Annotated in this window: 41 protein-coding genes (1 of these 41 running past the window's edge); 9 read left to right on the top strand and 32 right to left on the bottom strand. The window is 43.9% G+C overall.

All coding sequences use genetic code 11. The features are described 5' to 3' along the window. The 10 genes from DI53_RS16950 to DI53_RS16905 form a co-directional block, all read right to left on the bottom strand. Nucleotides 1-531 carry the beginning of a YeiH family protein gene (locus tag DI53_RS16950; protein ID WP_037502562.1) on the bottom strand. It extends 720 nt beyond the left edge of the window, so only the first 531 of its 1,251 coding nucleotides appear in the window; it begins with the start codon at nt 529-531; its stop codon lies beyond the left edge, outside the window. A gap of 73 nt (nt 532-604) precedes the next feature. Next, nucleotides 605-2,032 carry a phytoene desaturase family protein gene (locus DI53_RS16945; RefSeq protein WP_037502559.1) on the bottom strand — a complete coding sequence of 476 codons (1,428 nt, stop codon included), beginning with the start codon at nt 2,030-2,032 and terminating at the stop codon, nt 605-607. Nucleotides 2,033-2,041: 9 nt separating this feature from the next. Next, a complete protein-coding gene (gene soxC, locus DI53_RS16940) occupies nt 2,042-3,295 on the bottom strand; it encodes a sulfite dehydrogenase (protein ID WP_052072517.1) in 1,254 nt (417 codons plus the stop codon). 6 nt (nt 3,296-3,301) lie between these two features. Then, entirely contained in the window at nt 3,302-3,829 is a 528-nt protein-coding gene (locus tag DI53_RS16935) for a c-type cytochrome (RefSeq protein WP_052072516.1), read from the bottom strand. 79 nt (nt 3,830-3,908) lie between these two features. Next, nucleotides 3,909-5,558, bottom strand: coding sequence for a hypothetical protein (locus DI53_RS16930; protein WP_052072515.1), 1,650 nt, complete (start codon nt 5,556-5,558; stop codon nt 3,909-3,911). A gap of 28 nt (nt 5,559-5,586) precedes the next feature. Next, a complete protein-coding gene (locus DI53_RS16925; protein ID WP_037502556.1) occupies nt 5,587-6,930 on the bottom strand; it encodes a hypothetical protein in 1,344 nt (447 codons plus the stop codon). 12 nt (nt 6,931-6,942) lie between these two features. After that, entirely contained in the window at nt 6,943-8,280 is a 1,338-nt protein-coding gene (locus DI53_RS16920) for a RagB/SusD family nutrient uptake outer membrane protein (RefSeq protein WP_037502554.1), read from the bottom strand. Nucleotides 8,281-8,283: 3 nt separating this feature from the next. Then, a complete protein-coding gene (locus tag DI53_RS16915) occupies nt 8,284-11,319 on the bottom strand; it encodes a SusC/RagA family TonB-linked outer membrane protein (RefSeq protein WP_037502551.1) in 3,036 nt (1,011 codons plus the stop codon). 434 nt (nt 11,320-11,753) lie between these two features. Next, a complete protein-coding gene (locus DI53_RS16910) occupies nt 11,754-12,773 on the bottom strand; it encodes a TlpA disulfide reductase family protein (protein WP_037502780.1) in 1,020 nt (339 codons plus the stop codon). A 543-nt stretch (nt 12,774-13,316) separates the two neighbouring features. After that, nucleotides 13,317-15,527: a mechanosensitive ion channel family protein gene (locus DI53_RS16905; RefSeq protein WP_037502548.1), complete on the bottom strand. Its 2,211-nt coding sequence runs from the start codon at nt 15,525-15,527 to the stop codon at nt 13,317-13,319. A 251-nt stretch (nt 15,528-15,778) separates the two neighbouring features. Between DI53_RS16905 and DI53_RS16900 the strand changes: the two genes are divergently transcribed. Continuing rightward, a complete protein-coding gene (locus DI53_RS16900; protein WP_037502545.1) occupies nt 15,779-16,882 on the top strand; it encodes a catalase family protein in 1,104 nt (367 codons plus the stop codon). A 194-nt stretch (nt 16,883-17,076) separates the two neighbouring features. Here DI53_RS16900 and DI53_RS16895 read toward each other — a convergent pair whose 3' ends face one another. Then, nucleotides 17,077-17,451 (bottom strand): response regulator, encoded by a 375-nt coding sequence (locus DI53_RS16895; protein WP_037502542.1) that lies wholly within the window; start codon nt 17,449-17,451, stop codon nt 17,077-17,079. Nucleotides 17,452-18,016: 565 nt separating this feature from the next. On the opposite strand from DI53_RS16895, the gene DI53_RS20385 reads away from it, so the two are divergent. Beyond that, the gene (locus DI53_RS20385; RefSeq protein WP_157836792.1) at nt 18,017-18,184 is read left to right on the top strand and encodes a hypothetical protein; all 168 of its coding nucleotides are present in this window, start codon (nt 18,017-18,019) and stop codon (nt 18,182-18,184) included. On the opposite strand, the gene DI53_RS16890 is transcribed toward DI53_RS20385, so the two are convergent. The 8 genes from DI53_RS16890 to DI53_RS20200 all read right to left on the bottom strand — a co-directional run bounded on the left by DI53_RS16890 (nt 18,158) and on the right by DI53_RS20200 (nt 30,462). Continuing rightward, nucleotides 18,158-18,784: a lipid-A-disaccharide synthase N-terminal domain-containing protein gene (locus DI53_RS16890; protein WP_037502539.1), complete on the bottom strand. Its 627-nt coding sequence runs from the start codon at nt 18,782-18,784 to the stop codon at nt 18,158-18,160. The two genes, DI53_RS20385 and DI53_RS16890, sit on opposite strands and share 27 nt — an antisense overlap. Then, nucleotides 18,771-19,523 (bottom strand): glycosyltransferase, encoded by a 753-nt coding sequence (locus tag DI53_RS16885; protein WP_206538054.1) that lies wholly within the window; start codon nt 19,521-19,523, stop codon nt 18,771-18,773. The genes DI53_RS16890 and DI53_RS16885 overlap by 14 nt, the downstream gene beginning before the upstream one ends. After that, nucleotides 19,511-20,464, bottom strand: coding sequence for an NAD-dependent epimerase/dehydratase family protein (locus DI53_RS16880; protein ID WP_037502536.1), 954 nt, complete (start codon nt 20,462-20,464; stop codon nt 19,511-19,513). Before DI53_RS16880 ends, DI53_RS16885 begins: the two co-directional genes overlap by 13 nt. 12 nt (nt 20,465-20,476) lie before the next feature. Further along, on the bottom strand, nt 20,477-22,027 hold the full coding sequence (locus DI53_RS16875; RefSeq protein WP_052072513.1) for an ArnT family glycosyltransferase: 1,551 nt from the start codon (nt 22,025-22,027) through the stop codon (nt 20,477-20,479). A 193-nt stretch (nt 22,028-22,220) separates the two neighbouring features. Next, nucleotides 22,221-24,209, bottom strand: a complete 1,989-nt coding sequence (locus DI53_RS16870) for a heavy metal translocating P-type ATPase (RefSeq protein WP_081939487.1) — start codon at nt 24,207-24,209, stop codon at nt 22,221-22,223. A gap of 9 nt (nt 24,210-24,218) precedes the next feature. Continuing rightward, nucleotides 24,219-25,517 (bottom strand): efflux RND transporter periplasmic adaptor subunit, encoded by a 1,299-nt coding sequence (locus DI53_RS16865; RefSeq protein WP_037502533.1) that lies wholly within the window; start codon nt 25,515-25,517, stop codon nt 24,219-24,221. Nucleotides 25,518-25,525: 8 nt separating this feature from the next. After that, nucleotides 25,526-29,842 (bottom strand): CusA/CzcA family heavy metal efflux RND transporter, encoded by a 4,317-nt coding sequence (locus tag DI53_RS16860; protein ID WP_037502531.1) that lies wholly within the window; start codon nt 29,840-29,842, stop codon nt 25,526-25,528. 272 nt (nt 29,843-30,114) lie between these two features. Then, nucleotides 30,115-30,462 (bottom strand): DUF6660 family protein, encoded by a 348-nt coding sequence (locus DI53_RS20200; protein ID WP_131555339.1) that lies wholly within the window; start codon nt 30,460-30,462, stop codon nt 30,115-30,117. Nucleotides 30,463-30,754: 292 nt separating this feature from the next. On the opposite strand from DI53_RS20200, the gene DI53_RS16850 reads away from it, so the two are divergent. After that, entirely contained in the window at nt 30,755-31,840 is a 1,086-nt protein-coding gene (locus tag DI53_RS16850; protein WP_037502525.1) for a zinc-binding dehydrogenase, read from the top strand. 3 nt (nt 31,841-31,843) lie between these two features. Continuing rightward, nucleotides 31,844-33,100: an MFS transporter gene (locus DI53_RS16845; protein ID WP_071790520.1), complete on the top strand. Its 1,257-nt coding sequence runs from the start codon at nt 31,844-31,846 to the stop codon at nt 33,098-33,100. Between the two features lie 52 nt (nt 33,101-33,152). Here the strand turns inward: DI53_RS16845 and DI53_RS16840 are convergent, their stop codons facing one another. The 7 genes from DI53_RS16840 to DI53_RS16810 all read right to left on the bottom strand — a co-directional run bounded on the left by DI53_RS16840 (nt 33,153) and on the right by DI53_RS16810 (nt 47,597). Then, a complete protein-coding gene (locus DI53_RS16840) occupies nt 33,153-34,580 on the bottom strand; it encodes a c-type cytochrome domain-containing protein (RefSeq protein ID WP_037502523.1) in 1,428 nt (475 codons plus the stop codon). Then, entirely contained in the window at nt 34,577-35,461 is an 885-nt protein-coding gene (locus tag DI53_RS16835) for a sugar phosphate isomerase/epimerase family protein (protein ID WP_037502520.1), read from the bottom strand. Before DI53_RS16835 ends, DI53_RS16840 begins: the two co-directional genes overlap by 4 nt. A 9-nt stretch (nt 35,462-35,470) precedes the next feature. Then, complete coding sequence (locus tag DI53_RS16830; protein ID WP_037502518.1) at nt 35,471-36,967, bottom strand: DUF1501 domain-containing protein; 1,497 nt, start codon at nt 36,965-36,967, stop codon at nt 35,471-35,473. A 4-nt stretch (nt 36,968-36,971) separates the two neighbouring features. Beyond that, on the bottom strand, nt 36,972-39,731 hold the full coding sequence (locus DI53_RS16825) for a DUF1553 domain-containing protein (RefSeq protein ID WP_037502516.1): 2,760 nt from the start codon (nt 39,729-39,731) through the stop codon (nt 36,972-36,974). Between the two features lie 288 nt (nt 39,732-40,019). Beyond that, nucleotides 40,020-42,383, bottom strand: coding sequence for an outer membrane protein assembly factor BamB family protein (locus DI53_RS16820; RefSeq protein ID WP_071790519.1), 2,364 nt, complete (start codon nt 42,381-42,383; stop codon nt 40,020-40,022). A gap of 200 nt (nt 42,384-42,583) precedes the next feature. Next, the gene (locus DI53_RS16815) at nt 42,584-44,371 is read right to left on the bottom strand and encodes a RagB/SusD family nutrient uptake outer membrane protein (RefSeq protein WP_037502513.1); all 1,788 of its coding nucleotides are present in this window, start codon (nt 44,369-44,371) and stop codon (nt 42,584-42,586) included. Nucleotides 44,372-44,381: 10 nt separating this feature from the next. Beyond that, nucleotides 44,382-47,597 carry a SusC/RagA family TonB-linked outer membrane protein gene (locus tag DI53_RS16810; protein ID WP_052072511.1) on the bottom strand — a complete coding sequence of 1,072 codons (3,216 nt, stop codon included), beginning with the start codon at nt 47,595-47,597 and terminating at the stop codon, nt 44,382-44,384. 465 nt (nt 47,598-48,062) lie between these two features. On the opposite strand from DI53_RS16810, the gene DI53_RS16805 reads away from it, so the two are divergent. Beyond that, nucleotides 48,063-49,043 (top strand): metallophosphoesterase family protein, encoded by a 981-nt coding sequence (locus DI53_RS16805; protein WP_037502510.1) that lies wholly within the window; start codon nt 48,063-48,065, stop codon nt 49,041-49,043. 35 nt (nt 49,044-49,078) lie between these two features. Here the strand turns inward: DI53_RS16805 and DI53_RS16800 are convergent, their stop codons facing one another. Continuing rightward, nucleotides 49,079-49,996, bottom strand: a complete 918-nt coding sequence (locus DI53_RS16800; RefSeq protein WP_052072510.1) for a hypothetical protein — start codon at nt 49,994-49,996, stop codon at nt 49,079-49,081. Nucleotides 49,997-50,072: 76 nt separating this feature from the next. Next, entirely contained in the window at nt 50,073-50,891 is an 819-nt protein-coding gene (locus DI53_RS16795; protein ID WP_037502507.1) for a matrixin family metalloprotease, read from the bottom strand. 314 nt (nt 50,892-51,205) lie between these two features. On the opposite strand from DI53_RS16795, the gene DI53_RS20380 reads away from it, so the two are divergent. Beyond that, a complete protein-coding gene (locus tag DI53_RS20380) occupies nt 51,206-51,382 on the top strand; it encodes a hypothetical protein (RefSeq protein ID WP_157836791.1) in 177 nt (58 codons plus the stop codon). A 421-nt stretch (nt 51,383-51,803) separates the two neighbouring features. Then, the gene (locus tag DI53_RS16785; RefSeq protein ID WP_037502501.1) at nt 51,804-52,319 is read left to right on the top strand and encodes an RNA polymerase sigma factor; all 516 of its coding nucleotides are present in this window, start codon (nt 51,804-51,806) and stop codon (nt 52,317-52,319) included. A gap of 266 nt (nt 52,320-52,585) precedes the next feature. On the opposite strand, the gene DI53_RS16780 is transcribed toward DI53_RS16785, so the two are convergent. Next, on the bottom strand, nt 52,586-53,050 hold the full coding sequence (locus tag DI53_RS16780; RefSeq protein WP_037502498.1) for an acyl-CoA thioesterase: 465 nt from the start codon (nt 53,048-53,050) through the stop codon (nt 52,586-52,588). Nucleotides 53,051-53,242: 192 nt separating this feature from the next. On the opposite strand from DI53_RS16780, the gene DI53_RS16775 reads away from it, so the two are divergent. After that, a complete protein-coding gene (locus tag DI53_RS16775) occupies nt 53,243-53,650 on the top strand; it encodes a GNAT family N-acetyltransferase (RefSeq protein WP_037502495.1) in 408 nt (135 codons plus the stop codon). 136 nt (nt 53,651-53,786) lie between these two features. Here the strand turns inward: DI53_RS16775 and DI53_RS16770 are convergent, their stop codons facing one another. Then, a complete protein-coding gene (locus tag DI53_RS16770; RefSeq protein WP_037502493.1) occupies nt 53,787-54,632 on the bottom strand; it encodes a hypothetical protein in 846 nt (281 codons plus the stop codon). A gap of 267 nt (nt 54,633-54,899) precedes the next feature. Beyond that, complete coding sequence (locus tag DI53_RS16765; protein WP_037502490.1) at nt 54,900-55,661, bottom strand: metallophosphoesterase; 762 nt, start codon at nt 55,659-55,661, stop codon at nt 54,900-54,902. Nucleotides 55,662-55,820: 159 nt separating this feature from the next. On the opposite strand from DI53_RS16765, the gene DI53_RS16760 reads away from it, so the two are divergent. Next, nucleotides 55,821-56,144: a hypothetical protein gene (locus DI53_RS16760; protein ID WP_131555337.1), complete on the top strand. Its 324-nt coding sequence runs from the start codon at nt 55,821-55,823 to the stop codon at nt 56,142-56,144. 80 nt (nt 56,145-56,224) lie between these two features. Here DI53_RS16760 and DI53_RS16755 read toward each other — a convergent pair whose 3' ends face one another. Further along, nucleotides 56,225-56,572 carry a nuclear transport factor 2 family protein gene (locus tag DI53_RS16755; RefSeq protein WP_037502484.1) on the bottom strand — a complete coding sequence of 116 codons (348 nt, stop codon included), beginning with the start codon at nt 56,570-56,572 and terminating at the stop codon, nt 56,225-56,227. Nucleotides 56,573-57,671: the final 1,099 nt, after the last annotated feature.

Raw genomic sequence — 57,671 nt, 5'->3', positions numbered from 1 at the left:
TACGGAAAGCACAACGAGAAGGGCTTGAACCAAACCCCGCGCACCCGCTTCTAAAATGTCTCCGAAGATAACGGATGTTCCGAGCAATATAAGACCTATTTTCACATAGAACTCCGCATTTAAAACTGCCTTAAACCAGATGGGTAGTTTGAAAAGGTTACTAATTAGCAAACCAATAGCCAAGCTAAAGATAACAGCTTCCAGATTAAACTCTTTTACCACGCTGTTGCCCGCAAAAAACAGGGCAATTAACGAAAGTAGAAACACGACGGGTACCACAATGACCGTCGCACGGATACTCTTTCCGAGAAGCAATGCCCCAATGACCGCAGTGAGTAGCACCAGTAAAAACTGATAGCCTATAGCCTGTAAATTTGCGCTTTGTAAAACTGTGGTTTGAAATTCCGAAACATTTGTCCAGTTAAAATTGGGTTTTGGTACAATAAGGCCTAATAAACTTAAGAAGATGGTACCTAGCCCTAAGAGGACAACTACCCAATCTTCCGGAAGCGTTATTTTTCGTGTAGACATTTTTTTTAAAATTTTCTATAAAATATTCAGTTAGTGAGTTGTTATTTTTAGTAGCTGACCAAAGCTATGCTTTTCATCCATAGTGATCGTGCAGTGCTGTTTTTGCAGCATGGAATCCGCACATCCCGTGAACACCACCCCCAGGAGGTGTCGATGAGGAGCAGATATAGATATTTTTTTGTGAGGTGCGGTATGGCGTTAAACTTAGCGTAGGCCGCGTGTAAAGCTGCGTAAGGTCCATCAAACCGCCATTAATGTCACCACCCACATAATTGGGGTTATATTGTTGCAGCTCCATGCTATTAAAGCTGTGCGTAGCTACGATTGTGTCTTTAAAGCCCGGCGCAAAACGCTCCACTTGGCTTTCGATAGCAGCCGTCATATCCTGTGTTGATCCATTAGGCACATGGCAGTATGCCCAACCTACATGTTTTCCTTCCGGTGCCCGACTGCTGTCAAACAGACTGGGCTGACTAAAAAGAACAAAGGGCTTCTCGACGTGCTTTCCTCTACTGGTCTCCCATTCATTATCGGCAATCTCCGTAAAGGTATTTCCCAAATGTACGGTCCCGGCCTGCCGTGTGTGAGCATTTGTAAATGGTGTAGGTTCTGATAAAGCCCAGTCTACCTTGAATACCCCCATTCCATACCTGAAACGGGATAACTGCCTTTTATAGCTATTAGACCATTCTACGCCTTTTAGTTGCAACAATTGCCTTGGTGTGATGTCCAGTATTAAAAGTTCGTGTTTAGGCAAAGCGTTAACGTCGTCGAGCCAAAAACCCGTTTTTAGCTCGCCTCCCAAAGTCTTGTAATAACTAAGCAGGGCTTTTGCAATTGACTTTGACCCGCCTTTTGGCACCGGCCAACCATAGCGATGCCCTACGGCTGACAAAACTATGCCTATAGCTGCCGTACTAAAGTTAATAAGTGGCTGTATGCCATGGGCGGCCATGCCAGCCCACAATGCTTTCCCCTGCTCGGTAGCGAAACGTTTTGCAATCCAAGAGGCAGGTTGTAGGGCATCTAAGCCAAAAGACGCTAACCGCAATGGATCTTTAGGAAAACGTAAGGGCCCCATGGTATCTTGGGCTAGGGTTTCCCAATGATCAACAACGGATCGCATCAGTCGGCTATACACCGGGGCATCTTTGCCAAGATGCTGTAGCGTGGCCGACCAATCTTGATACAACAGACCCGCACTGCCATCATCTAAAGGATGCGCTGCCGCGATCGCTGGATAAAGAAGTTCCAGACCGTGGTCAATCAGTGGCAGGGAGCGAAAAAAAGGCGAAGCCATTGCCATCGGATGGATGGCGGAACAGACGTCGTGCATGTAGCCCGGCACCGTAAGTTCCTTTGTCCGTAAACCGCCCCCAATATCGTCAGCACCTTCAATAAGTAGCGTCGACTTCCCAGCACGTTGCAACGTTATGGCTGCCGCCAAGCCGTTAGGTCCCGAGCCAACTACCACAGCATCATAGTGTTTTTCAATTCCCATTCAATTACATCAATTTATCTCTTCTATCTTCGCCAAGTACGCTGCGCCATTTCTTTCGATGTCCCAGCCTACTACCGGATTAAAGTGGTACCCCCCTTTAGTCTCTCGCGCTTTTACAAGCTCGTTGTATGTAGGTTGCACGTATCCAGTTTCATCGATCACCTTACTTAATATCCGGGTAGGCTTACCATCCCAATTCCACATCAGCCGGAAGGCAGTATGTGCTTTCTCTAAAACGGGCCCCTGTATATGTGCTTCATGCCAATGTTCGCCGTTGTCGGTACTTACCAGCACCTGCTTCACTTTTCCACGCCCGCTCCAGGCAATACCCCGAATTTCTTGCCAACCCTTTTCGATTTTCTTCGGATAAGCCGGATACGTAATTATCGATCGCGCATCCATCACTAAACTAAACATTCTAATCTTACCATCTTTAATTTTTTCGGTATATTTTGATGTTTCTTCTCGCGTCATGACGGGTTTATCGGTTAACTCAATCCGTCGTAGCCATTTAATCTGTGTATTTCCTTCAAATCCGGGAATTACCAATCGCATCGGGTAGCCTTGTTGGGGGCGAATCGCCTCTCCGTTTTGCCCGTAAGCAATGATCGCTTCCGGAAGTGCTTCCTGCAGCGGAACACTGCGCGCCATAAGCGCGCCATCTGCGCCCTCCGCCAAAAACCATTTCGCAGACGATTTTACACCCAAATCCCGTAATATCGTTGAAAGCAACACCCCCGTCCATTCACTTTGACTTGTTAAGCCGCAGACTTCCTGAGGCGTCATCTCTCGTTTGCCATAACGGAAATTTCCAGAACATTCAATAAAGCAAATTCGGGATACAGAAGGGTAACGCTTTAGATCTGCCAAGGTCAACCGTATAGGTTTTTCGAGTAATCCATGTATAAGGAGCTCATGCTTTTCGGGATCGATTTCCGGTATCCCGGCATGATGTCGTTCGAAATGTAGATCTGCTGGCGTGATGGTTCCGTATAGATCTTGGAGCGGCGTTCTTGCAGATGTTGTTGAAATCAGCTTCTTGGGCTTTTCAAAAGCCGATCGATATCCCACTTCAGCCGTTGATCTTCCTTGTACTTTACTCGGATCCACAAAGATCTGCGAGGGCACATCGGGCTCGATTATTTGATTTTTAGTTTGAATATAAAAATAACTGGCAAAACCAATACTTGCTGCCAGTACTATCAAAACTACAATCCATAATGCTCGCTCACGCCACCAGCTTGTTCGTACGCTATTTTTCATTCGTAATTATTTAATTTCAGGGCCACCTTTCCGATCATCAATTACATAGCGTTTACGCGCAGGCATTTCAATTTTCGGAAGTGTTTTCGCGTTGATAACTTCGTTTGCTTCAATAATCTTGTTTAGGTATAACAGATAGGCCGTTATATCATACACCTCCTGATCGCTAAGCGAACCCGGTGCATTAAATGGCATTGCCCGCCGAACATAATCGAAGATCGTGGTGGCATATGGCCAATAATTACCGATCGTGTTTTTGCCTGTGCTGTCAGTAACCAGCTTATCATAAGGGCCTTCGTAGCCGTTTATTCCATGGCAGGAAGCACACTTTTGATGATAGAGCTTGCTTCCTGCTTTGACTGTGCCAGAACCTTCTTTAGGCAATCCTTTGCCATCCGGACGCACATCGATATCCCATTTGGCTATGAATTGCTGATCTGCCAACTTCCCTAATCTGAATCGAGACGGCCATGTCTTACGATAGTTTTCTAAACCATCGTCCCAACTGGAATGATAGACGTCTACGCTATCCATCGCCCTTTGTTCGTCTTTTTCAAATGCGCAGCGCGTGAAACAGCAACTCACTAGCAGCAGCTGACCAAACAAACATAGGCTACTTATTGTACTGACCTGCATCCAGCTTTCCCGGGGAAATTTTATAGTCTTTCCTGACTTTATGCAATACAACATATAGTGAATCCCGATTTTCATCGATACCCGTTAACACAACTCTATTTTCATCATCCTCTATCTTGTACGATAGGATAAAACGTTGCCTGATTTCCTTCTCCGCCATTTGATCAGCCTTGGCAAATTCGCGTAAGCGACGAGCAGTTCTTGCGCGTGGATGCACGTATCCCGCTTCATCGCCCAAACGCGCTTTGACATCTGTCGGTATCCATTCGGCTAGGGAAATTGATGGTTTCTCCCCGGCTGTATCTTTCTTAAGACGATCCAAATAATTTTTTACCCCGCCGTCGCCACCTTCGCCCGCGGTCACGTTACGCTGATCGGGAATCAATTTATATTTATCTTCCAAGTATAGCGTTTGGGTTTTAGGATCGACATAGTAATGAAATGCACGTTGCCCACCCGCAACTCCTGAAATCTCAAATGTTCGGTTGACATCACGTTTCGGATCTCCGCCGCCGTTTGACAAATCTAATTTCAATGGTCGATTGACTTTAAAAGTTAAGGTAGACCATTTTTCAAATGTTGCAGACTGCCACCTGATGCTATCATAAGGATCAAATGGATGTGCAATACCATTAATCTTAAACTCTGATACGTTGTAGTTTCCACGAAGATCGGCCACTCCGCTACTGGACGGCTGCTTATACGGATCGTAGAGAAAATCAACGTATTGTAAGTAAAAAAAGACGCCAAGGAAAAGAAAAATGGCTAATCCTTTTAACCCAAAACGTACAAGCTGCCCTGCGGTGTTAAATTTTGGAAAAGAAAGATTAACCTTCGCCGGAATCTCACGGATAAAAACGTCATAAAAGGGCTTAAAGTAGGGTACTAACAGAAACAAACTTAGTAGAACAAAATACGAGCTGTACACGTGGACGCCCCCGTCGTAAGCAAAGTTGACGACAACTATGGCCCCTAATGCGCCCACTAATAAAGTCGATCCGATAGCTACTGTCTTTCTAAAAAAGAGTAAGGTACCGGCTCCAACCTCGACAATCCCTGCAAAGACCTGATACCAGGGCACGATACCGAAGGATAGCCAGAATATCTTCTGCGTTGTTAAATCTCCATAATCCGTATCCAGAATACCGAGAGACGGATAAGGCATTTGCACGGGGAATAATTTGGTGAAACCAAACCCAATAATGCCGAGTGCAGTACGATAGCGTACAATGACGTTTAACCAATAATAAAGCTTGGTGTATTCTTTGCGCTCTTTTTTTAAAACCTTTGCAAAAAAGCTCCATAGCAAACCCGCCGCCGCCGAAAAGAATAAGGTATTTACCCAAATACTGTATCCTTCCAAGCGGGAACCAAAAGTGGTTCGGCCAAACCAATTGACGCCTGATCCAAAACGGCAAATATCATAAAGATCCCGATAGTCTAGGTTCAGCCAATCTATAGACAATACATGCTGATACCATAAAGGGTTATTCGGGATGGATAGTATAATAAAGAAAACTAAACTTATCCGGAAGGCCAACAATTGCCAAAATGGCCAGCTTTTGTTTAAAGGACGGTCTATCTCCTTTGGGACATCTTTATCTGTTATTTTTTCAATTACGAACATAGCAAGTGCAAATCAGTATGTGAATAAATTATAATTTGAAACCTAATTTCCGGCGCCCCTCTTTTTTGACCTCTTGGAGGAGGTAGCGCTTATCTATTTTATGAAGTGCCACAACAAGTGAATCTCCCTGCTGGCTTTTACCGCGTAACTCAAGGTGTGTGCTATCGGGGCGTATGATATCAAATGTGTATTGATCATCGGGATAGTGCGGGTTTGGATTTTTTAAGACAATACGTTTCTGATCATCAGAGGCGTCATAACGGTAGTACAAACGGTCGCCCACCTGCGCATACTCGTAATCGCGGCTGCTGTCTTCCCGTTTTAAAAAGCCTGTAGAAACTGTCGTTCTTATTGTATCATTTACGCGTACACTTAACGTATTCCATTCTTCAAAAACGACATCTTTCCATCTCGATTTATGTGTTGGTGAAAAATCTATACTATCCCCATTCAACACATAGCTGTCAACGAGATATTTACCTGCGACATCAGGTAGGCCATTTTCCGCTGGGTAGTACAGGCTTGCTGATCGACTAATGTCAAACGAGCGGAAACCAACGAGGACGCCAAACAAAATGACAAATAATACTTTTGGAATCCATTTGTATTGCCCCCAACGCACTTGGTTCCAATTAAATTTCCAACGTTCCGGAATGGTAGTTTGAAGATCAATAACGAGCTTAGATAGACGCCCAATATCATAGAAGAAAATGGGCAGCGTCAATAAAACAATGTAGGCCGAAGCGAGATAATACGCTCCGCCGTAAGCAATATCGGCCAAAAACACATTGCCATAGAAAGGTATGATAATGACAACTGCCAGAAATGACGTACGACGGAATACGAGGAATATGGCAGCGATCAACTCGACCGTTCCCAAAAAGACCAGATAGGCCGGCGCAGCAGACAGACTTAGATAAAGGTGTTTCCAATCTTCAAAATAACCATAGCCCGTGTTGAGGTGACTTAACGATAGCTCTGGTGCGAAAATGGCAAAAAACTTAGTAAAGCCTGCAACAAACAAAATCGAAGCAAGGCGAAAACGCACAAAAATTCGCAAAATGTAAAAATATAGCGCCTCGCGATCTGTATCAGGTGTCTCTTTCTTAAACCAGTAAAACGCGCCGATTAAAGCCAGCCCCAAGCCGATAAGCCAATCGTAGACCTGTGAGACCTCTCCAAAAAAATGGGGTAGGAAAACAAGTAAATTAAATAGGTCTGTCACCAGATACTTCCATTCCAGTCCGACAAGCGTACGATAAAAATCGGCCTGTAGTGGTAAGCTAAGAAGCAAAATAAATATAATGGCTACACGAAGAATATATCGTTGCCAAGGCGCGTTTATCGGGATTTGAGGTGTTCGATTCGTCATGATTTATCAAGATTAAAAGGAATAACCGGGATTTTGTTCGAGCACAGGATCTGCTAATATCTGGCTGTAAGGGATTGGCAAAAGCAGTCGAAATGATTCGGTAATACCTAACACCTCTTGTGCCCTGCCGGTGCGAACCAAGTCAAACCAGCGATGTGCTTCAAATGCAAACTCCAAACGGCGTTCGTCCTCTATAGCGCGTAGAATCTCGGTCTGATTCTGCGAAGCGGGCTTGGCTGTTAGAAGTGCTCTTGCCCTTACGCTGTTAAGATCGGCAATGGCCTGCTGGTAGTCGTTAGCATGCGCGCTGGCTTCCGCGCGGATCAAGTATAGCTCTGCGATGCGAATCACATAGGTTGGATCGCTAGCAGGGCTGCGGTAATAGAGATTTCCATACCATCGGTTCTGGTTATCTCGGGCTATTAGCTCGCTTCTGGCTCCGCCTGTCGCCGCCGTAGTTAACAATGAAACCAAAGCCGCATTAGGCGCCCATTGGCGTGTGCCACCATTGGTTTGCGGTTGCCACTGCCCGCGATGAGGATTTAATTCGTTAGCGTTATAATACAATTCGAAGACAGATTCTCTGGTGCCCGTTACATTACTTTTAAAAAAGCTGTAGTACGGGTTTAGGAGTTCATATTCCGTATCCGTCAGCAATCTATTAGCATAGGCAATGGCCTGTGTCCAATCTTCCTGATACAAATAAAAGCGGGCTTTTAGTGCCCACACGGTCTTCTTGGTAAAGATAAACCGATTGGTAGCTTGCGGCAGCAATTCTTCAGCGGCAGACAGGTCTGCCAAAATCTGTGCATAGGTTTGATCGCTATTGCTACGGACCACGCCTGCGTTCTCGCCCACATTTGTTGTTGGTTCAGTGATAAGGGGCACGCCGCCCCAAATGCGAACCAAGTCGAAATAGCTGAGTGCACGGATCGCATAGGCCTGTCCCAAAATAAGGGCTCTCTCATCAGCGGTAATATCAAGTGCTTCGTTATCACGTAGAGCTTTGATGATATTATTCGCCCTATTTACACTTTCATATAGGCCATTCCATGTTGCTGCGATAGTGGAATTCTCCGCATTGACGCGGTGATTTATAAATTCTTGAATTTGAGATTGCGATCCCGTCCACTCCACGTTATCGCCTGAGAGATACGCTATAGACTGGAAGTTCACGCTATAATAATCGCGTAGTGCGACATAGGCACCGTTCAGTGCTGCGTTGGCTGATGCCTGATCATGGATTACGTTTTCGCCAGATATAGAAGCTTTCGGATCCACCTCAAGAAAGGAGGAGCAGCTACTGCTTGCTACAAGAACGGCTATATATAACATATAATTTCTTATCATTTTTTAAAGCGTTAAGTTGATACCTAATTGAAAACTTCTGGGCTGCGGTGGCGTACCTAAATCTATCCCTTGTTGGTTAGGTGATCCGTTCGCTGCAGACTCTGGGTCCAGACCGGTGTATTTCGTCCAGGTAAACAAGTTTGTAGCCTGTGCGTATATCCGTAGTCTCGAGATGGATAGACGATCTAGCACTTTGCTCCCAACGTTATAACCGAGACTTAGCGTTCTAAACCGCAGGTAAGATCCATCCTCCAGCCACCTGCCGCCGCCATCTTTGTAGTTATTGTTGTTGACGCCATCAGAACGTGGCACATCAGTAATATCGCCAGGCTGCTGCCAACGATCTAAGTTTGATGCAAAGATGATGCGCGCGGCATCTCGTGCGCCCCCTGCTTCGCCAAAAAATCGGTTATGGTTGTACACCTCATTGCCTACGGAAAAAGTTAAAAATGTTTGTAAGTCAAAATTTTTATAGGTGAAATTGTTAGATATCCCCCCGAAATAGTCTGGCCATATACTTCCCAAAATTTGCCGATCATCCGTCGTGATTTTTCCGTCGCCATTGACGTCTTCATAAACCGCGTCCCCGGTGGCTGGATCTACATAAAGTTGGTTGTATACCCAGAAAGAATACATAGGGCTACCTTCTTGGAATAGAATAAGATCCCTACTGCCGAAATTCATTGGCTTCGCCAATTTTTCAATATTGTTTACATTGCGTGCCACATTCAGTGATGTGCTCCATGAGAAATCATCTTTTTGAATGTTCACGGAATTTAGTGTGAGTTCAAATCCTTTATTGCTTATTTCCGCTGAATTATTCAGGTACTCGTCGAAGCCCGTAGTACCTGGCAAAACTTCCGTCAACAGGCCGTCTTTGGTGTATTTATAGTAATAATTTAAAGCAAATGATAGTCTATTTTTTAAAAGAGCAGCGTCTAACCCGATATTGAATTGCGATGTCTTTTCCCAGCTCAATTGCTGATTGGCCAGCTGCTCAGGTATGATGCCTGGAGATCCTTGGTAGGATGTATTAACACCAGACCACAACAGTCGGGATGCGAATGAATTAATGCCGTTTTGGTTGCCTGTAATTCCATAGCTACTCCGTATTTTAAGATCGTTGATAAAGCTTACGTCTTGTAAGAAACCCTCTCTTTTTAATCGCCAGGCAAGGCCGACCGCGGGAAAATAGCCCCACTGGTAACCTTTGTTGAATTTTGAGGAACCATCAGCGCGTAGCGAGAAATCAATTAAGTAACGATCGTCGAAGGCATAGTCAGCGCGCCCAAAGAACGATGCAAGCTTATACTTGTCCCAGTCCTGTGTACTTGTGGTATTTGCAGCTGCACTTATCAGTGTGAAATCGTTGGTTGCAAACCCCCGGCCAGTAGCCGAGGTAAGTGAAAAGGTTGAACCTTGTAGCGTATTTCCAACAAGTAATCCGACGGTATGCACACTGGCTATTTTCTTGCGGTAGGTAAGCGTCTGCTCGTTGATCCAGGTCGTTGCCTGGCCGATTGCTGAAGTAGCTAATCCATCGGGACTTCCGGCAATTAGCAAGTTGTTCCAATATTCGTGTTCATCATATTGATTATAATCTAAACTAAATGTAGACCGAAATCGCCACGATGGTGATAGTTGATATTCACCATACAAATTGCCGATGTAGCGCAAGCTAATTGAACCGACATCGTAATTATCAAGCAATAAGGTTAGATTATCGAAGCCGGCCCGTCCTACTGGTACGCCTTGCTCATTAAAAGGTGAAAGGTAAGTTGGCGTATGTAATGCCGCTTGAAGGATACCTCCTTGCGGGCCATCCCCTGCCCGCCCTTGATTTCGTCCGGTACGACTCAGCGAATTACTGGATCCTACTTTTATTTTATCGTTAACTTTTTGATCAAGGTTAAAGCGAAAGCTCGACCGATCGAAAGAGATTGGCCTAAGAATCGATTCCTGCTTGTTGTATCCTCCACTGAGGTAGTATGCGGTATTATCACTCCCGCCATACAAAGAAATATCTGCATTGTGCACACCCGCCGTGCGAAAAGCCTCCGAAAGGCGGTCATATGTTTGCTGTTCAGAAGGCAGTCCCCTGCCGCCATCGGCAACGGAAACGAAAGGTTCGGGACGGCCAATATTGCGATTATATTCATTCACTAACAAGGCATGTTCTTCACCCGTTGTAAGATCCCACAGCTTAGCAGCCTTTGCTCTTCCACTGTAAAGGTTGACATCAATTTTTGTGGATTGACCATTCTTGCCGCGCTTTGTCGTAATCAAGATTACACCATTCGCACCACGGGATCCATACAGGGCGGTCGCTTCCGCATCCTTCAGTACTTCTACAAATTCGATATCCGATGGATTGAGGTCTGCAATAGGCGATGTTGCTTTGCCACCGCTATTAATCGTCTGTAGGCTTTCCGAGTTTACAAAGACGCCATCAATAACATACAATGGATTATTATTGGCATTGATGGAAGTCGCACCGCGTAGCCGGATGTTTAGCGCCTCACCTGGCACACCGGTATTGGTGGAAACCTGCATGCCGGCAACTTTTCCCTGCAGTTGAGCGTCGAAACTTCCTGTCGGAATGCTGCTCACTTCTTTTAACGGTACTTTTTCAATCGATCCGATGAGGTTTTTCTTTTCCACCGTGGTGTAACCCACCACCACCACTTCGTCCAGATCTTCCGACGAGCGCTTTAGTTGGATCACGGCCGGCGAAGTGTCAATAACGATGCGCTGACGTTCGTAGCCTACATACGAAAGTAATAAGGTGAAAGGTAATTTTTGACCTGTGACGAATTGAAATTTACCTTTTTCATCGGTCTTCACGCTGTGTGTAACAGCATCAAGCTGAACGGTGACACCTTCAATTGGTTGTTTTGTTTGTTCGTCTATCACAACGCCTTGAAGCGTCGCATTGATAATCGGTTTGGTCTCCACTTGCCCCCAAGATTCTTGAGCAAATAGTATATAGGTGAACAATATACAAAGTATACGATACTTTGATAGTGTCGTTTTTTTCATACAAAAACAGTTTAATAGTGATAACTACAAGTGCCAACGCCAATTGATTACTTGATAAGTATACATTAGTAGGGGAAGCCAAGCCTCCCCACACTAATTATTTAGAGAGAGAGAAATTACATGCTGCTACACATTCGCCCAAATACCGTCAACAGGTTTTGGTTCAAAAAAAGTTTTTTGCAGCGAATGCGATGGTTGATGTGTCTTTTCATTTTCAGTAATCTATTTAAAATTTGGGTTACCTGCGTTGCAGGATTCAGTACAGCCTTTTGCTGTTGTTGTTACAAACATAAGTAAAAAAGACGACTATATTAGTAGACTTTTATTTATTATTTTTTGCACGCCCTATTTACGGGATTTTTGCCCCCCATCTTGCACGCATAAATCCGCTCAATAAATCGCATCAAGCCTAATGCGCTTGCTATACTGTGGATTTATTTGTCTTCGTCGCCAGTCGTAGGTTTATAGAGTTCCTCCAATTTCTTTTGTAGTTCCACCCCTTTTATATTTTTGGCAACGATAGTGCCATCTGGGGCAATTAAAAAATTACTTGGAATAAATCGTACACCGTATAATGCTGCTGCCTCTGTATCCCAAAACGCTAGATCAGACACCTGCGTCCAATGCAAACTGTCATCAGCAATTGCTTTCAACCAAGCCGCTTTCTTTTTATCTAAAGAAACACCGAATACCGAAAATCCTTGCTCACGATAACGCTCGTAAGCTGCAACAACATTTGGATTTTCCTTTCGGCAAGGCGGACACCAGGCTGCCCAAAAGTCGAGTAAAACGTAGCCCTTACCCAAGTGATCGAAGAAACGGACGTCTTTTCCTTCAGTATCTTTAGAAACAAAATCTAGTGCTTTCTTTCCAACTGCAACAGCGCGTTGCTTTTGTACAAGGTCTTTCAATATCTTCACATACTGTGTTTGCTGAAGTGATGGGGAAAGAAAAGCGATGTGGCGCTCGATTTCGTCTGGAGATAAGGAGTATGAGTAGTTTCGAAAAAGTGCGTACGCAGCTACAATGGATGAAGGATCTTGCTTGATAAATTCTTCCGCGCTTAAATTGCGCGCATTGCTACGAAAATTGTCGAAATGTGACTGCGCTTTTGAGCCACTTACCTGTATTGTTGGATGGCTTTCTTCTTGACCGATTTCTACTTGTATAGCTGTGTTTTCCAGAAACACGGGCAATGCAGCAGCATCTTTACCGATACTTAAAGCGTAAAGTTCAGGTAACTGTACGGCCGTGTTGAAATTAAATTTTCCATTGTCGACTTTTGCTGAGTCAATAATCTTGTACACTTTATTTACATATTGCTGAAGGTAAACTTTATTCCCGTCCGTATTTTTTACTGTCCCGGAAAGATTTAAGGTCGAAGTCTGCTGCCCATAACTGCTTAGCGCGGCTGCAAGTAAGATCGAAAGTGTTAGTATATTTCTGTTTTCCATATTGATATTGTTTGATACATAAAATTTTGAAGAGGGCATGTAGGCGCTGATGAAGTGTCCAGTACGCATACCATGCACTTTTGTTTTATCAATTGTCGTATGTTTGAGTCCGTTTAGAGATGATTACTGATGCGAATATAGGATATAATAATTAAAATGTCTACTAAATTAATAGACTTTTGATTTCTATCCGTCCTTGTTTTTACAAACGCAAGATCGCTTCGTCGTCGTTCCCCCTTCTCGCGATGACGTTTGCGCCTTACCTGATGAACATGCTTTTTGTTGGTATTTCGACCAGAAAGTAGATCCTTGCTCTTACAAACGCAAGATCGCTTTGTCATCGTTCCTCCTTCTTGCGATGACGTTGCGCTTTATCGGATGAATACGCTTGCTATTTATATTTCAACCAGAAAGTAGATCCTTGTTTTTACAAACGCAAGATCGCTTCGTCGTCGTTCCTCCTTTTCGCGATGACGAAGCGATTTTATTTATTATCAGGTTTTAACTACGCTTGTTTACGAGAAGATTGTTTAGCAATAGTAACTAGCTCGATGAGACTTTTATTTCTCGGCCATCCAAATCCCCTTTCAAGGCTTCCAGAAACTGGCTTCTAAATTTTTCGATGTAGCGCACATGCTTAATCCCTACCTGTACGGTGAGAATGTAATTATCGGGCGTGACATCTTTGGTTAATACCTTGATAGGAATATTGAGATCAACTTCATTGAATGTTCGCAATGTATCCTCCACTTGTTTTTTGACCCCGTCAATGCTTCCTTTATTTTCCACGGTAAGCTGCATATTCATCCGGATATCAGAATCCGAGAATGTCCAATTGACTAAACGGCCGGACAGTAAATCTCCGTTCGGAATAATTACGCGTGCGCCTTGATCGGTTAGCAGCGTGCTAGACCGGATGCCGATTTGCATTACCTGGCCTTTTTTATCCGCTAGCTCCACATAATCTCCAATCTTGAACGGTTTCTCAAACACCAAGATAATCCCAGAAACGAAGTTATTGATGATGTTCTGCATACCGAGACCGATACCGACACTTAACGCACCAATGATGACGGTGAGCTTATCCATTCCAAGCCCTAGAATGCTGATCCCTATTAGAAAGCCAACTACAAAGATCAACAACCGAAACAACGGAAAAAGAGTCATCTTGCGAGCGTGTAATTCATCATTCGCAGGATCGTTAACTAGATTTTTTAAGTTTTTTTGCAACCAATTTGCGATCCAGACGACGGCAATCGCTAGTAAAAGATCGCCATACGTAAACGTAATGCTCCCGACTTTATGGTTTGTGGTGAGCAGTTTTTCAAAAAAGGCACCCGCTTCCCGTGTGATATGCATATTGTTTATAAAAACAATGGCGATCAAGGCAACGCAGATTATGCGAATGAGGCGGTCCACACTCGCCAGCATTTTTTTTAGGTCAAAACGCTTAAAGACCGTCTCTGCTTTAGCTCGCTCATATTGCTTCGCTAAATCATGCAAAATCATGTCTCTGAAAGCTCGTAACGACATGGCTTGCAAAAACCCAATGCCGGTTGCCAAGCTCCACATGCGTGATACCGAAACATAATCAACCGCATTCAAAACGATAGCCAATAAATGTCCAAGCATAATCAACACGCGTGCATAGCGGTGCATATAGCCTACTGGATTATCAATATCTGTACGGCGCCCCATTAGATACACCAGCGCTATTCCCGATAAATTAGCTAACATCGCAAAAATACGGCTCCACCAAAGCTCAGAAAGTAGCAAGTTTGACACGATCAGTAGCACATAATAAAGGAATACAAAGTGTAACGCTCTTCGCTTAAATGCGCTAAGCTCTTTGAACAATATGATGTATAAAAATATAAAGACCAGGAAATAACTGAACTCTAATACAAGTACGGGTACGGTGAACGTAACAAACGGGAGCAAAACCAGAAAAAAGATGATACACTTTAGAATCGGAATCCAGATAGGATCATTGCGGTGCAATGGGAGCTCGTCGCCTTCTTGCTCAGTCTCGCGACCAAGACGATACATCCAATAGAAATAAAGCAGGCTAATCAAAATAAGAAATATTCGACTACTCCAAGCCGGATAGTCAAAAAAGGCGGTGGAAGAACCGTCTCGCCCCATATTTGTGCGAACCGTCTTTATCACCCGGCGTGGTACGGGTATGATTTTGGAAATCGTTGAATCGATGGCAGAGGCCGATACCTCCTCCCGTTGCCTGCCGGCAGATTCTTCCAAATAAAGAACATCTGACATTAGCCGCTTTAGCGTATTTTCCATCCGATCTAAGCTATCCCGCGTTCCGGAAAACGCAAGTCGTATGGAATCGTTAGCGGCCAAATCTTCTACCATATTGCTATCCAGACTGGTCGGTGCACGTTGTTCGGAAAGCCATACGGTACGTGCAGACTTGATGGTTTCCGTCAGGCTAATAATATCTTTTTTCTTAACAGCCAATACCTGCAGGGCGCTATCAAGCCTCGCAGAATCCGGCCTTTCCCGGCTCCATGAAATTAAACGTTTTGTGCTATCTACCTGACGTGAAACACGACCCACCAAAACAGACCACTCTCTCACCTGCCCTCGTCGCTCATCGAGCTGTTCTAATGCGTTTTGCTGATCAATAGAATCTTGGATTTGAGCCCACAAAGACGATGGAATCGCCAGAAGAATACATATTATCAACTGGATAAACCGCCGTTGCACTGCACTATTTACGTTTTTACCTACCATACCATATATAACGGCCAGCTATATCAAAGGTTTTTCTGCGCTTGCTACAAAAAAGTTAGCGCGTGATGGTTTGCATCATGTAGCACGCTTACTTCCATATTGCAGACTTTTAAAACATAGTTAGCAATCAGCCGTTCTCTATTGGACTACCTGCCTGTGCTGGCAATACTATAACAAGTGTGGTTGAGAGGATATATAGTACAAACGGCAACCCACAGAATAGCAAAAACAAGTAACATACAGCAAATAATATGGACGTAAATTATGTAAAGTATTCGGACGATGTTGAAGTGAAACAGCCGAATGAGGATGAGGATAGCAAAGCAGTTGTTGAGTCAATGTCTCGTGTGAACAAAATTATGTTTGAGCGGTATCGCCACGCGATAAGAGATGCCCATGCAAAAAACCATGGCATACTTCGTGGTGAATTGGAGATTTATGATAACCTGCCCGAACATTTAGCGCAGGGACTCTTTTCAAACGCTAAAACCTATCCAGTTATCATCCGGTTCTCAAGTGCTCCGGGGATGATCGAAACGGACAAGAAATCTACACAGCGTGGCATGGCAATCAAAATCATTGGTGTGGAAGGGGAAAAATTTCTTCCAGAGGAAAAAGACGCCCTTACCCAAGATTTGCTGCTGGTCAACTACCCGATAATTCCTACCGGAACCATCAAGGATTATCTCGATCAGCAAAAGAAGATAGAGGAATATATCGATACACCTGAGCTATTTCAAAGTTTTCAGCAGACGATGCTTGTTGCCGGGCGTAAAGTCAAGAATCTTTTGGGTAAAGAGAGCGATCCAAATGATTTTGGAAAACCAGGATCTCATTTGCTGGGCGACCGCTACTTCAGTATGGCTGCTGTGCGTTATGGAGACTATATTGCAAAAATATCCATCGCGCCGAAATCGGATAATGTTGCAGCCCTACATGGTAAAAAGATGGACGAGGAAAAGATCAAAGACGATCCGGATAACTTCCTAACGAACATTGTGAAGGAATTTTTCGCTACACAGACCGCCATTTACGAATTGTCGGCGCAGCTTTGTACGGATATTGAGAAAATGCCTGTAGAAGACGGATCTGTCCAGTGGATGGAGGAAGATAGTCCGTATCAACCAATTGCCAAGCTAACCATTCTTTCACAGGACAGCTACAGTCCGCAAAGGCGCGTATTTGCAGATGATGTACTAAGCTTTAACCCTTTCCATTGTCTGCCCGAACACCGTCCTCTAGGAAATATTATGCGCGTACGTCGGCTAGTTTACGAGGCATCATCAAGTTACAGACACCGGATGAATGCACAACCACGCATAGAGCCAACTCACATAGAGCAGCTACCCGACTAACAGAAGATGTTTGCAGCAATATCAATCCCTGCGTTGTCTACCAAAACAATAAAACATTAATATACAGCGGAAAATCAGCTATTTGCGAGATTTACCTATTATTAGGCGAGATGTGAGCACGAAATTACCAAGGAGCGTTACTTGACAGGTATCGCTCTTCCATTTTGATGAGTGGCAAAATTCGTAATACCCTTTTAGGCAGACAATGGCGGACGCTCGTCAGATACGACCGAAAGAATCTCAGCTATATCAAATGGCTTCGCTATAAACCGGTTAGCCCCGGCATTCATAGCTGTCTGCTCGCCATGTATACTCGCGGAAATGCAGACGATATATAAATCATCAAAGGCGCTGTCTGCCCGAAGCTGTCTAATAATCTCATCGCCGGAAAGCATAGGCATCCACAAGTCAATTATTAAAAGCTTCGGTTTGACCTCTTGAAGCCTTTTGTACAACAGCGTGCTGTCGTTTTCTATACAAACCACTTTTCCTGTACTTTCTATAACAAGCGCAAGCATATCTGATATGCCTACATCGTCGTCGCAAACGAATACAATATTCTCTCCCATTACATTACATCATAAGATTCGCTAAGCAAGAATAGCACCAAAAAACGACAACTGCTTGTTGCAACATCTAAATACCGTATTTACCACAATGAAAATTATACGATGCTGGCATTAAGAGTTATAGTATACATCGAAATAAGTACGCTGCATCCTGTCAAAAAAATGCAGCGTACCTTAATTAACACATCTATCACTTACTGCTGTCGGTTATGGTTATTCCGCTCCTGCTAAGTAAAAAATCGAGCGCAGTTAGAAACTATAACGAAGTCCAAATTGCATCTGCCAACGAGATCCGAAAAAATCACGTGCGTAGCCGCTGCTGTTATCTCGTTCGAAAATATACACGGGTTAGGTCGAAGCCGTTCCTGCTGATGCTTCTCGCAAACCCACACTAGAAGTTGAATTGAACGTATTCGGTGAAAAGTATTGTATCCCCCAGTTTCTACTTAGTAAGTTTGTTAAATTGATAATGTCATAAGTAAAGGTCAGCGTACGTGGGCGTTTACCTTCGCGTTTGATATTAAAGGCTTGAGCAAATCGAAAGATAGCCAAGTACGAAAATGTGATGGATGGCAAGAAAGCTATCGAAGAGAGTTTAGATACCCTTCTACAGACCTTTAAAAAGTATGAGCAACTTGTTCAACAGCTTGCTGTCATGACAGGACAATACGAAAGGTTGCATCGGCAAGATCACGAAAACCCGCAATTACCGCTGACGGCGTATAATAAGTAAATTCCTGCTGTAGATAAACGCCCCGAATACATGTCCAAAGAAAAGGACGGGGTCCTTCCTTAAGATCGCATATATCAAAATGGCGATTGAACCGATAAGACTTATTCCCCAGAATCCGTAAGGTAGCAACGAGCGTTTGTTTGATTCAGACACGAGCCATTGCACGATAAAACGGAGGGTAAATAGCACCTGCGATACAATCCCAAGAATCAGTAGCGGCCGCGCAATATTCTCATGATGGAAAAGCTTTTCTCGATCATAAATTCCGTTATTATAACCGTAAATAATAAAGAATGCCGGGATGCCGAGTATAAGGATACGGAAAGGGAAATAGATTTTTTTCCAATGTCCCTCCAAATCCATGTTTCGAATATAGATGTAGTACGTTATCAACTGTCCTAACATGATCGAAAAGTCATCTCTAAGATAGCCATAGCAGAATAACAGGATGGATGCGAGCAAACTCAATTCCCAAAATAAGGAAGGTGTCACAACACGACGCTGCCTCTCTGTGAGTATCCATTGCAAAATTAATCTACTTGAAAACAGCACTTGAGCCAAAGCGCCGATCAGAAATACCCATGTGCTATTTTGGCCCATAGTCCCCTACTCTATATTGTATGTATTTACGTTTCATCCACAGATAAACAAAACAATCCGCCAATGGCCCTAAAAGGCGGTTCCAGGTGTTAAACTTTGAAGTACCTGTAATCCTTGGGTAGTGCCTTACCGGTAGCTGCAACACCTTACCGCCTTGCAAAAGAACCATCGCTGGTAAAAACCGATGAAGCCCCGAAAACATGGGAATAGCTTTTGCCACATCTGTTCTCAATATTTTCAAGGGACAACCTGTATCATCCACTCCATCATTGGTGAACAAGCGACGAAATGAATTAGCAAAACGTGAAGACAACCTTTTGGACAGCGAATCCTCTCGCTTCGCCCTTACGCCGGTTACGATTTCATAGTTTTCCATGTGCGGCAGCAATACATTAAAATCTTGTGGATCTGTTTGTAGATCGGCATCAATGTAACCTAGCAAAGGCGTCTGCACGTGATCAATCCCAGCCTTGATAGCCGCGCTTAATCCATAATTTTTATCGAGGAAAAGGTAGGAAAAGGAATCGTTTTTCTTGCAAATACTTTTTATTCCTGATCTGCTTCCATCCGTCGATCCATCATCCACAAAAAGCACACGCGTCTCTACTAAAGCCAATTTAAGATACTCCGATAGACTTGTGGCTAGACGTTCTAGACCCATCACTTCATTATAGATCGGAACAATGATGGTGAATATGGCGTCCATTCTTTTCTGATCATTTTTTGTTAATACTTCCATGTTATATCACGAAGGTTTTTTGATGTCCACAAAAGTTGGCGGTGCAAGCCCTCGGATAAGGGGATCTCGGGAACAAACCCAAGCAACGAGGTTGCTTTGTCGATTACGGCGGCAGTTTGCTTTTGATCACCAGGCCGTTCAGGAACTTCCCGCAACTTTATACGCTTCTTAATAAGCTGTTCTATTATTGCTATGCCTTCCATGGTGGTATATGAATCTTTACTACCGATATTAATAATTTGCCCTGATACGCGTTCTTCTTTGCCCTGTACTGCTGCGATACCACGAACGATATCGTCGATGTAGCTAAAACTCCGGCGATGTTCCAAGCTTCCTTTAAAAAGTGTAAATTCAAGATCGTTTAAACCGCAATGGATTAACTTACTGTATAATTTATCAGGTCGCTCCCGAGGGCCATATACGGAATACAGCCTTAAAGAACATGCCTTAAAATATCCACTCGTATGCGCCGACAGTACAAGTTGCTCAGCAGCGCTTTTCGTAATGCCATACCAGGAGATTGGGCGGACAATTGATTCTTCAGACTGTGTGGCGTTTAAACCATAGACTGACGATGTGCTGATGTTAACAAAAAGCTTTAGTGTCGGAAATGATTTCGCTAACGACACTAGATTTTCAGTGGCAATGATGTTGTTACGAATATAGTCGTCAAACATGCAACCTTGGTCAAGACCAGGCTGTGCTGCCAAATGAAAGACATAGTCGAAGTCTTTGGGTAATGGTTGCAAAATTTGCGATAGGTCTGTCTCTATGAACTTCAACCCTTTATCTCGGAGCGTACGTAAATTGAGCAGTTTCTGCTCCTTGGAATAAAAAGATGAAATGTTGTCAATGCCGGTTACTTCATATCCCATATCCAAAAAACTTTCTGTTAAATGAGAGCCTATAAAGCCGGCGACGCCGGTGACTAGTATTTTCATTCGTTAAGATTTCTATTGCACCAATTTATACGCAGCATTATTTGCTACTTCTTTGTTTAACATGCTTTTAAGATATTCTTGCAACGGCTCATTCGCCGCGGTCTTTTGACGATTTAAAAAAAGGATACATCCGGTAAACTGTCCACTAATTACGGCCTCTTTTGAAACGGCTTGCACAGGTGCAGCAAGGTAGACGTCCATGTTTTCAGGTCGCTTTATTTCCAAGCTTACATAGCAAGGTTTAACATTTTCAGATTCGTACAAGCTTTTTCCGGCAGCGGCCAGCTCTCCATATCCCAGATCCGCATTGTACTGCGCTACAAAACAGCCAGCAATGAATACCGTGGCCAGTAATCCCGCGCCTAGAGTAAATACAGTCCGGGCTATCGTACGCTTGACGATGATAAAATAAAAGCCTGCAATTCCTGATAGACTTAATATTGCACAACAAAGCATGAGCGGGAGAGAAATATCGACTGACATAAAAGCAGGCAAAATAAGCAGGCTAGGTGCAGCTAAGAAAAAGATTACAGCCGGGATGGCAAGGCAAAACCGAAGTAGGCGGGATTCCGACATTCTATTTTGCAACAGCGCTGCAAGATAGACAAGAAAAGGCAAGCAAGGAAGCAGGTAAATATCAACTTTCGAGCTTACAAAGGAAAGGAATAAGAAGGTAGTACCAAATACCACCGCGAAAAACAATTCAAGATCAGATAAGCGAACCCGTTTTTTTAACGCAAGTCCATAGATCGTGAAGATCATAATCGACCATGGCGCTAGAACATACCAAATGCTTATGCCATAAAAATAGAATGGCCGCTTATGATGGAAGGCATCGACGGCGCGATCTACCGTCTGATGCAAGAGTAAATTTTGTAGATACGCATGTCCGCCTTCTAGCCAAACAAAATAAAACCAAATGAAAGAAGGGATAACAATAGCAAGCAAGGTACGCCAGTTCCAATACCGTGTAAAAGTGGATAGCTTACCCCGAATTAATAAAAAAACAACCGGGGATAATAGGGGGATAATTACGCCCATTGGACCTTTTGTAAAAACAGCGAGGAATATAAAGATTCCAAATATCCACTGCCCCCCCTGCAGCGAAACTTTACCCAAATACATGCGATAAAAGGTATGGAGCGCTAATACAATAAACATCGTCATCAGCATATCCATGCGTATAACCGCCGCGCCACCAATAAAAAACAAACTGGAAAACAACATCAAAGGAGCCATCAAGCGCCATTCAGCAGATAGGTAGTCGGCCGTCCAACGGTATAGCGTGTAAATAATCGCTAAGGCAGGGAGCGCAGAAAACAACCCCAGTATCAACATATTATGATGACCAACAATATTCTTGGCGAGCATCACTAGCCATAAATAAAGCGGCGGCTTATCAGCATAGGCAACACCATGATGCAAGAAAGCGAAATAGCGATGCAGACCTAGATTTTCATCTGCTATGCTAAGATACCGCAGTTCATTATCAGGCGTGAAATCGCGCGTCATAAATTGTGGGATCAGCGCCAGCAGAAAAAGCAAACAATACGTGTATTTCATTAAAATAATTTGAATGCCATGTTACAAATACTGAAGAAAGGCAGCCATTACTCTATTCGAAAATAAAAAAGTTTGAAAACAAATCCAAAACCATTAGAGTTAATCTCTATCCACAAAATTTCTTTGTAAATTATCTACTACAATCCAATACTTCCGTCGGCGAATGATTTTAAATCAAGCATCACAGCATAAATCAATCATTTTTGTAAGCCAACAAGCGTAGCGCGTTACCTACAACTAGCAACGTAGAGCCTTCATGTACAATCACGGCAGGGCCAATAGTTGTGATTCCTAAGATAGTGAGCGGAATAAGAATAGCAACGATACCCAAACTCACCCAAAGGTTTTGTTTGATGATTCTTTTAGCTTGGCGGCTGAGGCCAATAGCAAAAGGTAAACTATCAAGTTTATCACCCATCAAAGCAATGTCTGCTGTTTCCAGTGCTACGTCAGATCCGGCCGCGCCCATGGCAATCCCAACTGTGCTTTTAGCCATGGCAGGCGCATCGTTCACACCATCGCCCACCATAGCTACCATACCTTCCGTCCTATCCAATTTTTCAACAGCGGACACCTTATCCTCAGGCATTAAATTGCCCATCGCTTCTGTAATCCCAATCTGTGCAGCGACCGCCTCGCCCACTTGTTGATTGTCTCCTGTCAGCATGACCATCTTTTTAATGCCCATTTTTGTTAACCGTTGCAATACTGACTCGGCTTCCGGCCGAGGGACATCCATCAGGGACAAAATGCCGATATATTGGTCATCCTCCCTGACCAACATCGTCGTTCGGCCTTCCTGTTCCAGTTTTTCAATGTTTGTAATGATTTCGAATGGTATATTGTCTACGCCAAACAGCGCCTTATTACCAACCGAAAGCTTCTTTCCTTCTACAATGGCCTCAACGCCACGACCTACAATGCCTTTTACTTTGCTAACCTGTGGAAGCGGATCACCTCCCAACCGCTCCAAGCCACCTCTAACGATAGCTTCTGCAAGCGGATGATCACTCAACTTTTCAACAGCAACTGCTACTTTCAGCAAATGCGTTTCCGACGTCAGGTGTAAAGGAATTACATGTGTGAGCTTAGGTTTGCCTTCTGTTAGCGTTCCCGTTTTATCGAAAGCAATTGCTTCTAGGGATCCCAAGTCTTCCAACGGACGACCGCCTTTTATTAATACACCACCACTCGCCGCGCGCGCCACGCCACTTAGCACTGCGCTTGGCGTCGAGATAGCAAGTGCACAGGGGCTTGCGGCCACTAGAACGGCCATCGCCCGGTAAAAACTTTCGGCAAAGGTTTCATCCAATACCAAGAAGGCAAAGCATAAGCCCGTAGCGAGTATAAGCACAAAGGGGACAAAGTATTTTTGAAATTTATCTGTAAGCAATTGTGTCGGTGATTTTTGCTTTTCAGCTTCATTGACCATTTTTATCAATCTTGAAATGGTCGAGTCTTTTGCTTCTTTCAATACTTTTACCTCCAACACTGCAGAGCCGTTTATTGTTCCGGCAAAGACACGATTTTCTGGTTTCAGTTTATCGATGTCCTTAATTGCTACAGATACGTCCGCTATGGCTATCTTATCAACGGGAACGCTTTCCCCCGTGATAGGCGCTTGGTTTACACTGCCTTCGCCTTGCACAATCAGGCCATCGGCAGGAATTTTGCTATTGGGTTTTATAACGATCAAATCGCCGACGACAAGATCTTCAATGGGCAGTTCCAGCGTCTCGCCATCTCGCTTGACTAAGGCTGTCGGTGGCGCCAAGCTAGTCAATGCGGCAATTGATTTTTTAGCCTTGGCCATGGCATAGTGTTCTAGCGCATGGCCGATACTGAAGAGAAACAGCAACAACGCTCCTTCTGCCCATTCGCCCAAAGTGGCGGCACCAATTGCTGCCACTAACATCAGGAAATCTATTTCGAAGCCTCCTTTTCGAATAGTATGCACCGCTTCACTTGCGGTAAAGAAGCCGCCTAAGAAGTAGGCAATTATATAGCAAATCAACGGCACAGCTGTCGGTAAACTATTTAAAAAAGATAGCCCCCAGCCTACTGCCAGAGCAAAACCGCACCCCAACGCAAATATGAGTTCTGTTTTTTCGCCAAATAGTGCAACATGTTTATGCGATTCAACCTCTCCTGTTTTTTGTGTCCTTATTTCGTTCGCTTTCATAACTGTTCGTTAATGTGAATGTCCACCTGTATTACTTAGTTTAGCATTGATAAAAAAGCCACCTTTGATGACGATCTTTGCTCCGGCAGGAATGCTTTCAACCGGAGTGATAGCGGTATATCCCATCTCCGACACACCTTTGGCAACCTCGATTTTCTCAAAGTTTATCTTGCCGCTATCTCTCGCTGACGCATCATGATCGTCATGGCTATGGGCATGGCCCTCGCCTTCCTCATGCACGTGCCCTTTCTCGTCATGATGTTCTTCGCCCTCTTTATCCGTCTGCACGAAAATATAAAACTTGCCATCGGCTTCGACGATAGCATCGTTGGGTACAGCAGGGACGGTAGCATGATCTAAACTTATCATCCCTACGGTATTCATACCGTCTATTAGTCCGTCTTTATTACCAATCACCGTGCAATGAACAGCGACAGATTTGCTATCGCCCTCGAAGGATGACCCGATACTGAAAACCTTTGCCGAAAAGCTGCTTCCCGGATTATTGGTAATAGTGAAATCCACCATTTGCCCAACTTTGATATGGGGCAGATCTTTCTCAAAAATCTGAAGATCTAAATGTAACAAACTGTTGTCTACCACTTCCAATACCGGCGAAGAGACATCGACATAACTACCAATCTTCGCAAATACATTGCTCACTGTTCCGCTTATTGGGCTCGTCACCACCAAGCTAGCGCGCAGATTGCCATTACTGATATTGGCGGGACTGATCCCCATCAGCTGCACCTGTTGTTGAAGAGACGCTTTGCGCGTGCGTAAGGTATTCAACGTCGAGTTTGCCGTTTCCAAGTTCTTGCGCGTACCTGCATTCCCAGCATTCAATTCTTGCTGCCTTTGCAGTTCCTGCTCCGCTAATATAATCTGACTGGTAATAGTTAAGTAATCCTCTTGCACCTGAATAAATTGCGGGTTGCTAACTGTGGCAATCACCTGCCCCTTTCGAACCTTATCGCCCAGCTGGACGGACATCGTTTTAATGACACCTCCATAAAGCGAGGCTGCATTTGCCTTATTGTTGTTTGGTACGCTGAGCATACCATTCGCTTGGATCATATTGGTCAGACTTTTTTGTTCAATACCCCCCAGCTGTATACCTACAGCAGCAATTTGTTCAGCGGTAAGTGAGGCTATCGTACTAACCTCTTCGTGCCCTTCTTCCCCGCCCCCTTGTTGTTCGCTTGATGAACCGTGCGCGTGCCCATCACCTTCCGAATGCTGCTGTCCACATCCGGAAAGCATAAATGTTAGTAATAAAGCATAAAATATATGATTGTTGACTTTCATTGCTTCTGCTATTTATTGTTATAATAATTGAATTCTATGGCTGATTGGTTGTACACATTTAGTACATCTAGATAGTTTTGACGGATGCCAATTGCTTGACTTAAGAACTGGCTGAGCTCCGCGAAGCCTATTTCTCCGGTGTTGTAGCTCAGCGTTGCCGCCTTTATAATTTCCTCAGCCTGGCGCAAACCATCGGCTTCATAAAACTGCAGAAGCTCCACATTTTTTTGGATGGATGCTTGCGCATTTGATTGCTGTGTTGTTAGCTCTTGTTTTCGTAACGACAGTGTTTCTTCCTGCACTTGCATTTCGGCCCGCGCTGCACGCACCTTATTTCTATTGGCGGCAAGCCCAAAGATCGGAAAGGCTGCAGTTACCGAAAACCCAGTGAAGGGATCCGGCGCACCCCACAGCCGCTGCGAAAAGAAACGACCACTAAAATCCGGCATATTTCCCTGCTTCTGCAAGTCGATGTTCTTTTCCGCTATTGCTATGTTCTGCTGTTGCAATGCAAGTATTGGATGCGATTCCGATAGCTCTAATAGGCTCACGTCAATCTTCTCAAGTGCAGTTTCAACCGGTAACATCCATTCATTCACATTCATCAATAGCATCAACTGCTGTTGTTGAATGATCATTTCTTTCTTATTCTGTTCTACTTGCGCGCGTATTTCACTGGACTTCGCCTGCGCCGCGATCTTATCTAATGCTGCCACATCACCAGCTCGGAGACGTAGATCGGTCGCCTTAAAAAGGGATGTGTAAATACTATCTAACTTGTTATAAAGACGTTGGCGATCTTGAAGATACCACAACTGATAATAGGCCGTGCGCACATCCCGTTTTATGGTTGCCTGCAACATGTCCTTGTTCATCTGTGCAAACTTCAATTGTTCCTGCATATACCTTCGCCGGGCAGCAAATAACCCTGGCCAAGGCAGATCTTGAGAAAGTCCGATCTTCAAAATCCCAACATTATCCGAAGGTCGATAATCTTCGTTTTCAACAAAGACGCCCGTTTTTGGTACATCGTTGGCTGTTTTAACTTGCAGTCCGGCCGACGCAATCTCAGCATCATTTACTTTAAACTGCCGGTTGTTTTCCATAGCGGTATCTATAGCGCTGGCTATGGTGATTCGTTGCTGCGCGCGTAAACTTGCAGCAGACATACCTATAATTAACAAGGTGGTCGTCATAGTCTTCATATTTCTTCCCTTCAGGATGTTAAACTTTCGATTGAATATGATATAGAGCAAAGGCAAAACGAAAAGTGTCAGAAAGGTTGCGGTCACTAAACCACCGATCACGACAGTGGCTAAGGGCTTTTGAACTTCCGCCCCTGCACTAGTGCTTATTGCCATGGGTAGGAAACCAAATGATGCGACCATAGCTGTCATCAGTACCGGTCGCAAGCGTGTCAGCGTTCCTTCTTTTACGCGTTGAAACACATCGGCCATTCCTTCCTTTTCCAACTGGTTGAACGTCCCGATAAGCACTATTCCGTTTAGCACTGCAACGCCGAACAGTGCGATGAATCCTATACCGGCGCTGATACTGAAAGGCATATCGCGTAGAAGTAGTGCAAATACACCACCTATTGCACTCATCGGTATGGCCGTAAAGATCAAAATAGCCTGTTTAACGGAATGGAATGTAAAGAACAGCAACATGAAGATCAAGAGTAAGGAGATCGGCACTGCGATCATCAAGCGCGCACTCGCCTCCTGCAGATTTTCAAATTGTCCGCCGTAGGTGAAGTAATAGCCAGATGGAAGTTTTACTTTTTGGTTCAGTTGCGTTTGGATATCGCCTACCACACTTTGTACATCCCTTCCCGCAACGTTGAACCCGATCACGATCCGACGCTTTCCTGCCTCTCGACTTATTTGCGCAGGTCCCAGTTTATAGCCTACGTTCGCAATCTGGTACAGTGGAATTTGGTTGCCCCCCGATATCGGAATTAAAAGGTTGCTGACATCATCAATATCATTACGGCTTGAACTATCCAAACGGACCACCAAGTCAAAACGGCGCTCGTTTTCATACACCTGCCCAGTAGCCTTCCCGGCAAAAGCTGTGCTCACGATATCATTCACCTGCTGCACAGACAAGCCATAGTTGGCAATTTTAATACGGTCATATTCTATATTGATCTGTGGCAGGCCACTTACCCGTTCGATCTGCGGAGCCGTAGTCCCCGGGATCGCTTGCACCACGCGCCCTACCTCGACGGCCAGATTGGCTAGGCTATCCATGTTTTCACCAAATATTTTAACAGCTACGTCTTGCCGTATGCCGGTCATCAGTTCGTTAAAGCGCATCTGTATCGGTTGGTTTTTTTCAAAAAATACCCCAGGGATCACTTCCAGACGCTCCATAATGGCATCAGCCAGTTCATTATAACTGCGCCCAGATGTCCATTCCGACTGTGGCTTCAGCACCACCATCATATCTGTGGCTTCAGGCGGCATGGGATCGGTAGGCACTTCCGCTGCGCCCGTCTTGCCGACAACCATTTTTACTTCCTCAAACTCTTTGATAATGCGGGAAGCCTTCATTGATGTTTCAATACTTTGGCTCAGGGAGCTGCCCTGTGGCAAGATGCAGTGAAACGCAAAATCACCTTCTTGCAATTGCGGAATAAATTCGCCCCCCATACGGCTGAAAACGAAGAGTGCAACAGCAAATATCGCCACAGTAGCCGCAACGATGATGTACTTTATGCGGATAGCCTTTTGCAATAACGGCGCATACAGCTTTTGAAGTTTTTCCATAAACCGGTCGCTAAAGGTTTTCTTGCTATGCCCTTCTTTAGGAAGAAATAGGGCACACATCATCGGGATGTAGGTAAGCGACAGAATAAGCGCGCCTAAGATGGCAAAACCGACGGTTTTTGCCATCGGCGTAAACATCTTGCCCTCTACGCCGACTAGCGTCAATATCGGGATGTAAACGATTAGAATAATAATTTCGCCAAAAGCCGCACTTGTGCGGATTTTCGAGGCAGATTCAAATACTTCATCGTCCATTTGCCGCTGCGTTAGCCTTTCTGTAGATTTCCGAAGCCCAAGATGATGCAGTGTCGCTTCGACGATGATAACGGCACCATCCACAATGAGGCCAAAATCTATCGCCCCCAAGCTCATCAAATTGGCGCTCACGCCAAAGACGTTCATCATGCCCAGCGCAAAGAGTAGCGAAAGTGGTATCGCTGAAGCAACGATCAAGCCGGCGCGTAAATTTCCTAAAAACAAAACCAGTACGAAGATGACAATCAATGCACCCTCAAGCAGGTTCTTCTCCACCGTACTGATTGCTCGTCCGACTAGCTCCGTACGGTCTAAATAAGGTTCGATTACGACATCATCGGGCAGTGATTTCTGTATTGTAGGCAACTTTTCCTTAACACGTTTCACCACTTCATTACTGTTTTCTCCCTTCAGCATCATGACCACGCCACCTACGGCATCGACTTCACCATTGTATGTCAGTGCACCGTAGCGCACCGCACTCCCAAAGCGAACATCAGCGACATCTTTCACATAGATGGGCACCGTTCCAGTAGTTTTTACAGCAATATTTTGTATGTCTTCGATGGAAGTCACCAATCCGATACCGCGGATGAAGTAAGCGTTCGGACGTTTATCGATGTAGGCTCCACCCGTGTTTTGATTGTTCTGCTCCAAAGCAGTAAAAATCTCCGGAATGCTTACGTTCATCGCCTTCAAACGATTAGGGTTAACGGCGACTTCATATTGTTTAAGTTCGCCACCAAAACTATTTATTTCGGCGACGCCTGGCGTGCCATATAACTGCCTTGCAACAATCCAATCCTGCATGGTGCGGAGATCCTTGGCATTGTATTTCCCCTCACTACCTTTTTTTGGGTGGATAATATATTGGTATACTTCCCCAAGACCCGTACTCACGGGCGCTAGTTCGGGCGAACCGATGCCCGCGGGAATAGATTCAAGCGCTTCTTTAAGTCGCTCGCCGATAAGTTGTCGCGCAAAGTAGATATCCACATCCTCCTCGAAAACAACAGTAATCACTGATAGCCCAAACCGGGATATGCTGCGTATTTCTTCGATGCGCGGAACGTTAGCAATGCTTTGCTCTATGGGAAAGGTAACCAATTGCTCGACCTCTTGACCCGCCAAGGTAGGACAAGAGGTAAAGATCTGCACTTGGTTGTTTGTTATGTCAGGGACGGCATCTATCGGGAGTTTTGTTGCACTCCAAGCGCCCCAAATAATAAGTACCAAAGTCATTAAACCAATAATGATCTTGTTCTTTATACTAAATCTTATAATGTTGTCTAACACAATACATCTTATTTATGGTAAACATGAAGTCTTCTGCTGGATGAAGATCTACATAAACGGTATACTGATTTGCTTATATTACTTAGCTGAAGGAAATGCCCGATTATTTTTCTGCTTTTCTAAATTGCGCAATCGTTTACATTCCATCGTGAAAAATTGAGAGATAAGTAAGCAATACGCGTAGACTCTTCTCATTTTTCTCCTGAAAAATAATATAGCTTTGAAACCTGATCGGGTTGAAATCCTGATAGGTTACAACGTGGGTGAAAAATTTAAACGATGTATTTTGGCGGTTGCCAGACTCGGTTGGGGTAATTATTTATGCTGGGTGCATCGATCTCTGGTTGCGCTACAGAAAGCTTAAAAACTACTTTTCTGTCGATACCCGCTTCAAACATTTGCAACGGTTCGATTTTTATACTGCAGCAGTGGCAGGAACAAAATGGGGAACAACCATCTTGATTGTGGTCGTGCTTCTCATGATTTTGTGTCCCAGAATCGCTACTGCTATGCGCCATAGCTGATGACATCGCCGGCAATAAGTCATCTCCACCATCTCGGCAAGGGAGCGCCGAAAGGACGAGAAAGTAGATTGACAATATGCTTAAAACCAGCTTCATTGATACAAATGTAAAAAAAGTTTCGAATATCAACTTAATTTAAAAATTAAAGTGCTTAGGTTGCTGAAGGGCGTCATTGGGCTATCTTGGACCTATTGAACAGCTAATAATGAACTGAAGAGCTGTGTCGGAGTGTCACTCCATTACTGCAACACATCTCATTTAAACGGAAGTGTGAAATTGAAAAAGCAAACCGAGAAAGAGCTTAATATAAAAATAACACATAATATTATTAGTATATATAAACTTTGTTTAGTATTGCATATCTTTTAATATACCTTTATAAAAGACTATGAAAAACGGAACATTCTACATCTTTAACGGCGCCAATAGCAAGTTTCAGAAGAACGACGAACCAATACGGGATCTCTTAGCGGGGGAAATTTTGGTGGGCATTGCGTATGCTACAATCTGTGGGAGCGATATACATACATTCTGCGGTATCCGTGAGGAGGCTACTCCCAGCATATTAGGGCATGAGATTGTAGGTAAAGTGCTCAGTTTAAATTCTGAAGGAGCAAACCTAGATGCTTTAGGGAAGACCATCTCTATCGGCGACAGGATAACTTGGACAGTTTACGCGAGCGATCCAAACACCAATGTATACAACCCTGATGTGCCGCAAAAAAATCAAGATCTCTATAAATATGGACACCGTAGGCTAACTGACGGTGATGATTTTAACGGCGGACTTGCCACACATATTATACTTCGCCCGCATACCGTTGTGCGCGTGCTGCCTGATGACCTTCCCCTCCAGGTTGCTGCGACCATCAATTGTGCTATCGCTACGGCGGCGGGAGCGATTCGGTTAGCAGGCGAAAGCTGTGGTAAAAGAGTTGTTATTTCCGGTATGGGCTTGCTCGGCCTAACTATCGTTTCTATGTTTAAAGAGGCTGGTGCCAATGAAATCATTGTGAGCGATGTGCAACCTGAGCGGCTAAAGCTAGCTAAGGCTTTTGCTGCCGATGTAACTATCAACACGAACGACGTCTCTTTACAAGAATACATGGAAAGCCAGTGTAAGACAGCAGATATTTATGTTGATATGAGTGGCGTCCCGGAAGCTATGGAGCAAGGCATTGCTGCACTAGGCGTTAATGGCAGGGCGGTGCTCGTAGGTGCTGTTTTTAAACAGCATAAGATTAGCCTTGACGCGGAAAATATAATCCGAAAACTTATTACGATACGCGGCCTGCATAACTATAATTATGAAGATTTTAATTTCGCCGTGGACTTTATGGTAAACCAATGGAAAAATTATCCTTTCCAGGATTTGATTGAAAAGGAATTCCATTTTGATGAGGTGGATATAGCCTTTGAATTTGCCGTATCCAACAAACCAATTCGTGTAGGCATCAACCAGAATTTAAGCTAATTCATGATGAAAGAGAGCGCACTTCAAAGCAAGCAGTGGCGAATGTTGTTTGTAACGATGTTTTGCTACCTGTTTTTTTATACAGGAAGGCATAATTTCGGCTGGGCGGTAAAGGGAATGTCCCGCGAACTGCATATTAGCTTTGAACAGATTGGATGGATCAGCTTTTCCATGTTGATTGGTTATGCTATCGGTCAATTGATTAATGGGAATCTGGCTGATCGATTAAGTCCGAAGATTATGATACTTTGCGGCGGCACGCTATCCATCATCTGCAATATTAGTATCAGTTTCGCAACTGGCTATACCACAGTACTCGTTTTATGGACGCTTAACGGTTATTTCCAATCCATGGCCTGGGGCTCGGGCAGCAAATTGATTTCTAACTGGTGGGACGATGAGCATCGAGGACGAGCTTTCGGCTTTTACACGATGGCTGCAGGTAGCTCATCTGTTCTGACATTTTTTATGGCCTTGTTGTTAGTACAGCAGAACCAAAGTTGGCGTACGCTTTTTCGCTATCCTGTTTTATTCCTGTTAGGCGCTTTAATTGTTTTTCTACTAATGGCAAGAAGTAGCCCCAAGCCAATCGCCGACCAAAAAGAAGATTCGCCGGAAAGCGGTAGCCATCAGTCAAAAAGTTGGAAAAAGGATTATAAGGAAGTATTTGCCAATCGAAAGTTCATTACAGCTTCATTAGCGATTGGATGCCAAAGCATGGCGCGCTATGGACTTATCTTTTGGGTTCCTATCCATTTTTTAGGGGAAAACTACAAAAATAGTGACGCCAATTTATGGCTGACGCTTTTTATACCCATCGGTATGGCGATTGGAGCTGTATCTTTTGGCTATATATCTGATTATTTATTTAACAGAAACCGCAGCAAATCCATATGTGCTGGAATGATCGTAAGCTCTTTCATCGCTTTGAGCATCTATTACGTACCCATCACAAACCAATTCGGAGCATCGATATTGATGTTTGCAGCCGGATTTTTTGTTTATGGGCCACAATCTAACTTTTGGACACTAAATCCCGAGCTCTTGGGCACTAGGCTGGTGGGTACGGGCACGGGCGTTATGAATATGTTTGCATATGTTTTTGCAGCCATCGGAGAACCTTTGTTTGGTAAAATAATCGATTACACGGGAAAGACCGCTAACATTTTCCTCGTTGTCGCTGTTATCTGTGCCATATGCGCTGTTATCATTTCGTTCGTTAAAACAGAACAACAGCCTGCATCAGCGAAAATTACCTAAAAAGGTAGTCCTGATAGCATACAGCGCATTTACAATGCACGCTGCACAACAGTTAAAAGATAACGGAGTCTGACGGTAGATAAGGAAGAACATAATTACCTGTGTCCACCCTTATTTTGCTATTTCCCTCGCCAGTCTCAGTTTCGCGCAATTGGGTGTTAAATGCATACAAGTGTGTCAATGTTGGAATTTTCTGAAGATGGATTAATGCTTGTTGAGTGACTTTTGTGCCTACAAGATTTATATACGTTACTTTTTTCAACCGTTGTAAATGTAGCAATCCTTCATCTGTCACAGCCGTGTATTCCAAATGCAATCGATGTAACACGGGAAATTTTGCCACAGTTATCATACCGGCATTGGTCACGGCCGTACGTCCAATTTTTAGTTGAACGATGTTGTCTTTAATTGCCAGAAGATCTTCTAAATCTTTGTTGCTAAACTGGGCGTAATTTACTGCGTTGACCATGACCATATTGTTGTCCGCTGCAATTGACATTATCTTAATGCCTCTAGCTTGCCATGCCTGAATTTTATCTTTTGGCAAAGGGGGCGCCGCAGGAAGCGCCGCGTATAAAGAGGTCTCTTCTTGATGTCCATTTTCTAATTTGGTCAAGATAGTTAGAATTTCTTTGGACTGTGGCAGCTCCTTCCCTTTCCGTTCAAAATCTGCCCCAGCGGCTATCCACCATGAGATTAGTTTTATTTGGTCCATTGTAATCGGCGACCGCCCGCTGGGTGGCATACGTTTTTCGTGCCCCTCTGGCAAAACCAAACGGGCGTACAATTCACTTTTTACCGTGTCGCCCTTTACGAGCACTGCACCACCATCCCCACCTTGTAACATAGCTTGTTGATTGTGAAGCGCTAGTCCGCCCTCTCGTTTCTTCTCGCCATGACAGCTTTGGCAGCGCTGTTTTAAAATAGGTTGGATAATATCTTGATAGACCACAGCCTCTTGCGCATTCGTTAAGGTGAATACCCCCTCCTTTGGTGGAGCTATGCCGAGTGTACTTTTCAACGCCGTGGGCAATACATCCTTCATGTATCCCTCTCCATGTGTTAGCGTTCCTCCGAAATGACCAGCGACTCCCACTAGTATGACGACAATCAACAGAAACATCAGCCTTTGGCTACGAAGTACTTGTATCCATATTTTGGCATGCGTGGGCGCTCGGTACAATAGAAAAGTAACCACACTAATTACCGCGACAGCAACTCCCAGCCATTTATGGTATCCCAATACATCAGCTTCGTACCCTCCATTTCGCGACAAGAAATAGCCGGTAATACAAGCGACAATGGCTGCGACTGATCCCAGTAGGAGCGTAAACCGAATGGCACTAAAGTACTCCAGCTGCTTACGATACCGATCTACGACAGCCATAGCAAATGCCAGTATTAACATACCGATGGGTAAATGCACCAATAGTGGATGCCATCGTCCGATAAATAGAGCTAATTCTTCCAAAAACATCATTCTGTGGCGTAGCGGGCTTTTAAAAGATGTAACATATATACGTTGATTTGCCATTGATCGGCCACAGGCTGCTGCGTGTACGGCAAGGTTGGTAGATAGCCCGCGGGGCCAAATTCCGTTGTGATCGTTAACTGTCGGTTGTGTGTTTTATGCTGCATGACGACCTCATCCCACCAAGCTAGATGTCGGTCAACGGCGCTTTTCCACTCGGGAGCTGCAGGGTCATTCACCTGTGGTCCTTCGGGGTGTCCTATTCGCGCATGAATATGACTGGTACGTCTCAATGCCTGCGCAACTGTTTCTTCTTGATCTTCGAGCAATGATTCGTGCACGTTGCACCAATGTGAAATGTCCAACGCTAGCTGCAGGTGGGGAATTTTATCCAGGTAGCCCTTTGTCACATGTGCTGCAAAACTGAATCGCCCACGATGCGTTTCGTGATAGACCGGAAGGTTATAATGTTTACTAATCTTTTCACCAAGCGTTATCAGCCGTTCATTTTGTTCGAATGTATAGTAATCTTTTCCCGTATGGCAATTGATGTAATCCGGGCGATGTTTAGACGCAGCTTCCAAATTTGAACGAAAATTTGCTGCATACTGCTCAAAATTGGTGCCGCTGCCACCAACAAGAAGCCCCAACGATAAGTTATGCTTTTTTAAAGCTGTCAGCATCTCTTGCTGTTCCTCTGTCGTTGCGGGAAGCCAGGTTTCTATGCCGTCATATCCCGCTGTTTTCACTTTTGCGCAAAACCTAGCCCAAGATTCTTGCATGCCCCAATTTGTACAATAATACTTGATAGGCAACTTTACTGATGTTTGTGCCGGTAGCAAGGTTAGCTGTACCAGAACAAACCATCCTAGCAGATAAATATATTTCATAAATGGTTTTTAAACGATCGCCTGAATAAGATTTCCTTCTACATCCGTTAAACGAAATGGACGTCCCTGAAATTCATAAGTAAATTTTTCATGGTCAAACCCAAGGAGGTGAAGCATAGTGGCATGCACATCATGCACAGATGCGCGTCCGCTCACGCCTGTAAAGCCGATTTCATCTGTCTCCCCATAACTCACACCATTGCGAATACCCCCGCCTGCCATCCATATGGTATACGCATCGGTGTGATGATCCCTACCCAAAAATGGCATATCACTGTTATCACGATTCTCTTGCATTGGCGTTCGACCGAACTCTCCTCCCCAGACAACTAATGTCTCATCCAATAGTCCTCGTTGCTTTAAATCCATGATCAAGGCCGTCATTGGTCTATCTATTTCACGGCATTTGTTTCTGAATCCCAGATCGATTGAATCTGTAGGGTTCGTACCATGACTATCCCAGCCCCAATCAAAAAGCTGCACGAATCGAACACCTTGCTCAACCAACTTACGTGCAAGCAAGCAATTATTCGCAAAAGATTCTTTGCCTGGCTGTGTGCCATACAATTCATGAATATACGCCGGTTCCTTAGCAATATCCATGACTTCGGGGACTGCAACCTGCATTTTATAGGCCATTTCATATTGCGCAATACGCGACAATGTTTCCGGATCTTTAAATGTCTTATATTCCTCCTTATTTACCTCATTGATGGCATCAATGGCACTCCTTTTCAAATCACGACCTATCCCATCTGGATCCGCAATATACAGCACCGGATCGCCTTTCGATCGGCACTGTACACCTTGATAAACTGATGGAAGAAAACCGCTCCCCCACACACTTTTACCGGCGTCGGGTGTCTTCCCTCCGGAAGTGAGCACAACAAATCCGGGCAAATTGCTATTCTCCGAGCCGAGGCCATACGTTACCCAAGAACCGATACTTGGACGCCCAAGCCTCGCGTTGCCTGTGTGCATAAAAAGCTGTGCAGGACCATGATTGAACTGATCGGTATGCACTGCCTTCAGGAAGCTAACTTCATCAACAACTTTACTGAAATGCGGTAGATGGTCAGATACCCAGGCTCCGCTCTGTCCATACTGTGCGAAGGTAGCCTGCGGCCCTAACATTTTAGGCACACCACGTATAAAGGCGAATTTCTTTCCTGCCAATAGCGATTCTGGACAAGGCTGATTATGTAGCTTATGCAAGGCAGGCTTGTAGTCAAACAGTTCCAACTGAGACGGAGCGCCAGCCATATGTAAGTAAATAACGCTTTTGGCTTTTCCTGGGAAATGCGGCGATTTTGGCACTAAAGGATTTAATGCATTTAAATCAAAAGCGCCGTCCGCACGCTGCACACCGCCTCCACAATTACCCAGCAACCCGCCTAAGGCAATACTGCCTATACCTGCCACACATTCCTTCAAAAAGTGGCGTCTTGTGACAGCATGTAGTTGCTGTTGCTGAGCCTCATTTAACAGTTTGCTTAAATCTTTCATGATGTTACGATTTTGTTAAAAACTCATCCAGGTTCAGTATGGCGTTAGCGACTAGCATGTAGGCAGCCCTCGACACTAGCTCTTCGCGTTTCAATGTTGCGGGGTCTACGCCGATAAACTTAGCAGCTTCCTTCGGGTTCTTCGAAAAGTTGTCGAGCGCCTCCGTATGCAGCTTTTGCAATGCTGTAATTTTTTGAGGGATCGGGTCCTTCAACATAGCATGTCGATAGCCTGCCTCAATACAAGACGCTACATTCCCTTTCCCTTCCGCTATCATTAATGTGGCCAATTGCTTTGCTGCTTCCAAGTAAACCGGATCGTTCAGCGTGGTTAACGCCTGTAATGGGGTGTTCGTCCGTATTCTATCTACCAGGCAAACTTCTCGGCTAGAGGCATCAAATGTAATAAAGGATGGATAGGGACTGGTGCGTTTAAGAAACGTATATACCCCTCTTCGGTACTGATCTTCACCGGTGCTTGTGACCCAAGATGCACCACTATATACCGTCATCCAGACACCGTCCGGCTGATGCGGCATTACACTTGGTCCATACATCTTTTTGCTTAACAAACCACTTACCGCAAGCGCCTGATCCCGGATCTGCTCGGCTGATAAGCGAAATCTTGGGCCACGGGATAGGTAATAATTTTCCGGATCCTTGGCTACGTCTTCATTGTTCAGACTTGACGACTGCCTGTACGTAGAAGATAGCAAGATTTCTCGTATTAAGCTTTTTATATGCCAATTGTGTTTGTGCATAAGGTTAAAGGATAAATAGTCGAGCAGTTCCCGATGAATAGGTGGCGTGCTTTGCGTCCCCATATCACCAAGTGGTTCTACCAGTCCACGACCAAATAGTTGTGCCCACACACGGTTTACCAAAGTGCGGGCCGTTAACGGATTATCCTTACTAACGATCCACTGTGCAAACCCTAAACGATTTGCCGGAGCGTTCTTTGGGAAATCGTTCAGCGTTTCAGGGACCATCGGTTGCACCTCTGTCCCTGGTGTCAATCGGTTTCCGCGCTCAAATATAAACGTCTTTCGCTGCATGTCCTGCGGGTTTTCAATCATGACCGGCACACTCTCGGCGTGGCTATTCACCACTTGTAGAAATGCGCGTTGTACTTTCGCTTGATCAGATCCTGCGCCAGACATCGGAAATGCTTCTAAAAAAGCGAACCACTCAATCATACAGACCGCTTGCTCCGCCGGGATCGACGGATTTTTGAAAACTAAGTACAAGTCGTGTACTCCAGCATGTGCAGCCAGCGGTGATACGATGACTTGTCGGCCTTTGGTCGCCGGAATGTTCACCCTAGCTAACAAGTCTCCCTGCACGCTACCCTTCCGGATTTCCAATGTCCCGCCACCAACATCCGTCCAGAAGTTCATATAAAACTGCTTCTTATCTGTTAAGCTGACGTCACGCAGCCGGGCACTCCCCCCGTGCCGTATACCCAACCATTTCGTATCGTATAAAGCACCATTCACTAGCTTATCGCTGTAATGTGCGTGAATTTTCGGTTCCAGGGTGTGTAGAAAAAGATCCGCTGACTTTACAAGGTTGGCACTTCCGCTATGGGTCAGCCAATACTTGATACTATCAATATGTTGTTCCTCTTCCGCAGTGTAAAAGCGCAATTTTGGGTGATCGCCTTCTGTGTCCTCATCGCGTGTATTATTAAAAAAAGCGACAGATTTATAGTATTCATCAAATTTGAAAGGATCGTATGTATGGCTGTGGCACTGCACGCATTCAAATGTTGTGCTTAACCACACTTGATAGGTCGTGTTCACACGATCCAAAACCGCTGCTACACGAAACTCTTCGCTATCTGTTCCTCCTTCATCGTTATTCATTGTATTTCGATGGAATGCTGTCGCAATCAATTGATCCTTGGTCGGATCTGGAAGAAGATCACCGGCCAGCTGTTCGATGGTGAACTGATCAAAAGGCATATCCTGATTAAGCGCTTTAATTACCCAATCCCGGTATGCCCAAATCTGCCGGTATCCATCTTTTTCATAGCCTTTGGTATCAGCATAGCGCGCCATATCCAACCACCAGGAGGCCCATTTCTCCCCGTATTGCGGCAGCGAAAGCAGACTATCTACACGCCGCTGATAGGCATCATCTCGCTTATCGTTTACGAAAGCCCGCGTTTCCTGTAAACTTGGCGGCAAGCCAATTAGATCGAGGTAAAGTCTGCGTAGCAATGTTTCCCTATCGGCCACAGCGGAAAAAGATAAGCCCTTTTGGTTAAGTTTATGCTGTATAAAATAATCGATGTCATTTGTTAAACTTTCTGACTGCCACCCTATAAGTCGGGCCAAAGAGAAGGGTTTCGGCACGTCCACATCAGTCGGCACAGTGTATGCCCAGTGTTCTCCCCATTTCGCGCCTTCGTTCACCCACCGTTTTAGGATAGCAATCTCGCTATTGTTGAGCATGGGCGCATTGTAGGGCATTCGTAATTCTGGGTCGTCCGAGGTTAAACGTTTGATAAATTCGCTGTGCTCAGCATCGCCACGCACAATGGCCGGCTTACCGGATTCTGCCTTAGCAAAAGCTTCATTCTCGAAAAGAAGACTAAATCCACCGTTCTTTTTCACACCGCCATGGCAACTTATACAATGTTTATTAAGTATAGGTTTCACATCCGTGCTGAAGTCTACCGGCGCTTCCTGCTGAACGGCAAAGAATCCAACGGTGGCAATGATAACGGTCAAAAAAAAGATAACCAATAGTTTCCTTTTCATGGTATCAATGGTTTATAAATTTAGTAGCTCATAGGTTTACAATGGAAGTGCGTTGCCAGATCCATTTTTAAATTGCAGCATTCTATCTAGACGCTCCTTTTATTTTTTAAAGTCCTTACTATGTGACGCTTTAGACACAATCAAAAGAAATGCTAAACCACTATTAACTGCTCAGCATTGCAACACTCTTTCGAAAATACACAACTATGTTTACAAATACTAAATATAACTAGTTTTTTACAAATAGTTGGAATCTTAGGGTTGCGATAAAAGGCAAATGCGATGGCGTTATGATTTGAAGTGTATTCGATGGACATTGCCCGCGAAATCTGTAATAAAAATTTCATCGTCTGCTATGAAAGGATCCCCTAGAATAGGCGCGCCTATCTCTAATTCTGCGATTAGCTTGCCCCTGCGGTCAACCATATATAAAAAGCCGTCTGAACCTCCAAACACGAAATAATCTTTAAACGGCACCACTGCTGACTCTACTGTCGCAACAAGTTCGTGGCGCTCTGGCGATGTGTAAGATGAGGTATAAATTAATGACTCTCTCGTCGTGAAATGCCACCTTTTTTCTAAGCTTTGTTTATCGACAGCCATTATGCCACAATTGCCTGTGGGCACGACCAGCAAGTCATCATGAACTAATGGTGAACCCATCGACTTAAAGTCTTCTGAAAAGGTATGTTTACGGATTTCTTTTCCCGAAGGTTCGTCCAATACAAACAGCGTGTTTAACCCTGCAACGAACAGATGTTGACCATCCATCGCAATTCCACTACTTCGAAAACGAATGCCTTCATCCTTTTTGCTCCATAATAGTTTCCCTGTTCGGCGATCGTGTAGAAATAAGCTGTTCCAGTTGGCGCCGGTAATGAGGCTGGTGGCGGTGGCATATAACTCGCCGGGCATAGCTTGTCCTCCATTCCAGTCCCTGTTCTTCCAAAGCAACTGACCCGTTTGGAGATCGAGCGCCGACAGGTAAGACCCAAAACCAGTATAATACACATTATCCTGCAGCGCGCCGGCCGACATATAATTGGGCAATGTGCGGCCTAAATGTAGCTCCTTCTGCCAGATTAACGCACCTGTCTCAGCATCCAATGCATATACGTTGCCTTCCACATCTGTCGTTACGAGGATCCCGGCCGCAATACGCATTTTTTGCTTTACAGAATTTTTTGTGTTAAATCGCCATATTTGCTTACCGGTAGCTGCGTTTAGCGCGATGATCGCTGCCTTACCGTTTCCGGCATCGTCTATGGTTGCCGCATAAACCTTCCCACCATGCAGCAGAGGACCTGCTTTCCATATATTTGATTCAAGATTGCTTGTCCAAATCAAATCCATCGACGGCATTTTCTTATTTTCGCCAAAATACTCCCTCCGAATGTCATATTCACCATTGACGTAGTTCACCTGTAGCTCCACGTAGCGGTCGCGATTTATGTCTTCCCGTGTATGCCCTTCCCATGCCCAGTCGCTAACAGCACTAAGATCAAAAGTGCTGAGAAGATTTCTCTCTGCATCTAGAATTGAAGCGCTCACATTTTTAATTGGTCGATCACTATCGTACGCGATAGCGTGCAGCTTCAGCTTATTTTCTGTCAGCACAGGCTTGGCGATTTTCACATGGCTACGCAAATTGGTGTAGCGAGGCGTGATAGACGCTATTCCCGCCCCGGTCAGTTTAATGTGTAAAAATTGTTCGACAGCGTGATCAATCCCCCCTTTGTTAGGTGCATTGCTTGATACAATCTTTACGTCGTTTTCGATATCGTTCCAAACAAAGTTATCGTGCCAATGACCAAAGAGCCAAGCTTTCAAATTGAAGTGCTTCAGATCAATAGAATCTCGCTCACCACGCAATACATAATCTGAGCCTATGTCAAAATCATGGTTGATAAAAATTAGTGGCTTGTCTTTTCCTTTCAACAGCAAATCTTGCTTCAACCAAGCTATGACTTGATCCTTTGTATAACTTGGCTTATAATCACCATTCCACATTGGGGTTACCACAAAATGTGCAGGGCCCGCTTCAAACGAATAGTAGCTCGGACCAAATAAGCTCTCAAACATCTGCTCGCCATACGCTCCCTTCACCAAATCATGATTTCCCACCGTATAATACACCGGTCTTCCCATCAGCTTACTATTTACTTGCTGTGCATGGAAACGCATCCCATCTTCATAGCAAATATCACCGGTGTGCATGATAAAAGACGATTTATTGGCCCGCGAAAAATTACGCACATTATCAATCCAAGTTCCGTATATCGATGTTTCGGTGTCGGTTATCTGTATAAAATCCAGGAAATCTTTTTGCTGATGGGGATCGTGCTGTAGCGGAAAATCAAGCGTTGATAATGTCGAATCCTGCAACTTCAGGTAATGTCCATTTGCAGCAAAATATCCAAATGGGGTAGTCATAAATAAAAAACGGCTATCTGCTTGAGGAGATAGTGTAAAGAGACCATCAACATTCGTCTGTACGACTGTGAATCCATCCGAAATACAAACATTAGCCACACCTTTCTCCGAGAGGTCGTAGAGGCCGTTATTATTCGCGTCTATAAAAACGCGTCCGGATATCTGTGCCTGCAAAAACGAGCACAAAAAGAAGAAGAAAAGCAAAGAGTAGTATCGCATGATTAAGTTTTTTATGAGCTCGCTAAGGGTCGATGTGTTTTTTTACTGCCATGGGAAATGGCCAGATTATTCTTTTGTGTGACTATGTTTGGCAAGCATAAACATTCCATAGGTATAAAATTGTTGTTTAAAATAGTCAAATTACCGTAATGCATACAAACGGTGCATTACAGTAATTTGAAAGCTCTGATTTTACGCTATTATTCCCAGCCAAAAGGTTGCCGAAGATTTGGATTAAGCACTGTTTGCTGAAGCGGAATCGGCCGGTAATAATACTGTGGGCCATCTTTCCACAATCGAGGCTGTGTTTTATCTCGTGTAAACATAATATGTCCGCTGTTTCCATTTGACAGGTAGATCACATTTTCACTTAGGTAATAGCGCACTAGACGTTCTTTTGTGTCTTCTGGCAAATTAGCGATAGGTTCTTGTTGCGACGGACTTTCCAAAATAGCGATATCAGGGTTTCCATCGCCCGTAACATCCATCGCGCCAAGCTGCTTGACAAACATACCTTTTGGCGCTGTTGCAAACAGCTCGCCCACAAACCACCTATTTAAATCGTTGGCTCTAGAGCCCTCCCCTGCAAGCTCCACTCTCCGTTCCCTACGTATCTCTAAAACCACACCTTTGTTTTCGTTGACATTAGGATAACGGGTCGCTAACTGCGGATCTACATCTGCATTGGCCTGCAAAAGATCTAGCTTAGGAAGCCCCACTCGTTGGCGCAGCTGTCCGACTGTCGCATCCAGATCAGATTGATCTAGCGTCCCTAATTCCGCCTTCGCTTCTGCGTAATTTAGTAGTACTTCTGCATAGCGCAAAATCGGAAGATCAGTATAGTTTAGGTTCCATCCCAAACGCATGCCGCGATCGCGTGGGTAAAACTTTACTTGGAGGTAACCGCCGAAAGTAGGCTTCAATACATACGGTATATCTAGCTGTGGATTTGTTTTGAATCCGGGTTGCATCATAGTTTCTCCCAATCGGGGATCCCTGTTTCTAAATATTTCTGTGATGGCCATTGATTCATAGCCCGGAAGATCGGTAAACCTTGAACCGTCGGACATCAAAAACTCTTCCATAAGATCCTTACTGAAGGCCCATTGGTAGTCAAACACGGTATGCGTGTTATTCGCTACACCTTCTCCGCGGCTGTTTTTCCATAGAAATATAATTTCCTTATTCGCCGAGAGATCCGAACTTGAAAACAAGCTCCGGAAGTCTTCAGCATGATTACCTGTACTATGAAGAGCGAAGCCTCCCTCGTCCATAACTTGCTTAGCGGCACTGGCGGCTTTTTCAAAATACATGTTTGCTGAAGTGGCGAGGTTCAGGTATCCATGATATTTACGGTAACTGCCTTCATACAGCGCGATGCGGGACATAAGCGCTAAAGCTGCCCATCTCGTGATTCGCATATTCGTACCGCTAGGCTGGATATGCGCTGCTGCATACTCCAGGTCAACCATGATGGAATCGACAACCAACTCCCGGGAGTCTTGTCCCTTCGTCAGTTCTTCGCTCTCTTGCTCTCCTAAAACCCTCCCGTACCAGGGCACATCGCCATAACGCATAACCATATTGTAATACCAATATGCACGGTAGAAGCGTGCAATTCCTGTGAAGTGGTCAATAGCGGCTTGGTCGCCAACAGCTTTATGCAGATTTTGCAGCATAAAGTTAATTCTTCTCAGGCTCTCCCAGTCATCCCATCCGTCGGCGTTCGCGGCCGTAAGGGTTCCGCGGACCATATTGTTGGTGGTCGAGGCGCCGCTCAACGCAGCAATGTTATCCGAGAAGCCATCGCTGTAAGCTGGTGACAGCATGCCATACATACTGTTGGTGTATATCTCTAGATCTGCGACTGTTTTGAATGTGCTTTCTTCCGTTACGCTTGTCTGGGGCGAACGATCCAGAAAGTCGTCATTACAGCTGCTGTGTAGTATAACGGATAGGATAAACCCTATATATAGATAATTTTTCATGTGCTCTTATTTAAAAACTTAAATTCATACCGAAAGAATACGTCCGTTGGAAGGGGTAAATTCTACCTTCCAGCCCTTCCGGATCCAGCGGAACATCGAGGTTGGATTTTTCGAACAGATTTTCTCCGCTGCAGTAAACTTGCAAGCGGTTTAGTCCCATCGATTCCACCCACCTGAGCGGTAACGAATACCCTAATGTTACATTCTTTACCCGCAAGTAGCGGGCATCCTGCAGATAGTGATCATTAGCTGCACCAAGTGACCTCCCGCCGACCTCCGCAGCATACGCACGCACGGCAGGAAAGTAGCCATTCGGGTTTTCCGGTGCCCAATGGTCAAGGTTTTGTTTTGTTACATTTGTCCACGGCTGCGCGTATATTCCCCAAAAGTATACATGATTACCTGGCGGATACCAGTCTCTCTTACCTACGCCCTGCAAGAAAACCCGCATACTGATGCCTTTCCAATTTCCACTTAAGTCAAAACTATAAGGCAGTTGCGTATAACTGTTGCCTATGATCGACATATCACCGTGATCGTCTAAGGTTCTTTTCCCCGCATTTATCCTGCCGTCGCCGTTTTGATCTTTGAATTTTACATCGCCAATGTAGGAGTTCCCTCCTTGATTTGTATTTCCTATATCAACCATGTTCAAGGCATCTAATTGTTGTTGATTTTCAAACACGCCATCATAGGTATAGCCCCATATGCTTCCCAATCGTTGTCCGACAAAATAGTCAGCTAACAAATTAGTCGGATTATCATATCGGGTAATATGGGCTTGATAGTTGGAAAGCACAAAAGCTGCTTCGTAACTAAAGGGCGAGCCTGCCAAAGTAAGTTGATCGCGCCAGCTAAGCCGCATATCCCATCCCTCAGTTTTCAAGTCGCCGGCATTCATCCTTGGCGAATCTGTACCGAAGACTGCCGGCAAGGTACGTCCAGGCACTAACATCCCCTCAGTTCTGCGGACATATTTGTCGAACATGAGGTTCAATCGATTGTTTAATGTAGCTAGGTCGATTCCAAAATTTAAAGTAGAGACCTTTTCCCAAGTAAAAGAATTAGAAATTGCTCCGGGTGGATTCATTCCCATTGGCCGCTCCGCGCCCAGCACCCAATCAATTTTTTCGGTTGAGAGCGTGGGCAGATAGGCATAGTTGGCTATATTTTGGTTTCCCAATTCTCCATATGATCCGCGAAATTTAAGGAAATTAACAACCGATTTCAAAGGTGTAAAGAAACGTTCCTGCGATACCACCCAAGCTGCTGAGGCGGATGGAAAAAATCCCCATCGGCTAGCCTTTGGAAATTTTGAAGAACCATCGTAGCGGCCATTTAATTCTAATAGATATGTATCATTATAGCCGTATGTTAATCGGTAGAACAGGCCCCGTACAGCCCAATCGTCTATGGTATGACGCGTAGTCATCGTTCCGGATGCCAGTTCAGGTGTTGGTATAGAAGGCGATAAGAGGTCGTTGCGACGTAATGATGACCATTCGGTTTTCCTGTATTCCTGATTGTAACCTAATAGGAACGTGAGTTGATGCATGCCGAAGGTTTTCTGCAAGTTGCTGTAAAGGTTCAATACATCATATTTCGTGCTCTCATTTTCTTTGGTCGCATACGAAGTCGTCGATCCGGCATATTTAATTTCTGTTGCCGGCCCTGTTCGGTAGGGTATGGGAATATCGAAAGAATTGGTATTTCCGGAAGTACGGCGAAAGGTAAGGTCTGCATTAACTGTCCAGATGTCTTTCAGCAGGGTAGCGCGCGTTTGAAACGATGATTGAAATTCGTTAATGGAGCGTGTGGTACGGCCCCCGTCCTGCATTCTGCCCAATAACCCCGCGCCGGCCTGCGTCCAGCTACCATCCGGATTTTTGGGTACATCGAGGGAACTTGTGCGGTTAACGTTCCAAAAAAAGTCGTCTCCCATAAATATAGGGGCATCTAGGTCTCTAACGGTAAGCAATGTATTGTTTCCGAAGGATAACCAATCGTTTATTTCCAAGTTTACTTTCCCCCTTGCATTATAGCGGGTAAGTTCGTCTTCACCGTATCTAAGCATACCTTGCTGCTTATAGTATTCGCCTGAAAAGAGATAATCCAGTTTATCTACTTTCTTTGCCACGCTCAGATTGACGGTATGTGTCGGCGCGATTTTTTTATACGCCTCCCCCATCCAGTCCGTCGATCCATAATACATATAATTCAAAGTATTAGTCGGGTCTAAAATGACCCGCGGTAGCGAAGGATCGTTTTGCAGCTGCGCGGCGTATTGCCGCACAGCCTCCGGAAATAGATCGTAAAGTGGAGCGGCTGCCTGACGTTTATATTCCATCACCGTAAGTGGATCTGTTACAATTTCCGGTAGTTTCCCAACCGTGCGCCATGCCGAATTGTAGCCTAGATTAAATTGGGTTTTGCCCGCTTTTGCCGACTTCGTTGTGATCAACACCACTCCAAAAGCTGCCCGAGCGCCATAAATAGCTGCCGAGGAAGCGTCCTTTAGCACGGTTACCGTTTCGAAATCATTTGGATTAAGTCGCGCAACCTCTGCCTCAGTGAGCGGAACGTTATCAACCAAAATTAGGGGGCCGCCCCCATTGATAGAGGTCGTTCCACGGATATTGAAAGTTGGTTCCGCCGCAGGGTTTCCACTTGGATTGGTGATATTTAGATTCGGAATTAGGCCTTGCAATGCAGATCCTAGATTTGTTACGGGTCTGTTCTCGAACTGCTTGGAAGATATCTGGTCTACCGATCCCGTTAAATTGACCTTCTTTTGTGTGCCAAAGCCCACCACCACTGCCTCGTCAAGTACGGTGCTTCCCGCCTCGAGTTCAACAACCATGTTTTCCTGTGCAACAACTTCACGCGACTTATAACCCACTAACGAAATCTGCAGCAGAACTTCTTTCTTAACGGGGAGCTCAAAAGTACCGTCTTGAGCGGAAACAGCAGCTATTGCAGCATTTCCTTTTACGACGATTGATACTCCAGCGAGAGGCACACTACCTTCCACAATTTTCCCCCGAATGTATTGTTGCAGAGCGGATGCGTTTGGTAAATGGTTGTCCATGCTTTTTACGTCTATGGCGTATGCACGGGGGCTGGCCAAAAAGCTGATAAAGGTAAGAGCTAACACCCCGCACTTCAGGCGTCGATAGCGTAATTTGATTCTGCGCTTCAGTTGGCGCATTGCGTTGCTGTATTTCATTATAGATGGTAGTTAATTAACGTTGTTAAATTTCGATACGCTCTTCCCAAATTTCAACCCAAACACCTGGCGCAGTCGCTTTAGTAAAACACATACATTGAAAATCTAATATTTACAAATATTGAACATATATTCTTTTTAATATCATTTTAAAGACAAATGTAATTCAAATGTTTAGTATTTGTAATATTTAAACATTAAGAAATTATTATGTAATCGTTGGAGAGTAACCTATGTTATGCCCAAACAATACCTATTGTAAATGTCCATTTGTATCACAAGTATTGTCCAATTAAAAAGAATTATTTAAAGAATAATCAGCAAAATATTTTTATTATTTGTAAACTTTTGTTTAATATAGATTTTAAATTGGTTACAGTAGGCATCAACTAATGGTTTTGGTATTGCACAAGCGATTGCAAAACGAGAAGAGAATTTAACGTATAATCATACAACACTGTATATATGGTCACAAGAAAAATGTTTTTATCTATAGCCGGCTCGGCTGCAATAGGGCTCTTAGTTCCTCAACGCCAAAGCTGGGCGGCTGCAGGAAAACGATCTGCGGCCAGAAAGCTAAAATTTAGCGTTATTAGTGATTTACACATCGACCTTATGCACGATAGTAAACGCCGTTTGCAACTTTTCATCGACAAGATGCAGCAGGAAAAGCCTGACTTTATTATACAATTAGGTGATTTTTGTATACCTGCGGAGCAAAATAAAGACGCGATAGATTTGTGGAATAGCTTTCCCGAGAATTATCATGTCATCGGCAATCACGACACGGACCAAGGCTTTACGCATCAACAAGTCGTGAATTTTTGGAACATGCCTGCAGCTTATTACTCATTTGATAAAATGGGTTATCATTTTGTCATACTAAATGGAAATGAAAAAATCCCGGGCACCCAAACAAGCGGATACCCAAGACGTATTGGAAAGCAGCAATTAGATTGGCTGAAGAAAGATTTGATGGAAAATAAAAATCCCACAATAGTTTTTTGCCATCAGGGTCTGGACAATACTATTGATGGCTTAGAAAACGGTATGGAAGTGCGCTATCTCTTAGAGCAAGAGAACATACGATCACAATTTACGAAAGTACAATTGGTTCTTTCCGGGCATCATCACCTTAATTATCATAATGAAATTAACGGTATACACTACGTTCAAATTAACAGCGCTTCGTATTATTGGGTTGGCGAAGATTATCAGGCGCAACAATTCGATGAAAAGTTTTACACAGAAAATCCTATACTACGACATACATTGGTGTATGAGGATCCTATTTGGGCAACGGTAACGCTGCAGGATGACAAAATACAGCTTTCCGGAAGAGAGACTTCATTTGTTGGGATCGGGAAGGAAAACCTCGATATTGAAAGACACCAAGATGTATATCCCATTACTTCGCGCATTGATTCTAGAGTCTTGCGGTTATGAGATGTAGTTATAGTCGTTGAATACGTACAGCAACATTAATACCTCTTAGAACGCTTTGTCCAAACAAACTGTATGCCTGCCCCGACGCTTATACCACTGGAATAAACACCATTTAACTGTGTAGTAAAAACTTGCCCGTCAGCGCGGTACAACTCATCAGTTCCATTGCCGATAAGGAGATGCGAGTAGCGTGCGTGCATAAATGGTCTTATTGCAGCATTAATCTCGTATCCTGCGGTAAGAGTGGTCTCCCAGCCGTTGCCTTTTGCCTGGTGTACAAAACTAACAGGCTGTCTAAAATCATCCTGCAAATTCCAGTTTGCTTCCGCAGCATAACGCATAACGCGCGAAACAGCGATATCATAGTCCAAAATAAATCGATTACGGCTATACCTAATCTCCACACCAACTAGCGCTCCGTTCCAGCTTGGTCGATATGTACTTCGCAACTCTCTTCCAACAATTAAAGGCACTTCCCCATCTAGCATATAAAGTGTCTGCTGACGCCCGAAATACTCCACGTGTGGCATTACAGAAAAGCGGCCATTGGACCAAAATTGATAAAATAATCCCAGACGGTAATTGAGTGTCTTCCCTTGATTTGCCTTTAAATTGAAAATGGCCGTTGGAGATCCGCGATTATTGTCCGCATAATCCGTATCGCTCACCTTCCCCACTGTGATACGTTGGTACGTTAGCGCTCCCCTAATGTATACCTTATTGAATAGTTGTATTCCTGAGGCAATTTCAAACTGAGGACCACGGAGCTCCTCCCATATCAATTCAGACAATACATTCGGATTGTTGCCTTCGTCATTGCCTGCAATGCTCCAATTTAATTTTTCCTGTGCCCAGTTGATGCGCGGTGCTACAAAAAAACCTGTTGCACTACGCTGCGCCGATACATGAAAACAGCAGAGCGTAAAAAGCAGCGCAATAAAACATATATGCATTTTTGCTTTGTATAATAGGTGAAAGATCGTGTATCCTGCACATGGAGGATACACGAAAACATTCCCACTTTATCTTTTAGTTTTTCGGATAAGCCTGCGCAATAAATTGCTTATCAGTTTCAGACAATTGGTTATTCCAACCAACCCAAAATCCATTCGTAGTTAGCTCACTACTGATGGGATAGTGCATAATAGAACGAGGGTCGTATGCACTAAATTGCGTTTGCGATGTTGCATATCGCTGGAAGATGTTCACGTCCACTTGGGCTTTACTCCATCCATTAGGCGGACCTCCAAAATACGCGTACGCGGCCTCAACATTCCATGGAATAGCAGCTTCGGGATGTTGTTGCTCGTGAATCATACCTAATACATGTCCAAATTCATGCAGCGTTGTTGCCCTGAGTTCAGCTTCCGAAGTCCTATCGTTAAACCAGCCGAAGTTCATTGTTTCTTGGTTGGGTAATCTACTTAAAGCTGCCGTTCCAAGGGCAGAATAGGAACCGGCACCCTCTACAAACGTAACGCGGATCTGCGCTGTGCCGCTTTGAACAAACCGGAAAGTGATGTTAGCATATTGCGACCATTCGCTTGCATATTCCCTTACTCGAGCACGAACCTTTTCTGTTCCACCATACAGACGAACGGTAATCACGCTTCCATTAGGCCATTTTGTAGGCCTTAAGATAGCACCTCTGGGATCCGTACCGTTTATTGGGTCTAAATCTCGGCAGACACGTGCATTTTCAAAACCGGGGGGTATATCGGCCCTTTGTATTTCAAGAGTTTCAAAATCTGTTTGCGCTGTGTCAATTTGTGGATCTGCGCTTTTAGAACAAGCAACTACTGACGCTGAAATAACCAGTCCGAAGAGGACTTTTTTAAATTTTTCCATAGTTTAATGTTTTTGTCGTTAATAAATTTTGGCAGCTTCGAATGTGGCCACACCCGAAGCTAACAACCTAATAGACAAACCTATGACATAGAGTCTTATCAAATATAACAATATTTCACTTTAAATTATTTTTAAAGAATAAAAATTTACAAACACCCGCTAGTAAACAGCAATGAAACAAAAAAACACAGATACCCTGAAGAATGACAAGATATTTCTCAGAAACTATATTAAAGTATCGGAATATCCATTTTCTATGTTTTGGTTATGTTTTAATGCAAACGGAAGGCTCAGATAAACATGATTCTAGACATATGCATAGGCCAGTTGGATTTAAAGGTTCGATATGGCACGATGAAGACTATATCTTTCGGGCAGTGCATGAGCTGTATCGACCTTCCTTGCAAAATATAAATTGGAACCGCAATTTGGGCGATATTGATCTTGAGCGGGATGCCGAGAGTGAATATCAAAGTGGCAAGTCAATATAATCGTCCCCTAGCTTCGTCATTTTGAAGGTTGAACGCGTGATCTAGACATTACGAGTATATTCTCCTATTAGTAAAGCGGTGTGATTGGACGCAGACTGGTCAAAACAGCACACAATAATGTATAGTTAGCGTCCAGTTATTTGAAACGCAACGCGGATTTCTGTTTGAGCTACTCAAAAATAAATACCCAATTGGAAAAATTAAATACTATTTCTTGAATTTGGGTAATCTTCGATTGATACTAAATTATTGCCCTTAATGCGCGATTCCCCAACATTATTGCCTGTAATAAAATATACCTAAGCCATAGGTATTTTTTTTGAGGCCCCTTTTTACGCCATTCGTGTCAGAATTTCTCTACAAAATAGCACCCTTATTGCTTTAAACAGTATATCATTCTTAAACATAAAAACGGAGCGTTATGAACAGTTTACAACTTAACAGACAAATTGAAGACAGCAGATCCATTTTAACAAACTTTGCTTACAAATTCACCAGTGATCCGGACGATGTAGAAGATTTAGTGCAAGAGACTTTAATCAAATCCGTGAAATATGCTGATGAGTATACAAACAATCCGAAGCTACTTTCGTGGTTATATGTGATCATGAAAAACCTGTACATTAATAACTACCGCAGAAGACAGAAAAGATCGCAATATGAAAATGCTCAGATTGCTGAGTTGCGTGACCAGGGTTGTACAGAGCCATTCGCTCGCAATAATGTAGAAGGCAAATTCACAATGGGTGATATTCAATTTGCCATGAGCAAACTTTCGAGTGAGAATTATGAAATCTTCTCCATGTATGTTGACGGTTTTAAATATAAAGAGCTTGCGGAACATTTTGACATGCCTGAAGGGACAATCAAAACTAGAATTCACCATTCAAAAAAAATATTGCAAAAACACTTAGCTACCTACAAAAAAAGTGCTTAACAGTTCACAATCATTCAAAACGTGTTTTAAGCTACGCTTACATACGACACCATAACGCGGAGCGTGCATCCAGTATTGCTCCGCCTAAATGATTGTATTTACAATTTCAAAATTCCTATCGATTCCGAATCTATGTTACTATGCCTATTGCAATTTGCATTGATACCTGAGCTAAGTTGTTGCATAGCACAAATTTTCTTAAACAGTTAATTGGGCCTTTAAAAGGCTTCATTGTTTATACGGCCGTACAGGGAAATGGTCATTCTTTATAAAAATGGCTTCATTTCTTCTTCGATCTGTTTCCGGTGTCCCATCAGCCTTTTAGCGTATTCCTCCTGTAGCTTTTCTTCCTCCGTAACAGGAATCCATTTCGGTACTAAAGCGGGTTTATTATCATCATCCATCGCGACAAAAACGATAATGCAATGCGTTTTCTTTTCAAATGCCGGACTTTTTAGGTCGCGTGCGAAAACATCAATAGCAATATGCATACTTGTCGAGCCCGTGTAGATGACATGCGCTTCCACTTTAACAATTTGTCCTATTTTTATCGGTTGATAAAACCTAATCCCACCAACGTAAACGGTTACGCAGTATCGACTACTCCAGGTACTGGCGCAGGCATACCCTGCTTGGTCAATCCACTTCATGACACTGCCTCCGTGCACTTTCCCACCGTAATTAACATCAGAGGGCTCGGAGATAAATTGAAATATTAAGGGTGAATTCATTGTTTACTATCCTATGTTATAACCTCAGCTTATTAACAGTTGCGAAGCCCTAAATGTTTGCGGTTTATCCGTTGGTGATGTGCGAAACGCGAACCGTTCTCGAAGCTTGGAGCGGGCTTTAGATAGCATTGGAAATCCAAAACATTTTGTAATTTTAGATAAGAACAAGCATGTATATTATTATATTACCACATGAACATCACATTCTCCGATTCCAAGGAAATCTATAATGCACAAATACTTCCCCTTTATCAAGCGAATGGATGGAGCGCGGCAACTAAGCCAGAGGCTTTGCTGGAAGGGCTTCGTCATTCGCATACGTTAATAACCGCTTGGCACGGTGAACAGCTAGTTGGTTTGGGAAACGCTATTTCTGATGGCTATCTGGTTGTTTACTATCCTCATCTTTTGGTATTGCCAGCTTTTCATGGTCGAGGTATAGGTCGGCAGATAATGTCGTTATTACAGAAGCCCTATACGCATTTCCACATGCAAATGCTTACTGCCGATGCCGAGTCAGTCGACTTTTATAAAAAAGCAGGGTTCCGAAGGGCCGGAAATACAACACCGATGTGGATTTATGCAGGTACGGATCATTAATGACAATTTGGTCGCCATAGCTTATTGTCAAAGCTGCAATAAGTCATTCAATAAAGTAAGAGGCTGTAGATTAATGTAATCATACAGCCTCTTACTTTAAGGTATCAAATTATTTATTTCAGGTGATATTGCTGTCTTAGCTGTTCACGGCATCTTGCTCACGGATATAAGCAGGGCTCACATTATGCGTTACTTCACCATTATACACATTGCTTTGTGCGGTAACGTCAACCACTTTTGTCGTGTAAGCTAGCGCCGCAGCATTTACGCTATCTGCAAGCAACGAATCTGCAACATGGGCAAACGTAGCAGAGTCTAAGCTATTAGCAAATAAAGAATCTGTTGTGTAGGCAAATGCCGCTGAATCTACGCTATCTGTTGCAAGCAACGAATCTGTAGCATATGCAAATGTAGCAGAGTCTAAACCATTAGCAAATAAAGAATCTGTTGTGTAGGCGAATGCTGCTGAATCTACGCTATCAACCATTATTGAGTCTGTCGCATATGCAAACGTAGCGGAGTCTAAACCATTAGCAAATAATGAATCTGTTGTGTAGGCGAATGCTGCAGAATCTACGCTATCAGCCACTATAGAGTCTGTCGCGTATGCAAACGTAGCAGAGTCCAAACCATTAGCAAATAATGAATCTGTGGTATAAGCAAATGCTGCTGAATCTACGCTATCAGCCACTAATGAATCTGTCGCGTATGCAAAAGTAGCAGAGTCCAAACCATTAGCAAATAATGAATCTGTAGTATAAGCAAAAGCTGCAGAATCTACGCTGTCAGCAAGCACAGAATCCTGTGTGTTAGCAAAAGTTGCAGAATCTAAACTATTCGCGAGTAACGAGTCTTTAGCATTAGCAAACATTGCCGAATCATTCGTAGCAAATCCAGCTGTTTTTTGATTAGCGCCATTTGAGTTCGCTACCAGTGTTGTACCGGCGGCAAGTAGTAGATTGAAGATGATTAATTTTTTCATGCCATTTTATATTTAATAAAACCATTAATTATTAACTCTTATTTAACGTAAATGTACGAAGGATAGTTCCCTATTTGTAACATTATTGTTGTTAAATATTTGTTAAACCGTCTAAAATAGCCGCTGATGACCCTTCTAACATGGTTTTTATGTATAATAAAAATGTTACAATTAACATTTGTTAACATTTAAGCAAAGTCATAAATAGGTTTTTTTGCGGCAAACCGGTGATTGAATAGATGCAAAAGGCTATACGCGGTGAGCATGTTATGGGTATAATTCTGGTAAAAGCGATGACTGCCAATATTCCCTCGAGTCTATGTCCATAATAGTCAATCGCCCCTCGTGGCCGGCACCTGTGTCTACATTCGTAATATTAAATGCTGTCATAGGCTGGTCTATACCCCACTTCGTCGTGGAAGTGTGACCAATAAAAATTTCTTCAAAAGGTCCTTTTTGCCAACGAGGCATGCCCCTCCCTTCGCCTTTTTGGGCTGTCAACGTATCGATCCACAACGAGCGGTCAAAGTAATAATTATCTTCCGGCTGCTCGTAGAAGCCGAGGTTGCGATCGTAGCCAGCATGAACAAAGAGCCGATTTTTTGCGTCAATATAATAGAGCCTTTGCCGCTCAAACAATTGTGCATGCGCATGAGGAATGTCATCCGACCGGAGCGATGTGGTGTAACCATCGCGCTCTTTGTTGTAGCTGCCATCGGGTTGCATATGCCTTTGGTAGGATTGCAGCGTGCCGATCCCTCCAAAATTCCATAGACGAGGGTGTTCAGCGCCATCAATAAAGGTTTTAAACCAAACGTCGTGGTTGCCCTTTAGCACTATTAAGTTTTTAATCTTCAGCAATTCTTCTACACATTCAAATACTTCGTCACGTCCATCGGTAATATCCCCCAACTGAATTAGTGTGTCTCGTTCTCGATCGAACGGCGATCTTTCTAAACATTGTGCTAATGCTTTGTGTGCTCCGTGTATATCGCCCATAACAAAGGTGCGCGTCCTATTTCCATCCATATTCTAATGAACGTAGATCACCAAATGGGGGTTTTTAAATAATTAAAATTACCGAATGTAGACGCCTAGATAGCTTCCCTTAAAAACACCTAAACAATTTACATGCAGCTGAAAACTTTACGCGTTGATAAGCGTCTCCTATTTGTAAATTGTTAGCAGATGATGAATTTTGATAGTATAGCATTGGGTGATCTTACGCAAGATGTGCAGATTCCCAAAACAGTAGATGAACAGGTTGAAGAAACTTGGTTCGTAAAATACGGTGAAGAAACTGTCGGCGTAGGATTATTTCTGCCGGATAGCAGGTCTTGTGTTTTGGCCATCTTAGGTGACGATGTAGCGCACAGAAAAGTTATCGGCACCTATCAGAGCAGCGATGATCATGAGCGCCTGATACTGCATGGGCTGGAAATAGCTTATGAAGGCTACCTGCGGTCTGTAAAGGGTGATACCGTAATCGGTAAATTGGATATTAAAGAGTAATTAGGAGTCAATATTCTCCAAAAGATGTTGTCCTTTGCGGGCATACGATTTTTTCAAAGAGGTGCGATGATGCACCTCTTTTACTTATTCTCGATCACAAAAGCCTTAAGTGTAAACAGTTTGCCCTCTTTGACCCGCCAAATATCGCAATAGTCATATACTGTACTCTTTTTATGGGCATCGGTCAGGGTAATCTTGCCGACAGCAGTTACATAGTCGCCCTCACCAACCAGTTGCTCCACATCGAAAATCGGCGGCTCGATATACGTTTTTTCCATATAGCTCCGTATCGCTACCTTTCCCTCTAATACTTCATCACCTACGAATGTCCATACGCTATCGTCATCGCAGTATGACAAAAACTCTTCGTAACGACCGGCAGCGACGGCTTCGTTTGCGCGAATTAATATGTCTTTATTTGTTTGCATCGTATTTATGTTTTATCTCTATTTTTTTTTTGTAGAACGCACAGCTCACTATATCCGTTGATAGTTAAATTAATTTTAGCAACCATCGAGATGCAGTCATCTGCAATGATAACTTTTGATTTTATGGGTGAACCTTCATTTCCTCGGGTTTTCCGAGGCACATCCCTTCCGCCGCATGCTGCAGCAAGGCAAATACTTTTGTAAGGGTAGTAGAGTTTCTTAAACGCATTGTCCATCGCAAATCCTTTCCGTCCTTAGCCAGGACATGGCGTTCCTTTTGTAGGGCAAAAGGAACCAAAACCCCGTCGCTTATTTTTGTTGCATCCTTTTTGGACAGTGCAAAGGCAAATGACTACAGACGCAACAAAACTGATGCGACATTTCGTTTAATAAAGGGAAGAAGCGATAAATATAGAATACCTTTCGCATTACGCACTAAACATTACTTAATACCAATCCCATCGCAAATCCTTTCCGTCCTTAGCCAGGACAGGGCGTTCCTTTTGTAGGGCAAAAGGAACCAAAACCCCGTCGCTTATTTTTGTTGCATCCTTTTTGGACAGTGCAAAGGCAAATGACTACAGACGCAACAAAACTGATGCGACATTTCGTTTAATCTTGGTTGGAAGCAATAAAGTAGTGGATATTTTAATTTCTCGCACTACGCATTACGCTATACTCAATACTCATTCAAATGCGACACTTCGTTTAATAATGGGAAGAAGCGATATAAATAGAATACCTTTCGCGTTACACAATACACCTTCAAATGCGACATTTACCGTTAATAACCGGAAGTGCAGTTGTAATAATGCTTCAACTTTTGCACTGCGCAAATGCAGTTGAGCGACTAAAGAACTTGGTCACATAAGGACCGACCAACGGCACTTTTAACGTTTCATCAAGCGATGGTATCAGCGGAGCGCGGCCGTGGCCTCGTGGGTATGGGCAGGCATTAGATTATTTCCCGAAATCCATTTTTAAAAGGATTTTGGGGATGTCATCTAGCCTGATAGGCAGCCTTCCGCTGCGGGTTGGGTTGTGAGCAAGATCGCCTCGATGAAACAAAGATTTTTTGCTTACTTTTTCATCTGAAAAA

It is taken from the genome of Sphingobacterium deserti (assembly GCF_000757725.1).
Taxonomy (GTDB): domain Bacteria; phylum Bacteroidota; class Bacteroidia; order Sphingobacteriales; family Sphingobacteriaceae; genus Sphingobacterium; species Sphingobacterium deserti.
This window is presented reverse-complemented; position numbering and strand designations above follow the sequence as displayed.

Bases quoted from the DNA above. Each gene is read 5' to 3' on its own strand.
- DI53_RS16945 (WP_037502559.1), bottom strand. From the start codon at position 2,032: ATGGGAATTGAAAAACACTATGATGCTGTGGTAGTTGGCTCGGGACCT.
- soxC (WP_052072517.1), bottom strand. From the start codon at position 3,295: ATGAAAAATAGCGTACGAACAAGCTGGTGGCGTGAGCGAGCATTATGG.
- DI53_RS16935 (WP_052072516.1), bottom strand. From the start codon at position 3,829: ATGGATAGCGTAGACGTCTATCATTCCAGTTGGGACGATGGTTTAGAA.
- DI53_RS16930 (WP_052072515.1), bottom strand. From the start codon at position 5,558: ATGTTCGTAATTGAAAAAATAACAGATAAAGATGTCCCAAAGGAGATA.
- DI53_RS16925 (WP_037502556.1), bottom strand. From the start codon at position 6,930: ATGACGAATCGAACACCTCAAATCCCGATAAACGCGCCTTGGCAACGA.
- DI53_RS16920 (WP_037502554.1), bottom strand. From the start codon at position 8,280: ATGATAAGAAATTATATGTTATATATAGCCGTTCTTGTAGCAAGCAGT.
- DI53_RS16915 (WP_037502551.1), bottom strand. From the start codon at position 11,319: ATGAAAAAAACGACACTATCAAAGTATCGTATACTTTGTATATTGTTC.
- DI53_RS16910 (WP_037502780.1), bottom strand. From the start codon at position 12,773: ATGGAAAACAGAAATATACTAACACTTTCGATCTTACTTGCAGCCGCG.
- DI53_RS16905 (WP_037502548.1), bottom strand. From the start codon at position 15,527: ATGGTAGGTAAAAACGTAAATAGTGCAGTGCAACGGCGGTTTATCCAG.
- DI53_RS16900 (WP_037502545.1), top strand. From the start codon at position 15,779: ATGGACGTAAATTATGTAAAGTATTCGGACGATGTTGAAGTGAAACAG.
- DI53_RS16895 (WP_037502542.1), bottom strand. From the start codon at position 17,451: ATGGGAGAGAATATTGTATTCGTTTGCGACGACGATGTAGGCATATCA.
- DI53_RS20385 (WP_157836792.1), top strand. From the start codon at position 18,017: ATGGATGGCAAGAAAGCTATCGAAGAGAGTTTAGATACCCTTCTACAG.
- DI53_RS16890 (WP_037502539.1), bottom strand. From the start codon at position 18,784: ATGGGCCAAAATAGCACATGGGTATTTCTGATCGGCGCTTTGGCTCAA.
- DI53_RS16885 (WP_206538054.1), bottom strand. From the start codon at position 19,523: ATGGAAGTATTAACAAAAAATGATCAGAAAAGAATGGACGCCATATTC.
- DI53_RS16880 (WP_037502536.1), bottom strand. From the start codon at position 20,464: ATGAAAATACTAGTCACCGGCGTCGCCGGCTTTATAGGCTCTCATTTA.
- DI53_RS16875 (WP_052072513.1), bottom strand. From the start codon at position 22,027: ATGAAATACACGTATTGTTTGCTTTTTCTGCTGGCGCTGATCCCACAA.
- DI53_RS16870 (WP_081939487.1), bottom strand. From the start codon at position 24,209: ATGAAAGCGAACGAAATAAGGACACAAAAAACAGGAGAGGTTGAATCG.
- DI53_RS16865 (WP_037502533.1), bottom strand. From the start codon at position 25,517: ATGAAAGTCAACAATCATATATTTTATGCTTTATTACTAACATTTATG.
- DI53_RS20200 (WP_131555339.1), bottom strand. From the start codon at position 30,462: ATGAAGCTGGTTTTAAGCATATTGTCAATCTACTTTCTCGTCCTTTCG.
- DI53_RS16850 (WP_037502525.1), top strand. From the start codon at position 30,755: ATGAAAAACGGAACATTCTACATCTTTAACGGCGCCAATAGCAAGTTT.
- DI53_RS16845 (WP_071790520.1), top strand. From the start codon at position 31,844: ATGATGAAAGAGAGCGCACTTCAAAGCAAGCAGTGGCGAATGTTGTTT.
- DI53_RS16840 (WP_037502523.1), bottom strand. From the start codon at position 34,580: ATGATGTTTTTGGAAGAATTAGCTCTATTTATCGGACGATGGCATCCA.
- DI53_RS16835 (WP_037502520.1), bottom strand. From the start codon at position 35,461: ATGAAATATATTTATCTGCTAGGATGGTTTGTTCTGGTACAGCTAACC.
- DI53_RS16830 (WP_037502518.1), bottom strand. From the start codon at position 36,967: ATGAAAGATTTAAGCAAACTGTTAAATGAGGCTCAGCAACAGCAACTA.
- DI53_RS16825 (WP_037502516.1), bottom strand. From the start codon at position 39,731: ATGAAAAGGAAACTATTGGTTATCTTTTTTTTGACCGTTATCATTGCC.
- DI53_RS16820 (WP_071790519.1), bottom strand. From the start codon at position 42,383: ATGCGATACTACTCTTTGCTTTTCTTCTTCTTTTTGTGCTCGTTTTTG.
- DI53_RS16815 (WP_037502513.1), bottom strand. From the start codon at position 44,371: ATGAAAAATTATCTATATATAGGGTTTATCCTATCCGTTATACTACAC.
- DI53_RS16810 (WP_052072511.1), bottom strand. From the start codon at position 47,597: ATGAAATACAGCAACGCAATGCGCCAACTGAAGCGCAGAATCAAATTA.
- DI53_RS16805 (WP_037502510.1), top strand. From the start codon at position 48,063: ATGGTCACAAGAAAAATGTTTTTATCTATAGCCGGCTCGGCTGCAATA.
- DI53_RS16800 (WP_052072510.1), bottom strand. From the start codon at position 49,996: ATGCATATATGTTTTATTGCGCTGCTTTTTACGCTCTGCTGTTTTCAT.
- DI53_RS16795 (WP_037502507.1), bottom strand. From the start codon at position 50,891: ATGGAAAAATTTAAAAAAGTCCTCTTCGGACTGGTTATTTCAGCGTCA.
- DI53_RS20380 (WP_157836791.1), top strand. From the start codon at position 51,206: ATGCATAGGCCAGTTGGATTTAAAGGTTCGATATGGCACGATGAAGAC.
- DI53_RS16785 (WP_037502501.1), top strand. From the start codon at position 51,804: ATGAACAGTTTACAACTTAACAGACAAATTGAAGACAGCAGATCCATT.
- DI53_RS16780 (WP_037502498.1), bottom strand. From the start codon at position 53,050: ATGAATTCACCCTTAATATTTCAATTTATCTCCGAGCCCTCTGATGTT.
- DI53_RS16775 (WP_037502495.1), top strand. From the start codon at position 53,243: ATGAACATCACATTCTCCGATTCCAAGGAAATCTATAATGCACAAATA.
- DI53_RS16770 (WP_037502493.1), bottom strand. From the start codon at position 54,632: ATGAAAAAATTAATCATCTTCAATCTACTACTTGCCGCCGGTACAACA.
- DI53_RS16765 (WP_037502490.1), bottom strand. From the start codon at position 55,661: ATGGATGGAAATAGGACGCGCACCTTTGTTATGGGCGATATACACGGA.
- DI53_RS16760 (WP_131555337.1), top strand. From the start codon at position 55,821: ATGATGAATTTTGATAGTATAGCATTGGGTGATCTTACGCAAGATGTG.
- DI53_RS16755 (WP_037502484.1), bottom strand. From the start codon at position 56,572: ATGCAAACAAATAAAGACATATTAATTCGCGCAAACGAAGCCGTCGCT.